Here is a 55,010-nt window from a genome sequence, read left to right on the forward strand (position 1 = left end):
ATGCGGCGGTCAGCAGCTCGTCGTCGTCCAGCAGCGCCGAGTACCACTTCAGCGAGAAGCCCGACCACACCGTCACCAGCTTCGACTCGTTGAACGAGTACACGATCAGGCTGATGATCGGGATGTACAGGAACAGGAAGCCGAAGGCGAGAACGCCTGTCGACAGCGGTTTGCTCGGCTTGATCATTTCGCGTCCTCCAGTTCCTTGACCTGGTAGTACTGGAACAGCGCCATCGGCACCAGCAGCAGCATCACCATCGCGACCGTCACCGCGGACGCCATCGGCCAGTCCATGTTGTTGAAGAATTCATCCCACATCACGCGGCCGATCATCAGCGTGTCGGCGCCGCCGAGCAGTTCCGGAATCACGTACTCGCCCACCGCCGGGATGAACACCAGCAGGCTGCCGGCGATGATCCCGTTCTTCGACAGCGGCAGCGTGATCCGCGTGAACGCGACCCACGGTTTCGCACCGAGGTCATACGCGGCTTCGAGCAGCGTCAGGTCCATCTTCACGAGGTGCGCGTACAGCGGCATCACCATGAACGGCAGGTACGAATAGACCATCCCGATGTAGACACCGGCATCGCTGTGGTAGAGGCGCAGCGGCGTGTGGATGATGCCGAGCGCGATCAGCGTGTGGTTCAGCAGGCCGTCATCCTTCAGGATCCCGATCCATGCGTACACGCGGATCAGGAACGACGTCCAGAACGGCAGCATCACGGCCATCATCAGCACGTTGCGGCGGTTCGGTTCCGAGCGCGCGATGTAGTACGCCATCGGATAGCCGATCAGCAGGCACAGCACCGTCGACACGGCGGCCATCTTCAGCGAGCTGAGGTAGGTCGCGATGTACAGGTCGTCCTGCAGCAGGAACGCGTAGTGCGACAGCTGCAGCGCGAAGTGCACGACGCCGTCCTTGATTTCGACGAGCGACGTGTACGGCGGGATGCCCATCACCTGGTCGGCGAAGCTGATCTTCAGCACCAGCACGAACGGCAGCGCGAAGAAGATCGCGAGCCATACGAACGGCACGCCGATCGCGACACTGCGGCCCGATGGCAGGAAGCGCTGCAGCAGGTCAAAGCGGCCCGGGCGGGCACGTCCGGCGCCGGTGCTCGCGGCGCCGGTCGACACCGGCGTGGAGGGCGTGGAAGCAGAGGTTCTCATCGTGTCGTCCTCATTGCGTCAGCACGACGCCGCTGGCCGGCGACCACGACACGAACACGTCGTCGTTCCACGCCGGTGCGTTGTCGTTCAACAGGTGCGAGCTCGACAGGTTCGACACCACCGTCTTGCCGCTCGGCAGGCGCACGTGATACAGCGAGTAGCTGCCCATGTACGCGATGTCGGTCACGACGCCGCGCGCCCAGTTGTGTTTCGAACCCGGCTTCTCGCGCGACACGTGAATGCGTTCCGGACGCACCGAGATGCCGACGGGCATCCCGAGCGGGCCGGTGATGCCGTGGCTCACGTACATGCGCGCTTCGAGGTCGTCGCTCTCGACGAAGATGTGATCGGGTTCGTCTTCGACCACGCGGCCTTCGAACAGGTTGGTCGAGCCGATGAATTCGGCGGAGAAGCGGCTGTTCGGGAATTCGTAGACTTCGCCCGGCGCGCCGATCTGCACGATCTTGCCTTCGCTCATCACCGCGAGGCGGCTCGCCATCGTCATCGCCTCTTCCTGGTCGTGCGTGACCATCACGCAGGTCACGTCGACCTTCTCGATGATGTTCACGAGTTCGAGCTGGGTCTTCTGGCGGATCTTCTTGTCGAGTGCGGACATCGGTTCGTCGAGCAGCAGGAGCTTCGGGCGCTTGACCAGCGAGCGGGCCAGCGCGACACGCTGCTGCTGCCCGCCGGAGAGCTGATGCGGCTTGCGCTGCGCGTACTTGCTCATCTGCACGAGTGCGAGCGCATCGGCCACGCGCTCCTTGATCTCGTTCTTCGGCGTGCCTTCCTGCTTCAGGCCGAACGCGACGTTCGATTCGACCGACATGTGCGGGAACAGCGCGTACGACTGGAACATCATGTTCACCGGGCGGCGGTACGGCGGCAGCGATGCGAGATCTTCGCCGTCGACGAAGATCTTGCCGGAGGTGGCCGTCTCGAGCCCGGCGAGCATGCGCAGCAACGTCGACTTGCCGCAGCCCGAGCTGCCGAGCAGCGCGAACAGCTCGTTCTTCGCGATCGTCAGGTTCACGTTGTCGACGGCCGTGCTGTCGCCGAATTTCTTCACGACGTTTTCGATGCGCACGAACGTGTCGTTTTGCGTACGGGCCGCAGCGGCCGGTTGGGTCTGTCGTGCAGCAGCGGAAGAGGGTATCGATTGCATGGGAGTCACCATTCGTTCTTCACGGATTGCTGGCGTGAGCGTCCCCGCGCGAGGCGCATGACGCGACTCACGGACGACGGCTCGTGCCGGATGGAACAGTGCGCGCGGTGCGCGCGGGCGGACGGAGGTCCGCGGATCTCAGGCGGGCAGGCGTGAAGCGATGCCTGCGCCGCCGGAATGCAGGGCGATCAGTGGCCGGTCTTCAGTTGGGCCCACAGGCGGTTCTGGAGGCGCAGGATGTCGGCCGGCATCGGCTTCATCAGCACCATCTTCTTCAGCACGTCTTCCGGCGGGTAGACGGTCGGGTCCTGCGCAACGCCCGGCGTGACGAACTGGTGCGCAGCCTTGTTGGCGGTCGGGTAGAACACCGTGTTGGTGATCGCCGCGTTGACCTTCGGATCGGACACGTAGTTGATCCACTTCAGCGCGGCCTCGGGGTGCGGTGCATCCTTCGGGATCACCATCACGTCGAACCACAGCAGGCCGCCTTCCTTCGGGTTCGAGAACTTGATGTCGTACGAACGTTTCGCTTCGGCCGAGCGGCGATGCGCGATGCCGACGTCGCCCGACCAGCCGAGCGCGACGCACACGTCGTTGTTCGCGAGGTCGTTGATGTAGCCGGACGAGTTGAACTGGGTGATGTACGGGCGGACTTTCTTCAGGACTTCGAACGCAGCCTGGTAATCGCCGGGGTTCGTGCTGTTCGGGTTCTTGCCCATGTATTGCAGCGTGGCGGCAAACACGTCGACGGCCTGGTCGAGGAACGACACGCCGCAGCCCTTCAGTTTTTCCATGTTGGCCGGGTCGAACACCAGTGCCCAGCTGTCGACCGGCGCCTTGTCGCCGAGTGCCTTCTTCACCGCCTGCGCGTTGTAGCCGATGCCGTCCGTGCCGTAGGCCCAGGGCACGCCGTACTGGTTGCCCGGATCGGCATCCGAGATCATCTTCATCAGCAGCGGGTCGAGGTTCGCGAGGTTCGGCAGCTTCGACTTGTCGAGCTTCTGGTACACGCCGGCCTGGATCTGCTTGGCCATGTAGTTCGACGTCGGCACGACGATGTCGTAGCCCGAACTGCCGGCCAGCAGTTTCGCCTGAAGCGTGTCGTCGCTGTCGTAGTTGTCGTACTTGACGTGGATACCCGTCTGCTTCTGGAAGTTCGGGATCGTGTCGGGTGCGATGTAGTCGGACCAGTTGTAGACATTCAGCTCGTCGGCGGCATGCGCCGACGGGCTGGCGACCGACGTGAACGCTGCCGCGGCGGCAAGGGCGGCAACAGAACAGGCTTGGCGAAGAAAGCAGGCACGCATGGTGGAATTCCCCTGGTTATGGCGGCGTGCGGCGCCCGCCGCACGCCTGTAGGCAAAACCGTTACGAAATACCCAGTTGCTGGGCGGTTGCATCGACTGCTTTTTTCGCCTTCGATACGAGTTCATCAATTTCCGGACGCGAGATCACGAGCGGCGGCGACAGCAGCATCCGGTCGCCGGTCGCACGCATGATCAGGTTGCCGTTGAAGCAGAAGTCGCGGCAGATCGTGCCGACGTCGCCGCTGTTCGCGAAGCGGCGGCGTTCGGCCGGCGATTCCGCGAGCTGCAGGCTCGCGACGAGGCCGTGGCCGTGCACTTCGCCGACGATCGGGTGACGCGCGAAGGTTTCGCGCATCAGCGCCTGGAAGTACGGGCCCGTGTCGTTCTTCACGCGCTCGACGATCCCTTCGTCGCGCAGCAGCTTCAGGTTCGCGACCGCGACGGCTGCCGCCACCGGGTGGCCGGAGTACGTGAGGCCGTGGTTGAATTCGCCGTTGTCGATGATCGGCCGCGCGACGCGCTCGTGAATGCCGACGGCACCCATCGGCACGTAGCCCGACGTGAGGCCCTTGGCCATCGTGATCAGGTCGGGCTCGAAGCCGAAGTGCTGGTGCGCGAACCATTCACCGGTGCGGCCGAAGCCGCCGATCACTTCGTCGGCAACCAGCAGGATGTCGTACTTGCGGCAGATCCGCTGGATTTCCGGCCAGTACGTCGACGGCGGGAAGATCACGCCGCCCGCGCCCTGGAACGGCTCGCCGATGAACGCGGCGACGTTCTCCGCGCCCAGTTCGAGGATCTTCGCTTCGAGCTGCTGCGCGCGGGCCAGGCCGAACGCTTCCGGCGTTTCGCCGGCCGCTGCTTCGCCGAAGAAATACGGCTGGTCGATGTGCACGATGTTCTCGACCTTCGACGGCATCTGCTCGTGCATGTAGCCCATCCCGCCGAGCGTGCCACCCGCGATCGTCGAGCCGTGATAACCGTTCTTGCGCGAGATCACATACTTCTTCTGCGGCTGGCCCTGCACGCGCCAGTACTGGTGCACGAGGCGCAGCACCGTGTCGTTGCCTTCCGAACCACTGTTGCAATAGAAGAAGTGGTTGAAGCCGGCCGGCGTGACTTCCGCGAGCATCGCCGAGAGTTCGATCACCGGCGGGTGCGTGGTCTTGAAGAACGTGTTGTAGAACGGCAGCTCCTGGAGCTGGCGATACGCGGCGTCGGCGAGTTCCTTGCGGCCGTAGCCGACGTTCACGCACCAGAGGCCCGCCATCCCGTCGATCACCTTGTTGCCGTCCGAGTCCCACAGGTAGACGCCGTCGGCCTTCACGATCACGCGGCTGCCCGCGCGGTTCAGCGCGCCCATGTCCGAGAACGGATGGATGTGGTGCGCGGCGTCGAGCGCGCGGTATTCGGCGGTCGTGCGCGCCTGCGTCGCGCGCGGAGCGGCGGCCGTGGCGGTGGGGGCGGCCGGCTGGATCCAGGCAGATTCGTTGCGGTAAGTCATGTTTCCTCCGTGATTCCGTATTCGGTTGGGTGCACGCTCAGACGTGCAGCAGCAGATGGCGACGTTCCCACGAGCTGATCACGCGGAAGAACGCTTCGTATTCGGTTTCCTTCAGCGCGAAATACGCCTTCAGGAACTTGTGGCCGAGGATCTCGCCGAGCGGCTCGCAGGCGGCCATCAGCGTCAGCCCTTCCTCGAGGTTGCGCGGCAACTGGTACGGCAGGTCGTAGCCGTCGCTGACGAGCGGCTCGGTCGGCTCCAGGCGCTGCGTCATGCCGAGATAGCCGGCCGCGAGCGTCGCGGCGAGTGCGAGGTACGGGTTGCAGTCGACGCCCGGGATGCGGTTCTCGATGCGGCGTGCCGACGGGCTCGAGTGCGGGATGCGGAAGCCGACCGTGCGGTTGTCGTAGCCCCACTGCACGTTGATCGGTGCCGCCATGAAGCGCGACAGACGGCGGTACGAGTTGATGTACGGCGCGAAGATCGGCATCAGTGCCGGCGTGTACTTCTGCAGCCCTGCGAGGTAGTTGTAGAACATCGACGTCGCGCCGCCGGTTTCCTGCGACGTGAACAGGTTCTGGCCCGTTTCCTCGTCGACGATGCTCTGGTGCACGTGCATCGCCGAACCCGGTTCGTCTTCCATCGGCTTGGCCATGAACGTCGCGTACATGTTGTGACGCAGCGCGGCCTCGCGCACCGTGCGCTTGAACAGGAACACCTGGTCGGCCAGCGACAGCGCGTCGCCGTGCATGAAGTTGATCTCCATCTGCGCGGCGCCGACTTCGTGGATCAGCGTGTCGATGTCGAGGTTCTGCGCTTCGCAGTACTCGTAGATGTCCTCGAACAGCGGGTCGAACTCGTTGACGGCCTCGATCGAATACGACTGGCGGCCCGTTTCGGGGCGGCCGGTACGGCCGACCGGCGGACGCAGCGGCAGGTCGGGATCCTTGTTCATGTCGACCAGGTAGAACTCGAGCTCGGGCGCGACGACGGGCTTCCAGCCCTTCGCCTTGTACAGGTCGAGCACGCGGCGCAGCACGTAGCGCGGCGAGATCTCGACCGGCGAGCCGTCGAAGTGCACGCAGTCGTGGATCACCTGCGCGGTCGGGTCGATGGCCCACGGGATCAGGCGGATCGTCGATGCGTCGGGTACGCACACCATGTCGGGGTCGGTCACGCCGGTCAGCGAGCCGTCTTCCGGATATTCGCCGGTGACGGTCTGCACCATCACGGCCTGCGGCAGGCGCATCGATTCGCCGGAGGTGAACTTGTTTCGCGGCGTGATCTTGCCGCGCGCGATGCCGGCCATGTCGGGAATGATCGCTTCGACTTCAGTGATCCGGTGCTGCTTCAGAAAATCTTCGATGTCATGCATGTCTGTTCTCGTTGGTTTGGTCGGCGCTCAGGCGAGCGCGGCGGCGGCCGTGGCACGCGTGCGGGTGGCGCGGCGGGCGCGGCAGGCATCGCCGAAGGCGCGGAAGATCGCGCTCGACAGCGGGTCCTGCGCATGGCGCCATTCCGGATGCCACTGCACGGCGAGGGCGAAAGCCGGTGCATCGACGACGCTCACGGCTTCGATCAGCCCGTCCGGCGCGACGGCCTCGACGGCGAGGCCGGAGCCCAGCTGTGCGATGCCCTGCTTGTGCAGCGAGTTCACGTGCACTTCGTCGCGGCCGCCGGCGAGCGCGTGCAGCTTGCCGCCGGGCGTGAGGCGCACGACGTGCGCGGGGCCGTACTGCGTGTCCATCGGTGCGTCGTCGTCTTCGCGGTGATCGGCGAAGCCCGGCACTTCATGCACGCGCTGGTGCAGCGTGCCGCCGCAGACGACGTTCAGCTCCTGGAAGCCGCGGCAGACGGCGAGCACGGGCACGCCAGCAGCGATCGCCGCGCGCAGCAGCGGCAGCGTGGTCGCGTCGCGGGCCGGGTCGTGCTTCGTGCCCGGTGCGCTCGGTTCGCCGCCATACAGGTGCGGCTCGACGTTCGAGTAGCTGCCGGTAAACAGCAGGCCGTCGACCGTGTCGAGTACGTCTTCGACCGACTGGCGCTCGCCGAGCGCGGGCAGCACCATCGCGAACGCTTGCGCGCCGTCGACGATCGCGGCGACGTACTTGTCGCCGACCGTATGCGACGCGTGGGCGCCGATTTGCGTGTGGTCGGCGGTGATGCCGACGAGGGGTTTCCTTCTTTCCATGACGTCAATCAGTTATCCGGAGGGTTGTTGCTTACGTCTTGCCGGATGTGGCGAAACGCCGGCGTGCAACAGCCCCGCAGCCTTGCGCGAGACGCAGGGCCGCTGGTGAATGGGCGCAACGGGATGGTGTGGCGATCCGCGCTGCGCGCGACGATCAGGCCGTCGTTCATTTCATCGCGATACGCGACGCAGCAACGCATGCGCGAACGCGTTCCGTCACCGCATGGACGATGCGGTTGGCGAATCGGCTGATGAAACGAACGACGTAAAGAAAGGAGAGGCGCTACGGCAGCAGCGACGCCACTTCGTCGGTATCGACGGCGACGAAGGCGCGTGCGGATACGGCGTTGTGACGCCGAACGGAACGACGGGACAGGATGGTGTAGATCGACAGATGAAGCAGGCGAGGACTATGCCAGCCGCAACTGCCGTCGTCGGAAGCGGACGCCGCGCTGCGCAAACTTCGCACATCGCCTCGATCCCACCTCACCAGAGGGCCACGGACTCTCACGATTACACTCGACTGGGTTGTTGAAAGTATTGAACACCTGACCGTTTCGACGCGCTGGGCGTTTAAAATAATCAAGGCGCCGGTTACGCGTTATTTACATTGATGGGCATCAATTTTTGCGTTGCAATAACGTTTTTGCTGCCCATGAAAGCTTGATGACGCTAACCTGAGAGCCAGCATATACGAGCCAAAAACGGCGTCAAATGTTTTTTAACGGCGCTGCATCAGGGCTTTCCCGAGCAGTGCGAACAAAAGATTCGCAAACGGAATAATGTGCAGGGTGTTCATTATTTCGAACGCCTTTCAGGGTTTTCCCCGCTGATGCGCGGCATAAAGTGATTAGAATATTCAACGGCTGTCCACCGCGTCGTTTCACTTTGTCATCGCACTTATCGTGTCCGAAACCGAATCGATGTCCACCGAAGTCGCCGAGCGCCTGCGTTTCGTGCGCAACAAGCATGGCCTGTCGCAGCGCGAACTCGCGAAGCGGGCCGGCGTGACCAACGGCACGATCTCGCTGATCGAACAGGGCCGCGTGAGTCCGTCGGTCGGCTCGCTGAAGAAGCTGCTCGAATGCATCCCGATGAGTCTCGCGGAGTTCTTCACGTTCGAGCTCGTCGATTCGCGTTCGGTCGTGTCGCGTCGCAACGAGATGCCGAACCTCGGCAACGACACGCTCGCGTTCCATCTGGTCGGCGCGAGCATGAAGGATCGCAATATGTGCATCCTGCGCGAGATCTACCAGCCGCAGGCCGATACGGGGCCCGAGATGCTCGTGCACGCGGGGCACGAGGGCGGTGTCGTCGTGTCGGGCCGGCTCGAGCTGACCGTCGACGGCGCGACGTGGCTGCTCGACCCCGGAGACGGCTACTACTTCGAAAGCCGTTTGCCGCACCGTTTTCGCAATCCCAGCGCGGACCTGATCTGCGAGGTCGTTTCGGCCAATTCGCCGGCGACCTTCTGACCTTCCCACCGCGCGTCACTGCATTCGCTGCCGGCCGGCTGCGCGTCACGCGCAGCGGCGTGCCGCATCGCGAATGCCAAAAAACTGAGGCATCCTGATGAACAAGTTGACTTTGGCTGACTGGCAGGACAAGGCGGCGTCGCTCAAGATCGAAGGGCGCGCATTCATCGACGGCGCGTCGCGCGACGCGCATGGCGGCAAGACGTTCGACTGCGTGAGCCCGATCGACGGCCGCGTGCTCGTGAAGGTCGCCGATTGCGGCGAAGCCGACGTGAACGCGGCCGTCGCCGCCGCACGCCGCGCATTCGACGCGGGCGTGTGGGCCGGGCTGAACCCGCGTGCGCGCAAGGCCGTGCTGCTGCGCTGGGCCGCGCTGATGCGCGAGCATCTCGACGAGCTGTCGCTGCTCGAGACGCTCGACGCCGGCAAGCCGATCGGCGACACCACGACGGTCGACGTGCCGGGCGCCGCGTACTGCGTCGAATGGTTTGCGGAAGCGATCGACAAGGTGGGTGGCGAGGTCGCACCGGCCGATCACCATCTCGTCGGCCTCGTCACGCGCGAGCCGGTCGGCGTGGTGGCCGCCGTCGTGCCGTGGAACTTCCCGATCCTGATGGCCGCGTGGAAATTCGGCCCCGCGCTCGCGGCCGGCAACAGCGTGGTGCTGAAGCCGTCGGAGAAATCGCCGCTGACCGCGATCCGCGTCGCGCAACTCGCGTACGAGGCCGGCATTCCGGCCGGCGTGTTCAACGTCGTGCCGGGCGCGGGCGAGCCCGGCAAGCTGCTCGCGCTGCATCGCGATGTCGACTGCATCGCGTTCACGGGCTCGACGGCGGTCGGCAAGCTGATCATGCAGTACGCCGCGCAGTCGAACCTGAAGCGGGCGTGGCTCGAACTCGGCGGCAAGTCGCCGAACATCGTGCTGCCCGATTGTCCCGATCTCGACCGTGCGGCGCAGGCTGCCGCCGGCGCGATCTTCTACAACATGGGCGAGATGTGTACGGCCGGTTCCCGGCTGCTCGTGCATCGCGACATCAAGGACGCGTTCATCGAGAAGCTCGTCGCGGCCGCGCGTGCGTACGTGCCCGGCAATCCGCTCGATCCGTCGGTGTCGATGGGCGCGATCGTCGACGGCATCCAGCTCGAGCGCGTGCTCGGCTATATCGAGGCCGGGCGCAGCGAAGGCAAGCTCGTCACCGGCGGTGCGCGCGTGAAGGCGGAAACGGGCGGCTTCTACGTGGAGCCGACGGTGTTCGAGGTGAAGCCGGATGCGAAGATCGCGCGCGAGGAGATCTTCGGGCCGGTGCTGTCGGTGATCGTGTTCGACGACGTCGACGAGGCCGTGCGGATCGCGAACGATACCGAATACGGGCTGGCCGCGGCCGTGTGGACGTCGAACCTGACGACCGCGCACGACGTGTCGCGCCGGCTGCGTGCGGGCACCGTATGGGTGAACTGCTACGACGAGGGGGGTGACATGAACTTCCCGTTCGGGGGCTACAAGCAGTCGGGCAACGGCCGCGACAAGTCGCTGCACGCGCTCGAGAAGTACACCGAGCTGAAGTCGACGCTGATCCGGCTGCGCTGACGCGCTGCCGGGTGCGGGCGCGGCGCCGTACGACGGCGTGCCCGCACCCGCGGAGGCGGGCGTTATGCGGCGCGCAGCGCGGGGTGGAAGCCGGCGGCTTCGATGATCGACTGCACGCGCTCGGCGCCTTGCGCCGATTCGACCTTGACGATCTTCGCCGCGACGTCGATGTCGAGCTTCGCGGCGGGATCGGCGGCCGTCACCGCGCGGGTGATGGCATTGGCGCAGCCGCCGCAGGTCATGTCCTGGACTTCGAATTCCATCGTGTTCTCCTGAGTTGACGATTGACAAGCATCGACAGCATGAAGCTTGCCACTGTGGGAAGGTCAAGCGTACGCGTGTCGCCGGAAATCGGTGTGGCGTCTGGTTCTGGCGACAGCCTGTTGTAAAGATCAGGTCTGATGAATATCGAGCGAGCCTTCGACGTCATTCGGCACTTGTCCTGATTGACGGCGACGCGTTCCGGGCGAAGCAGGGCGGATGCCTTGCCGGGCCACGCGCGACGTTGATCCATGAAGCGCGATCACCATGTTGCGAGTAAGGGTACGCGAGGTGAAAATGCGAATCGATCTTAGTATCAACTCCCTTCGATATTTCAATTCGTTACCCCTATGAATCGTTTTGCTTTCGGCTTCGCGCTGGCGCTGCTGGGCGCATCGGCAACGTCCGCGTTCGCGGCCGACGATGTCGTCAACCTGACCCTGAAGGATCACAAGTTTGCGCCGGAAGGCGTGACGATCCCGGCCGGCAAGAAGGTGAAGTTCGTCGTGAAGAACCTCGACGCGACGCCCGCTGAATTCGAGAGCGACGACTTCAAGGCGGAGAAGGTCGTGCCCGCCGGCAAGTCGGTGGAGATCCTGGTCGGGCCGCTGAAGGCCGGCACGTACGAATTCCACGACGAGTATCACGAAGCGCAGTCGAAGACGCACCTGACCGTCAAGTAAGCCGATATCGCCATGTTGTCTACCGCTCTGATCGTCTTTCGTGAAGTGCTCGAGGCCGCGCTGGTGGTGTCGATCGTGATGGCCGCCACGAAGGGCGTGCCGCGGCGCGGCTGGTGGGTCGGCGGCGGGCTGGTGGGCGGCGTGATCGGCGCCGGCCTGATCGCCGCGTTCGCCGACGTGATTTCGCAGTGGGCGTCCGGCATGGGGCAGGAGGTCTTCAACGCGGGCGTGATGTTCGTCGCGACGCTGATGCTCGCGTGGCACAGCATCTGGATGAGCCGGCACGGTCGCGAGATGGCGATGCAGATGACCGAGGTCGGACGGGCCGTCGCGGCCGGCAGCAAGCCGCTGACGGGGCTGGCGATCGTGGTCGGCGTCGCGGTACTGCGCGAAGGCTCCGAGGCCGTGCTGTTCCTGTACGGCATCGCGGCGGGCGATCCGGGACAGACGCCGCAGATGATCGCCGGCGGGCTGCTCGGCGTGCTGGGCGGCGCCGGGCTCGGCTACGGGATGTATGCGGGCCTGCTGCAGATTCCGCTGAAGCGCCTGTTCTCCGTCACCAACTGGCTGATCGTGCTGCTTGCGGCGGGGATGGCCAGCCAGTGTGTCGGCTTCCTGCTCGCGGCGGGCCTCGTGCCGTCGTGGGGCGATGTGATCTGGGATACGTCGTGGCTGCTCAAGGAAACCAGCATCGTCGGCAAGGCGCTGCATACGCTGATCGGCTATACCGCACGCCCGGCGGGCATCCAGATCGTCGCGTACCTCGCGACGCTGGCCGCGATCGTCGGGCTGTCATGGCTCGTCGGCCGGCCGCAGGCGGCGGTGCGGCCGCCACGGCCCGCGGCCTGAGTGTCCGGGTTCGAATAAAAAAGGGGCGTCATGGACGCCCCTTTTTTCATGTGCGGTTCGCGGCCGGCCCGTGCGCGGCCTCGATAGCCGCACGCGGGTGGCGCACGCCGCGCCCGGTCAGCGATGGCTGTCGATCCATGCGCGGGCCCATTCGAGCCCCACGTCGCGCGCGTCGTCCTCGGTGTCGAACACGCCAAGCACGCCGGATGCCTCGACCAGCTTGTTGTTCTGCGTGATCGTGCCGCTCGCCGCGAAGCGCTCGGGCTGCAGGATCTCGTCCTGTTGCAGGATCGCGTGGCCCCAGATCTGGTAGCCGTGGTAGGTTTGCGCTTCCATTATCGAGTCACCTCCGCGGAGCGGCCGTGCGTGCCGACCTGCAGCACGTTGCCGTCCGGTGTGTATTGACGCGGGATGTTGGAGAAGTTTAGCGCGTGCTGCGCATCCGGCGCAGCCGGCTGCATCACCGTCAGGCGGCCCGGTGCGGGCTGCGCGACGGGGCGCGGGGCGGCCGGTGTCTCGGCCGCGGCGGCGGGCGGACGATGCGAACCGGCTTTCACGGCCTGCGCGGCTTGCGCGACGCGACGCTTGTGCGGCTTCACCGCGGCTTTCGGTGTGGCATTCGCGTGCTTCTCCGCGCTCTTGCCGGCGCGCGCATCGGCGCCGGTGTGCGCGGCCGGGGTACGGGCATCCGGCGCATGGGTTTCCGGCTTCCGTGCCTCGGGCGGGTTCCAGACCTCGACGTAATGCTCGGCGGCCCAGCCCGTCGACGCGAACGTCAGCGCCAGCAAACCGCATCCAATCAGTCTTACCATTGTCTCTCCGTCTGTCTCAGCGGCGCGCCGGGCAGGCCGCGCCGATCGGCGGCCAGCCTTACTCCACCGTCACCGATTTCGCGAGGTTCCGCGGCTTGTCGACGTCGGTGCCGCGTGCGCACGCGGTGTGATACGCGAGCAGTTGCAGCGGCACGACGTGCAGGATCGGCGACAGTTGCCCGTAGTGCTCCGGCATCCGGATCACGTGCAGGCCGTCGTCGTTGACGATCTGCGTGTCGGCATCGGCGAACACGTACAGCTCGCCGCCGCGCGCACGCACTTCCTGCATGTTCGACTTCAGCTTCTCGAGCAGCGTGTCGTTCGGCGCGACCGTGACGACCGGCATCGCTTCCGTGACGAGCGCGAGCGGCCCGTGCTTCAGTTCGCCGGCCGGATAGGCCTCGGCGTGGATGTACGAGATTTCCTTCAGCTTCAGCGCGCCTTCGAGCGCGATCGGGTAGTGCAGCCCGCGACCGAGGAACAGTGCGTTTTCCTTGCGCGCGAATTCCTCCGACCACGCGATGATCTGCGGCTCCAGCGCGAGCACGCTGTTCAGCGCGGCCGGCAGGTGGCGCAGCTGCTTCAGGAATTCCGCTTCCTGCGCGGCGTCGACGTGCCCGCGCAGCTTGCCGAGCGTCGCGGCCAGCACGAACAGCGCGACGAGCTGGGTCGTGAACGCCTTGGTCGACGCGACGCCGATCTCGGTGCCCGCATGCGTCAGGAACTGCATTTCGGTGAGGCGCACCATCGCGCTCGTCGCGACGTTGCACACTGCCAGCGTATGCGTGTGGCCGAGCGACTGCGCGTGCTTGAGCGCCGCGAGCGTATCGGCCGTCTCGCCCGACTGCGAGATCACCAGCACGAGCTGGCGCGGGTTCGGCACCGATTCGCGATAGCGGTATTCGCTCGCGATCTCGACCTGCGTCGGGATCTTCGCGATCGATTCGAGCCAGTATTTCGCGGTCAGGCCCGAGTAGTAGCTCGTGCCGCACGCGAGGATCAGCAGGCTGTCGATGTTCGCGAACGCGGCCGGCGCGGCGTCGCCGAACAGCGTCGCGTCGAATGCGTCCGTTTGCGGCACGGTGTCGCTGATCGCGCGCGGCTGCTCGAAGATTTCCTTCTGCATGAAGTGACGATACGGGCCGAGTTCGACCGCGCCGCCGTAGGTGCTGACCACGCGGATCTCGCGCTGCGCGAGCGCGCCGTTCCGGTCGACGATCTTCACGCCGTCGAGCGACAGCTCGCACACGTCGCCTTCCTCGAGGAACGTGAAGCGGTCGGTGCTGCCCACGAGCGCGAGCGCGTCGGACGCGAGGAAGTTCTCGCCGTCACCGTGGCCGACCACGAGCGGCGAACCCTGGCGCGCGCCGACGACGGTGTGCGGCTGGTCCTTGTGGATCACGGCGATCGCGTACGCGCCGTGCAGCTGGCCGACCGCCTCGCGCACCGCGTCGAACAGGTTGCCGCGATACAGGCTGTGCACGAGGTGGGCGATCACTTCGGTGTCGGTCTGCGACACGAATTCGTAGCCCTTCGCGCGCAGCGCTTCGCGCAGCGATTCGAAGTTCTCGATGATGCCGTTGTGGACGAGCGCGAGCGCGTTCGACGAGAAGATCGGGTGCGCATTGTGCGTGACGGGCGCGCCGTGCGTCGCCCAGCGGGTGTGTGCGACGCCCGTCGTGCCTTCGACGTGCGATTCGCGCACCTGCGTGTCGAGATCGGCGACGCGCGCAACGCTGCGCGCACGCTTCGGCGCGTCCGGCTCGAGCACGGCGACGCCGCACGAGTCGTAGCCACGGTACTCGAGGCGCCGCAATCCTTCGATCAGCACCGGAACGATATTACGTTGCGCAACTGCGCCGACAATGCCGCACATGAAATCTACCTTCTATAGGGAAGCGGGTGCCGTAGGGCACCCGCGTGATGTTAACTTTTCTTCTTGACCGGGCGGACGTAGCCGCTCTTCGCGGTCTGCGTCTTCTCGTTCAATGCGAGCAGGCCGTCGGCCACGTCCTTCCAGACCGTCGTGCCGGCGGCGATCGTCACGCCGCGGCCGACGCGCACCGGTGCGACCAGCTGCGTGTCGGAGCCGACGAACACGTCGTCCTCGATCACGGTGCGGAACTTGTTCGCGCCGTCGTAGTTGCAGGTGATCGTGCCCGCGCCGATGTTCACGCGTGCGCCGATGTCGGCATCGCCGATGTACGTGAGGTGGTTCGCCTTCGAGCCGTGGCCGATCACCGCGTTCTTCACCTCGACGAAGTTGCCGACGTGCGCTTCGTCCGCGAGCTGCGCGCCGGGGCGCAGCCGCGCGTACGGGCCGATCACGGTGTGCGCGCCGAGCTCGGCGCCGTCGATGTGCGTGAACGCGTCGATGCGCGTGCCCGTGCCGACCGACGCGTTGCGGATCACGCAGTTCGCGCCGATCGTCACGTTGTCGGCGAGCGTCACGTTGCCTTCGAACACGCAGTTCACGTCGATCGACACGTCGCGGCCGCAGCGCAGCGTGCCGCGCACGTCGAGGCGCGCCGGATCGGCGAGCGTGACGCCGTCGACGAGCAGCGCGTCGGCGATCGTGCGCTGGTGGATGCGTTCGAGCTCGGCGAGCTGCGCCTTGCTGTTCACGCCGAGCGTTTCCCATTCCTCGTCGGGCTGCGCGGTGACGACCTCGAAACCGGCCTCGATCGCGAGTTCGACGACGTCGGTCAGGTAGTACTCGCCCTGCGCGTTCTCGTTCTTCAGCGCGCCGAGCCACATCGACAGCTGGGCCGTCGGCGTGACGATGATGCCGGTGTTGATCTCGGCGATCTTCAGCTGCTCGGGCGACGCATCCTTCTGCTCGACGATGCGCGTGACGAAGCCGGCCGCGTCGCGCACGATGCGGCCATAGCCGGTCGGATCGTCGAGCGTGACGGTCAGAATCCCGTAGCGGCCTTCGCGCGCGGCGTCGACGAGGCGCTGCAAGGTCGACGCGCGCGTGAGCGGCACGTCGCCGTACAGCACGAGCGTCGGTTGCGCGGGATCGAGGAGCGGCAGCGCCTGGCGCACCGCGTGGCCGGTGCCGAGCTGCTCGGCCTGCACGGCAAACTGGACATCGGGGGCGGCAACGGCGGCCTGGACCTGCTCGGCGCCGTGACCGACGACGACGACCAGCCGGGACGGCTGCAGCGTGCGCGCGGTGTCGATGACGTGGGAGAGAAGCGGCCTGCCGGCCAGGGGATGAAGCACTTTCGGCAGCGCGGAACGCATGCGCTTGCCGGTGCCTGCCGCCAAAATCACGATATTCATGGCGCCAGCTTGTCAGAAGAGTTCGAAGCCGTCCATTTTAGCATGCAGCCCCCGTCGATCCGGGCCCGCTGCGGCGCGGCTGCAACGCCGGAACGGGCGGCTGGCGCGCCGTTCCGGCAAGGGTTCCGGCCCCGCTTACAGGTCGTCGAACTGGACGATCGAGATCGGTTGGGCGCCACCCGGCGCCGCGGTGTCGTCGCCCGACGCGCACGGTTCCTCGTCGAACGCGATGTCGCCTTGCGGATCGGCTTCTCCCGTCGCACGCAGCGACTGGAACGGGTACAGCGTCGTGTCCATCAGGTGCGACGGCACGACCTTCGCGAGCGCGTTGAACATGTTCTCGACGCGGCCCGGGAAGCGCTTGTCCCAGTCGCGGATCAGCGCCTTCATTTCCGCGCGCTTCAGGTTCGGCTGGCTGCCGCACAGGTTGCACGGGATGATCGGGAATTCGCGCAGTTCCGCGTATTTCTCGAGATCGGTTTCCTTCACGTACGCGAGCGGGCGGATCACGATGTTCTTGCCGTCGTCCGACTGCAGCTTCGGCGGCATCCCCTTCAGCTTGCCGCCGTAGAACATGTTGAGCAGCAGCGTCTGCACGATGTCGTCGCGGTGGTGGCCGAGCGCGATCTTGGTCGCGCCGAGCTCGCCGGCCACGCGGTACAGGATCCCGCGGCGCAGCCGCGAGCACAGCGAGCAGGTCGTCTTGCCTTCGGGCACGAGCCGCTTGACGATGCTGTAGGTGTCCTGGTTCTCGATGTGGAACGGCACGCCGACCTGCTTCAGGTATTCCGGCAGCACGTGCTCGGGGAAGCCCGGCTGCTTCTGGTCGAGGTTCACCGCGACGATGTCGAAATCGATCGGCGCGCGCTCGCGCAGGCGCAGCAGCACGTCGAGCATCGCATAGCTGTCCTTGCCGCCCGACAGGCACACCATCACCTTGTCGCCCTGCTCGATCATGTTGAAGTCGCCGATCGCCTGGCCGACCTGGCGCACGATCCGCTTGAACAGCTTGTTGTTCTCGTACGCGTCCTTCTGTTCGCGGCGCGTCAGCACCGGGCGACCGGCCGGGGCGGCGGTCGCGTCGAGGGTGGCGGCATCGGCCGCCGTGTCATTCATGTGGGGGGCGTTCATGCGCGCTCCTCGTCCTTGATGCGAAAGACTTCGACGCCGACGGCGTCGCAGTCCGGATAAGCGTCCGGTTTCTCGGTACAGACGCGTACCGCGCGCACGGCATCGTGCGCCAGCAGGCGCGCGGCGATCGCGTCGCACAGCGTTTCCTGCAGGTGGATGTGGCCGCGCGCCAGGCATTGCGCGACGCTCTGCTTCATCAGATCGTAGTCGACGATTTCATGCAGCCGGTCGTCGACGGGGGTCGACAGCGCGAGCGGTACGAACAGGTCGACATTGATGACGACGCGCTGCTCGCCGCGCTTCTCGTGTTCGAAGGCACCGATGTTGATGTGCACTTCGTAGTCGCGCAGGTAGAGCCTGCGGCAGTCCGCGAGGCGGGGGTGCAGGAGAGCGGAAAACATGGTCGTCCCAGTCAAATTGGCGTGCGCACACGCAAAGCGGCGCGGGCGGCGGCAGTCAGGCCGCGCGATCCGCGCAGTTCATTCATTCGGGCCGGCGGCGGGCGGCACGAGGTGCTCGCCGCCGTCGACGGTCAGCGTCGCGCCCGTGACGCCGGGCGCGCTCGCGAGATAGCAGGCGGCCGCCGCGATGTCGTCCGCGTGCGGCGCGTGGCCGCGCACGAGCGCCGCGACCCGCACCTTCGGCGCGAGTGCCAGCGCCAGCGCCGACGTCGCGCGGTTCAGCGCGGCCTGCATCAGCGCGTGCGACAGCTGCGCCGGCGCAGGGTGAAACAGGGCCTGATCCAGTACGTGGATCGCGCAGGCGCGCAGCGCTTCGTGCTCGCGCGCGGCGTCGGGCGTCGCCTCGGCGAGCGCGCGGGCCAGCGCGAGCGGCGCCGTCACGTTGCGCGCGAGGGCGCCGGCGAGCGACGCGCCGTCCACCGTGTGCGCGTCGTCGGCGCTCGCGCAGGCGCTCACGAACACCGCGCACGCGGGCCGGCCGAGCGCCGCGCCGCATGCGGCGACCAATGCGGCGGCGTCGGCTTCCAGGGCCAGATCGGCGTCGAGCACGACCGCGCGGCGGCCGAGCGCCGTGACTTCGGCGACGAGCGCATCGGCGGCCGCGTGCGGCGTGCCGTGGCTGCGCTGCAGCGCGACGTCCCAGCCGCGCCGGGCGAAACCCGTCGCGAGCGCACGACCGATCGACGCGGCGTCGGCCGCGCTGTCGAGGGCACCAGCGACGAGCGCCACGCGCTGGGTCGACGTATCGGCTGAAACGGTCATTTACAATGCCGGGATGAACCCGAAAGCTCACGAACCCGCTAGTTTACCTGCTCCCGGCCCTGACGCGCTTGCGCAGTCCGAAACCCTCGCCGCGCAACTGCGCGACGAGATCGCGGCGGCCGGCGGCTGGCTGCCGTTCGACCGCTTCATGGAGCGCGCGCTGTATGCGCCCGGCCTCGGCTATTACAGCGGCGGCGCGCGCAAGTTCGGGCGCCGCGCCGACGACGGCAGCGACTTCGTCACCGCGCCCGAGCTGTCGCCGCTGTTCGCGCAGACGCTCGCGCAGCCGGTCGCTGAAGCGCTCGCGGCGAGCGGCACGCGTAGCGTGATGGAATTTGGCGCCGGCACCGGCAAGCTCGCGGCCGGGCTGCTCGCGGCGCTCGACGCGCTGGCGGCCGGGCTCGACGAATACCTGATCGTCGATCTCTCGGGCGAACTGCGCGAACGGCAGCGCGACACGATCACGGCCGCCGCCCCGGCGCTCGCCGCGAAGGTGCGCTGGCTCGACGCGCTGCCCGAGCGGTTCGACGGCGTCGTGGTCGGCAACGAGGTGCTCGATGCGATGCCCGTGCGGCTGTTCGCGAAGGCGGGCGGCGCATGGCAGGAGCGCGGCGTCGCGCTCGGCGCGCAGCGGGCGTTCGTGTTCGAAGACCGTCCGGCCGCGCCGGCCGGCCTGCCGCCGGTGCTCGCGGGGCTGGACGATGCGCACGACGGCTACGTGACCGAGACCCACGAGGCCGCGCTGGCGTTCACGCGCACCGTCTGCACGATGCTCGGCCGCGGCGCGGTGCTGCTGGTCGACTACGGCTTTCCCGCGCACGAGTACTACCACCCGCAGCGCGACCGCGGCACGCTGATGTGCCACTACCGCCACCATGCGCACGACGATCCGTTCCTGTACCCGGGGCTGCAGGACATCACCGCGCACGTCGAATTCACCGGCATCTACGACGCGGCCGTCGCGACCGGCGCCGACCTGCTCGGCTACACGTCGCAGGCGCGCTTCCTGCTGAACGCGGGCATCACCGACGCGCTGGCCGCGATCGATCCGTCGGACATCCGTGCATTCCTGCCGGCCGCGAACGCGGTGCAGAAGCTGATCTCCGAAGCCGAGATGGGCGAGCTGTTCAAGGTGATCGCGTTCTCGCGCGGCATCGACGGCACGCTCGACGCGTTCGCGCGCGGCGACCGCTCGCACGCACTCTGACGGGAGCCGACATGCTGCGCTGGCTGATGACGTCGTTCGTCGCGGTGATGATCCTGACGCGCTGCTGGCCGTGGCTCGGCAAGCTCGGCATCGGGCGGATGCCGGGCGACGTCACGCTGACGCTCGGCGGGCGGCGCTACCCGTTCCCGTTCATGTCGACGCTGGTACTGACGATGCTGCTGTCGATGGTGGCGCGGCTGCTCTGAGCCGCGCCTGAATGGCGGCGCGTTACAACTCGATTTCGCCGAGGATCCGGTGCGCGAGCGCCTTCGCCTCGTCAAACGCTTCCTCCTCGCTGGGGCTCGTCGAGTGGACGTCGTAGCGCATGTTCTCGGTCTCGTCCCCGTCGTCCCGCGCGAGGATCACGTAACCCTGGAACTGCCCGTTGCCCGCATGCTGGGTATGCGCCTTGGCCGTGTAGATGCCCTTCGTGAACGTGTTGGTGTCCATCGTGCTCTCCCGCAAAAGGACACTTCATCGTAGCACTGCGGCGCAGCATGTACAGCGTGGCTTATCGGTGACCGAACGGGGGCCGGTGGCGGTACCCGGTCACCGTCCTTCCCGTCATCGTTCGATCAGCGCGACGACCTCGTCGAGCGTCGGCGCATGCGCGCCCGTATGCCGGCACGCCGCGGCGCCCGCCGCCAGCGCGAACACGAGATGCTCGCGCCACGATCGCTGCGGCGCGGCCATCAGGCTGAACAGCATGCCGCCGATCGACGCGTCGCCCGCGCCGACGGTGTCGGCCACCTCGACGCGCGGCGGGCTGGCTTCATGCACGTCGCCGTCCGCGTAGAGCGTCGCCGCCTGCGCGCCGCGCGTGACGAGCACGGCCGCGCGCGGGTTCAGCGCGCGTACGGCGGTGATCGCGTCGGGGCCGTCGTCGCCGAACAGGTGCCGCAGGTCCTCGTCGGACACCTTGATCAGGTCGGCGAGCGCGGCCATCTTCGCGAGCGTCGGCCGGTACGCGGCCGTCATCAGGTTCCGGACGTTCGGGTCGAAGCTGATCTTCACGCCGCGCGCATGCAGGTCGGCCGCGAGCGCGGCCAGCGTGCCGGCGAGCGGTTCGCGCACGAGGCTGATGCAGCCGAAATGCGCCCATTGCACGTGGTCGGTCCAGCCGGCCGGCAGCCGCGCCGGATCGAACGCGAGGTCGGCGCTCGCTTCGCCGATGAAGAAGTACGCGGGCGGGCGGGTCTCGTGGACGATCGCGAGCAGCGGCGGCCGTGCGACGCGCTGCAGGAAGCGCAGGTCGAGCCCGGCTGCTTCGCTCGTGTGCCACAGCACGTCGGAGAAGCAGTCCTCGCCGATCGCGCCGGCGAGCGCGCTCGGCACGCCGAGCCGCGCGACCGCGCGCGCGACGTTCCAGCCGGCGCCGCCCGGCACCGACGTCCATTGCGCGTCGCCCGCGCGCACCATGTCGGTCAGGATGTCGCCCGCCGACACGAAAGCCGGAAACGTGCCGCCACTCATTGCGTCGGCTCGCTGCGCTGCGCGCGGGCGAGGGTGGCGAGCACGTCGTAGCACGCGCCCATCGTGTGATAGTCGGTCTTGCCGGCCGGGCTCTTCTCGTCGCTGTACTTGCGGTTGTCGCAGGTGAGGATGCGGTACCACGCGCCGTAGCGGTGATCGACGAAGTGCGCCCAGCTATAGCGCCAGATCTCGTCGTACCAGTCCCAGAAGCGCTCGCTGCCGGTGCGCGCGCCGAGCATCGCGGCCGCCGCGAAGGTTTCCGCCTGCACCCAGAAATACTTGTTGTGATCGCAGATCGTGAAGTCGGGGCCGAAGCCGTAGTACAGCCCGCCGTGATCGGCGTCCCACGCGTGCGTGAGCGCGGCGTCGAACAGCTCGGCCGCGCGCGGCACGAGCCAGTCGAGCGGGCGGTGCCGCTCGAGGATCAGCAGCAGCTTCGCCCATTCGGTCTGGTGCCCGGGCTGGAAGCCCCACGGCCGGAAGATGTTCGAGCTGTCTTCCTTGTTGTAATCCCAGTCGACCGACCAGTCCGCATGGTAGTGCTCCCACACGAGCCCGCCCGACAGCGCGGCCTGGCGCTGCGTGACGTGGGACGCGAGCTTCTCCGCCCGATCGAGGTACGTGAGGTGGCCGGTCGCCTCATACGCGGCGAGCAGCGCCTCCGTCATGTGCATGTTGGCGTTCTGGCCGCGGTACGACGACACGATCCAGTTCGGCGTCGCGTCGTCCGCGTAGAGGCCCGCGGCCGCATCCCAGAAGCGGTGCTCGGCGAGCTCGTAGGTCGCCGCGATCAGCGGGCGCGCCTCGTCGATGCCGGCCATCGTCGCGTGCGCGGCCGCGAGCAGCACGAACGCGAGCCCGTAGCAGTGGCGCGTGCCGTCGAGCGTCGCGCGCTTCGCGCCGTCGCGCCAGTCGAGTTCCCAGTCGTAGCCCTGCAGCTCGTCGTCCCAGTGCGCGTCGCGCAGGAAGCGCAGCCCGTGGCGCGCGTATTCCAGGTGGCGCGGATCGCCGAAATGCCGGTACGCCATCGCATAGTTGAAGACGAACCGGCAACTGCTGACGAGGTGGCGCGACGTGCGGTTGTAGATGCTGCCGTCGTCGCGGAAGTAGTGGTAGAAGCCGCCCGTCGGGTCGAACGCGTTCGTTGCGTAGAAGCGCAGCGTGTCCTCGATGTGCGACAGCAGGAACGACGGATCGCGGAAACTCGCGACGAACGGCGCGGCTTGCGTGTGGGCGGCCGGCGCGGCCGTGCAGGGTTGGACCGGGGGCATGTTCATGATGATTCGGTGACCGTGGCGGTATCGAGTGCCGGGGAGCCGGCGGGCTGGCTGCTGGCCCGCACGATCAGCTCGACGGGCAGGGAAATCTCGGTGCGCTCGGGCGCTTCCGCGAGCAGCAGCTCGACGCCGCGGCGGCCGAGCGCCTCCTTGTCGACCGCGAGCGTCGTGAGCGGCGGGTTCGCGTGCGCGGCGGCCGGGATGTTGTCGAAGCCGACGATCGCGATGTCGTCGGGAATGCGCAGCCCGCGCGCGATGCAGACGCGCTGCGCGGCGAGCGCGGCCGCATCGTTGTACGCGAACACGGCTTCCGGGCGCGGGCCCGGCGCGTCGAGCAGCTGCTCCATCGCACGCGCGGCGCCCGTGTCGGGATCGAGCCCCGCGTCGATCGTCACTTCGTACGCGGGATCGAACAGCCGCCCGGCCTCGAAGAACGCGCGCCGGTAGCCGATCGCGCGCTGCGCGATGCTGTAGTGCGCGGGCGAGCCGCCGATGAACGCGATACGCGTGCGGCCGGTGGCGAGCAGGTGGCGCATCGCGAGTGCCGCGCCCGTCGCGTTGTCGATGTTGACCGAGCGCAGCCCGGGCGCCCACAGGTCGATCAGCACCAGCGGCCGGCCGGTCGCGGCGAGCGCCTCGATCGTCTCAGGCTCGATGAAGCCGGCCACCGCGATCGCGTCGGGCGCGTGCGGGCGCATCTGGCGCAGCACGTCGTCGTTCGGCCCGACCGTGAGCAGCGTCGGCACGATGCCGCGCTCGCGGCACGCGTCCTCGACGCCGTGCAGCACGTGCGAGAAGAACGGGCTGGCCGGAAAGCGGTTGTGCTGGCGGTGCAGGAGGAAGGTGAGCCGGCGGATGCGCGGCCGCAGCTGCGCGGGATCGTAGCCGAGCTGTTGCGCGATCTCGACGATGCGCGCACGTGTGGCTTCGGACAGGCCCGGCTGGTTTTTCAGCGCGCGGGAGACGGTGCCGATCGAGACCTCTGCCGCCCGCGCCACATCGCGAATGGTCGTACCCATCGTTCGTTCGGGGTCCGGTTTGTTTAGGGTGAAAGCGATTGTATAGTAAAACTTCTCGCGGAATTCGGGCCGGATAGCCGGGGAATACCCGCGAATTCCCGGTTTTTAAGCGCTAATCTGCGAAAACACCGTTACTAAAAATACTAAACAAAACGTGAAAAAGGCAAGGTGGGCGTGCAGGTGCCTGGTGAGCGGGAAATGGGGGCAAGCAGGTTGGCTTCACGTATTCGCGCGAGCAGTGCCCGATTGCCTCCGCGGGGCGCCGGGAAGGCAGTGTGCAACTAACGGTCCGGCTGGCGGGCGGGCGAATGCGTGCCACCGCCGCACCGGGCGCCGCCGTGTCTGCGAACGGTGGCCGCCCGCCGTTCAGCGTATTGCCACGGCCGGCGGTTCGCCGCGATGGCGCAGCGCGGCGCGGCCCGCATCGAGATCGACCACCGCGAGCCCGTCCGGCTGCTGTTTCGCGCGCCGCTTCGCGAGCGCGGCGACCGATGCGATCTCGTCGCTGCCGTACCGCTTCGCGCCATGCGCGCCGGCCGGCACGCCGACCGCGCCGATCGCCATCGTCACGAAGCCGAAGAACGCCGGGTTGCCGTGGCGGTCCTCGCCGTGCAGCCCGCCCGCCTGCCGGTCGGCCTGCGTGTAGAAGAGCTGCGCGCCGTCGTTGAAGCGGGCGATCGCGTCGGTGGCGCGCTCGCGCCAGTCGGCGCGCTGGAACAGCACGAGGAAATCGTCGCCGCCGACGTGCCCGAGAAAGTCGCGCTGCGGGTCGCACACCCCGGCCAGCACCGTCGCCGCGAACTTCAGCACTTCGTCGCCCTGCCAGTAGCCGTACTGGTCGTTGAACGGCTTGAACTGGTTCAGGTCGACGTAGCACGCATGAAAGCCGGCGTCGCGCTGGAGCAGGCGGTCGATGTGCGCGCTGATCGGGATGTTGCCGGGCAGGAAGGTCAGCGGATTCGCGTAGCGCGCGGCTTCGATGCGCATCTCGGTCACCGCGCGCACGAGGCTCTCGCCGGTGCCGAGCCCGACGTAGCGGCCGTGTTCGGTGATCACGAAGCCGTCCGCGAGATAGCGCTGGTCGTGGCTCGCAAGCAGCATCGCGAGCTGCTCGAAGGTCGTCGCGTTGTCGATCATCAGCGGCGCGTCGTTCGCGAACTGCAGGCACGGTTTCTTGCCGAATACCTCGCGGTGGTACGGCAGCGCGAAGCGGTCGATGAAGCCGCGGCGATTCACGAGCGCGATGGGCCGCCCGCGTTCGACGAGCGCGACCGCGTGCAGGTCGGGCATCCGGTTGAACAGGTCGAGCACGTCGTTGCTGGTCGCGTCGCGCGGCAGTGCCGGCGCCGGCACCAGCATTTTCCCGGCGATCGTGCCGGCCGGCCGCACCGAGCGCGTCGCGCCGGGAAACACCGCGATGTGCGGCGCGCGGATCGCGTCGCGCGCCGCCGGCGCGACGACCCGCGACGGCTGCGCGTTCGGCCGGCCGAGCAGGAAGCCCTGCACGCAGCAGATGCCCATGTCGCGCACGACGATCAGGTCGCATTCGTTCTCGATGCCTTCCGCGATCAGTTGCGCGCCGCTCGCCTGCGCGAAGTGCTGCATCGCCTTCACGGCCTCGAACTTCAGCGGGTCGCGGGCGATGTCGTGGATGAAGAATCGGTCGATCTTCACGACGTCCGGATGCAGGCGCAGCCACAGGTTCATGCTCGCGTTCGCGGTGCCGTAGTCGTCGAGCGCGAACTGGATGCCGGCGTCGCGCAGCGATGCAACGGCCGGCCCGATGTCGGCGACGTCCGTCGTAGCGTTCTGCTCGGTCAGCTCGATCACGATGCGTTCGGCGCCGACCCGCGCGCGGACGAGGAGCTGGCGCGCACGCTCGCGTTCGCTGGCGAGCTTCAGGATCGTCCCGGCGCTGAAGTTGAGGAACAGCTTGCCGTCGCAGCCGAGTGCCGCGAACGCGTCGAGGCAGGTGAGCGCGGCCGCCTGTTCGAGCGCGATGGTCTCGCCTTCGCGCGCGGCCAGCGCGAACAGCGCGGCGGGCGGCTCGAGGTCGGTGCCGCGCGGGCCGCGTATCAGGCCCTCATATCCGACGATCGTCCCCGACCCGAGATCGACGATCGGCTGGAAGACGGCGGCGAGCGCACGATCCGCGATCAGGCGCGTGATGCTGACGGCAGCGGAGTCGGAGTGTGGCGCGGGCATGGGCGAGGGCAGCCGAATCGACAGGACGCCCGACATAACGGCGCCGCTCGCGGAGAATTGAATGAAGATTTCGTGACGCGATGGGCGTTACTGGTGCATCGCGTCGGTGCGCAGTTGGAAGGGGGTGCGGCGGTACGGCGGTGCGCGGGAAGGACGGGAAGGACGGGAAGGACGGGAAGGACGGGAAGGACGGGAAGGACGGGAAGGACGGGAAGGCGGAAGGGCGGAAGGGCGGAAGGCGGAAGGCGGAAGGCGGAAGGCGGAAGGCGGAAGGCGGAAGGCGGAAGGCGGAAGGCGGAAGGCGGAAGGCGGAAGGCGGAAGGCGGAAGGCGGAAAGGCGGAAAGGCGGAAAGGCGGAAAGGCGGAAAGGCGGAAAGGCGGAAAGGCGGAAAGGCGGAAAGGCGGAAAGGCGCCACCCAGGGCCCTCCCGCCGCCCCGACCGTCAGCGCTTGCCCGCGCTCAGCGCACCCGGCGCCGGCGCCGCGTCGCCCTCGTCGTGCTCGCCGCTCATGTCGCGCGCCCCCCAGCGCTGCGCGAGCGCCGCGCACGCCATCAGCTGGATCTGGTGGAACAGCATCAGCGGCAGCACGATCGCGCCGACCGCGTTCGCCGAGAAGATCACCTTCGCCATCGGCACACCGGCCGCGAGGCTCTTCTTCGACCCGCAGAAGATGATCGTGATCTGGTCGGCGCGGTTGAAGCCGAGCCGCTTGCTGACGAACGCGGTCAGCAACAGCGCGATCGCGAGCAGCACGAGGTTGACGACGAGCAGGCCGCCGAGCGCGCGCGGCGGGATCTGGTGCCACAGGCCCTCGTTGACGGCCTCGCTGAAGGCGACGTAGACGACGAGCAGGATCGAGCCCTGGTCGACGAAGCGCAGCACGCCGCGGTTGCGGTCGATCCAGCCGCCGATCACGGGCCGCAGCAGCTGGCCGGCGATGAACGGCACGAGCAACTGCATCACGATGCTGCCGACGGTGCTCCACGGCGACGCGGCGGCCGCCGACTGCGACGTGATCATCAGCCCGACGAGCGCCGGCGTGACGAAGATGCCGAGCAGGCTCGACGCGGATGCCGCGCACACGGCGGCCGGCACGTTGCCCTTCGCGATCGACGTGAACGCGATCGACGACTGGACCGTCGACGGCAGCGTGCACAGGAACAGCACGCCCGCATACAGCGTCGGCGTGACGAGCGGCTGCAGCACGGGTTTCAGCGCGAGGCCGAGCAGCGGGAACAGCGCGAACGTGCTGAGCAGCACGACCGCGTGCAGCCGCCAGTGGGTCGCGCCCGCGACGACGGCTTCGCGCGACAGCTTCGCGCCGTGCAGGAAGAACAGCAGGCCGACGGCGATGTTGGTCGCCCAGTTGAACGCGTGGGCGGCCGGGCCGCGGCACGGCAGGAGGCTCGCGAGCACGACGGTGCCGACGAGCGCGAGCGTGAAGTTGTCGGGAAGAAAACGGGGACGGGCCATCAGGAACTCGACTCGGAAACGACGAAGGCGCGCGTCGCGCGCGCGAATGGCGCCATTGTCCCGGTTGGCGATTCACTACACAAATTCATTGTGGGAATCGATTGATGAATCAATTTCATGTGGCAACGCCCACGGTACCGGCCCGGCCATGCGCAAAACGACAGAAGAATGTTCTGTCCCGGTCGCGTCCGGAAGTGAAAAAACCTAGCAGTAACATGGTGTTACACCGATGCCGGCGACATAACACTTTTTGGCTCGACACGCTTTCGGCCCACCCATAAATTACTGCTGAAAGCCTTGCGTCGGCAGAAAGGAGCCGGCGGCGGGCGTGGACAGGCACTGAACGATGACGGAACGGGTGAAACGGAAGATCGGACGATGGGTGGCGGGCGTGCTCGGCGCGCTGCTGATGCCGCTCGCGCTCGCGCAGCCACCCCACGGCGGTCATGCGTTCGGCGGTCACGGCTTCGGTGGCGGCGACATGCGTGCGTACGGTCAGCCGGCTGGCGGCGCGCCTGTCTGGCGCCGTGTTCCGCCCCCCGCTGGTGCACGCGCCGGCGGCGTGAGCGGCTACGGTTCCCGCTGGGGGCTGCGGCCGACGCCGTCGTATGGCCATTACGCCGCGCAAAGCCCGTATCGCCCGATCAGCGCCGACGCGCGCCAGATGCCGCGCCCGCCGGGCGGCGGCAACGTGCCGCTGCGCGCCGGTTCGATCCGCGCCGACGTCGCGCGCTACAACGAGGAGCGCGGTGGCCGTCCGATGCCGCCGCCCCGCTCGCAGGAAGAGCCTGCGCACTCACCGTTTTTCTCCCCGTTCTACCGAAACTGAGCGCCCGCGCGCTCGCCCCTCCGCCGGCTGATGCGAATTCGCCACAGTCGCGCACAGATTTCCGCTGATTTTCCCGCCGCATTGCGCTATCTTTCGCGCCCGGCTCGCGTGTGCCACGCCGCCGGCCCGCCTTGCGACCGCGTTCGCGCCGGGCCGCCGACGGGGATCCGGCCATGTATCCGTTCCGTGAAGTTAATGCTGCCGCTATACCAGCAATAAGTGTGCGCAATTTTGACCGGACGAATGATCCGTAAAGATGGCTGCGCCCCATACGACGCAAGCACTCGGCTCAAAAAAACAACGCTCGCGCCACTTCTCGACAATTCGACAAATTCTGGAGATCTAATGAAAGCATTCGCTCGCCGTGCGTCGCGCACGTCCGTCAAGCTGATCGCCGCGGCCGCCTGCGTGGCGGCTGCCGCTCCCGTCCATGCACAGTCGAGCGTGTCGCTCTACGGTCAGGTCGACGAATGGGTCGGTGCAACCAAGTTCCCGGGCGGCAACCGCGCGTGGAACGTGAGCGGCGGCGGGATGTCGACGTCGTACTGGGGCATGCACGGCGCCGAGGATCTCGGCAACGGCTACAAGGCGATCTTCACGCTGGAAAGCTTCTTCCGCGCGCAGAACGGCCAGTTCGGCCGCTTCCAGGGCGACACGTTCTTCGCACGCAACGCGTACGTCGGCATCGATTCGCCGTACGGCACGGTGACGGCCGGTCGCCTGACGACGCACCTGTTCCTGTCGACGATCCTGTTCAACCCGTTCTACGACTCGTACACCTTCTCGCCGATGGTGTACCACGTGTTCCTCGGCCTCGGCACGTTCCCGACCTATCCGAGCGACCAGGGTGCCGTCGGCGATTCGGGCTGGAACAACGCGCTGTCGTATACGTCGCCGTCGTTCGGTGGCCTGAATTTCGGCGCGATGTACGCGCTCGGCAACCAGGCCGGCGACAACGGCTCGAAGAAGTGGAGCGCGCAGTTCAACTATGCGAACGGCCCGTTCGCGGCGACCGCGGTCTACCAGTACGTGAACTTCAACAACGGCCCGCGTGACCTGAGCGCGCTGGTGGCCGGCATGAAGAGCCAGGGCATCGCGCAAGTCGGCGCGACCTACGACCTGAAGTACGTGAAGCTGTTCGGCCAGTACATGTATACGAAGAATGACCAGGTCGCGGGCAGCTGGCACGTGAATACCGCGCAGGGCGGCGTGTCGGTGCCGCTCGGCGCGGGCAACGCAATGGCGTCGTACGCGTACTCGCGCGATGCGGGCGGCCTCGACCAGACGCGCCAGACCTGGGCCGTCGGCTACGACTATCCGCTGTCCAAGCGCACGGACGTCTACGCTGCGTACATGAACGACCACATCAGCGGCCTGTCGTCCGGCAACACGTTCGGCGCCGGCATCCGCGCGAAGTTCTGACGCGCACACGCGACCGGTGCACCGGTCGCGCGCGAAAATCGCGTCCGGGCTACATGTTTTTCCGCCAGAACGGCGCCGCCACCCGCGGCGCCGTTTTGCCTTTCTTGACCTTTCTGTTTCCTCGCCTTTGTTACCCTATCTCGTAATTGGATCATTCCCCCGTCATTACGAGCTAGTTCGATGGATACCCTCGTCAGCATGAATGTGTTTCGCTACGTCGTCGAAGTGGGCAGCTTCGTCGGCGCGGCCGAGCGCATGCAGATGTCGGCTGCGATGGCGAGCAAGCACGTGATGCATCTCGAGCAACAGCTCGGCGCGCGGCTGCTGCATCGCACGACACGACGTGTCGCGCCTACCGAGGCGGGACGCGAATACTATGAGCGCCTTGTGCAGGCGCTGTCGGAACTCGACGAAGCCGGGCAGGCCGTCGGCGCCGCAAGCGTGGTGCCGCAGGGCAGGCTTCGCGTGACGTCGCTGTCCGCGTTCGGGCTGCGGCACGTGATGCAGGCCGTCACCGATTATGCGGGCCGGTTCCCGGACGTGACCGTCGACATGACGCTGTCCGATCGCGTGGTCGACCTGATCGAGGAAGGCTACGACGTCGCGGTGCGCGCGGCGCCGAACGGATTGAAATCGTCGTCGCTGGTCGCGCGGCAGATCGCGACCGCGCACATCCTGCTGGTCGCGTCGCCCGAGTATCTCGAGAAACACGGCACGCCCACGACGATCGCCGATCTCGCGCACCACAACTACCTGCGCCGCGACTCGAATTCGACGATGCTCGACTCGCTGGTGATCGACGCGGCCGCCGCATCGCGCGTGAACCTCAACGGCAACCTGATCGTGAATCACCTCGAAGGGCTGCGTGCGGCCGTGCTTGCGGGCGCGGGCATCGCGCTGCTCGGCACCGAGGTGGTCGGAGACGACATCGAGTCCGGCCGGCTCGTGCCGGTGCTGCTCGATGCGGTGCCGCCGCACGAGGCGCCGATCTATGCGGTCTACGCGAGCCGTCGTCACGTGTCCGCGAAGGTGCGTTCGTTCGTCGACTTCCTGGCGGCGCGTTTCGAAGGGCAGTCGCTGTGCCCGTCGATCGAATCGCGCCTGCGTGTGCTGCCGATGACGCGGATGAAGCGCGCGGTCTGAACCGGCTTTCCCGCTGCGGCGGGGCAATGAAAAAGCGCGAACCGCTGCGGTTCGCGCTTTTTGTTTTGTCCGACGGTATGGGCGCCGGTGGCGGCCGTCATGGCCGCCGCATCCGTCAGCGCGGAATGCCGAGCCGCGCCTTCGCGTCGTCGTACTCGCGCTTCAGGCGCTCGACGAGCGCGCCCACGCTCGGCAGGTCGTCCATCAGGCCGACACCCTGGCCGGCACCCCAGATGTCCTTCCATGCCTTCGTCTTGTCGCTGCCGAAATTCATCTTGGTCTTGTCGGATTCCGGCAGTGCCTCCGGATCGAGGCCGGCCTTCTCGATGCTCTCGCGGATGTAGTTGCCGTGCACGCCGGTGAAGAGGTTCGTGTAGATGATGTCCGACGATTTCGCGTTCACGATCGCGTGCTTGTAGTCGTCGACCGCGTGCGCTTCCTGCGTTGCGATGAAACGCGTGCCCATGTACGCGAAATCGGCGCCCATCGCCTGTGCGGCGAGGATCGAGCCGCCGTTCGCGATCGACCCGGACAGCACGATCGGGCCGTCGAAGATCTTGCGGACTTCGCCGACGAGCGCGAACGGTGACGTCGTGCCCGCGTGCCCGCCTGCGCCGGCCGCGACGAGGATCAGCCCGTCGACGCCGGCTTCGAGCGCCTTCTGCGCGTGACGCAGGTTGATCACGTCGTGCAGCACGATGCCGCCGTAGCTGTGCACCGCGTCGACGATCTCGCGCGCCGGTGCGCGCAGGCTCGTGATGAAGATCGGCACCTTGTGCTCGACGCACACGCGCACGTCGTGCTCGAGCCGCGCATTCGACTGGTGGACGATCTGGTTGACCGCGATCGGGCCGATCACCGCGTCGGGATTTTTTGCATGGTGGTCGGCGAGCTCGGACTGGATCTGCGTGAGCCACTCGTCGAGCACTTCGGCCGGGCGGGCGTTGAGCGCGGGGAACGAACCGACGATGCCCGCCTTGCATTGCGCGAGCACGAGTTCGGGGTAGCTGACGATGAACATCGGCGACGCGATGACGGGCAGCGTCAGGTTCTGCAGGACGGTGGGCAATGCCATGTGATGTCTCCAGTCTCCAGGGGCGCCGCGCGGTCGCGCCGACGCCATGCTTTGCGGTCGAACGGTGATTCGAGTGTAGCTGCGAAACGAGGTCGTCCTTATTAATACGAACGATCGTGCGATTCTACGCGAGCTTAACAAACCGCGCGGTGTGGCGGCAATCGAGTGAGTGTTCTCTTTCTACAGATTCTGGGGGGTACCGCGCTGTGTAGACGCACAAGCGCTCCTAAAATAGCCGCCATAACAAACCAACGAGAAACAAACCATGTCGTTTGAGGCGTTTGCACCGTTTCGCGTGACGGTGCAGGACACCGACATCTTCGGTGTCAAAGGTGGCGCGGGTCCGCCGCTCCTGTTGCTGCACGGGCATCCGCAAACCCACATGATCTGGCATCGCGTCGCTGCGACGCTCGCGAATCATTTCACGGTGATCGCCACCGACCTGCGCGGTTACGGCGCATCGGGCAAGCCGCCGAGCGACGCGCAGCATGCGCCGTATTCGAAACGTGCGATGGCGGCCGACCAGGTCGCGGTGATGCGACATTTCGGCTTCGAGCATTTCCACGTGTGCGCGCACGATCGCGGCGCACGGGTCGCGCACCGGCTCGCGCTGGATCATCCGGACGCCGTCGAGCGGATGATGCTGCTCGACATCGCGCCGACGCTCGCGATGTACGAGAAAACCGATCGCGCGTTCGCGACCGCGTATTTCCACTGGTTCTTCCTGATCCAGCCTGAGCCGCTGCCCGAGATGCTGGTCGGTGCGCATACCGATGCGTACATCGAGCGCGTGATGGGCAACCGGTCCGCCGGGCTCGCGCCGTTCGCACCCGAGGCGCTCGACGCGTACCGGGCCGCGCTCGCGCAGCCGGGCGCCGTGCATGCGATGTGCGAGGACTACCGCGCGTCCGCGACGATCGATCTCGAGCACGACCGTGCGGATCTCGAGCGCGGCAACAAGGTCGCGTGCCCGCTGCGCGTGCTGTGGGGCGAGAACGGGATCGTCGGCCGCTGCTTCGATCCGCTCGACGAATGGCGTCGTGTCGCACGCGACGTCAGCGGCCGCCCGCTCGAATGCGGGCACTACATTCCGGAAGAGGCGCCCGTCGCGCTGATCGACGAGCTGCTCGCGTTCTTCGAGGCGCGCGACCCGGCGGCATGACCGCGCGTGCGGGCGGCGCGCGCCGCCGCCTGCTGCTCAGCGGTGCGCGCCGTCGTCTTCGACGAGCGGCGGCAAGCGGCGCGGCACGGGTGTCGATTTCACGATCGCGGTGCTCGTCTCGGCGCGCTCCGTCACTTTCGACAGGATGTCGTCGAGGTGCGCGATCGTGCGCAGGTAGAGCCGGCAGATGAAGCAGTCGTCGCCGGTGACCTTGTCGCATTCGACGAATTCGGGAATCCGCCGCAGCATCTCTTCGACGAGATGCAATTGGCCGGGCAGCGGCTTCACGCGGACGATCGCCTGCAGCGTGTAGCCGAGCGCGCGCGGGTCGAGCTCGACGGTGAACGCGGCAATCACGCCTTGCGCTTCGAGCCTCCGCACGCGGTCGGCGGTCGCGGGCGCCGACAGCCCGATCTGCCGGGCGAGTTCGCTGGTCGCGATGCGCGCGTCGTCGGCCAGCGCCGCGAGGATCGCGCGGTCGGTCGCGTCGAGCGATGCGACAGCGGGCGGGGAAAGGCGTTTCGGCATGATCGCTTTGCTTTCGAAGGTAAATCGGTTGATTCACTTCAGTTTAGCCGTGGTTGTCGCGAAAGCAAGTTTCTAGAATCGAAGTCATCCACTCTTCTGAACGGAGTTCACGATGGCTTCGAATGAAATTCGCCGCGGCGCCGCCGAGATGATCGTCGCGATGATGATGTCCGGCACGATCGGCTGGCTCGTGATGTCGTCGCAGCAGCCGCTGACGAACGTCGTGTTCTTCCGCTGCCTGTTCGGTGCCGCGACGCTCGCGATCGTCTGCGCGGCGTTCGGCTTCCTGCGCCGCGCGCTGTTCTCGCCGCGGATGCTCGCGCTGGCGACGCTCGGCAGCGTCGCGATCGTCGCGAACTGGCTGCTGCTGTTCGCCGCCTATTCGCGCGCTTCGATCTCGATGGCGACCGCCGTCTACAACACGCAGCCGTTCATGCTCGTCGCACTCGGCGCGATCGTGTTCCGCGAGCGGATCACCGCGTCGACGGTTGCGTGGCTCGCGCTCGCCTTCGTCGGGCTCGTCGCCGTGGTGCGCGTCGAGCCGGCCGTGCTCGCGGTGCCGGGCGAATATCTGGAAGGCGTCGCGCTGTCGCTCGGGGCGGCCTTTCTGTATGCGATCTCGTCGATCGTCACGAAGCACCTGAAGGGCACGCCGCCGCATCTGCTCGCGCTGCTGCAGGCGGGCCTCGGTGTCCTGCTGCTCGCGCCGTTCGCGCACTTCGGCACGCTGCCGGCGACCGCCGGGCAGTGGCTCGACCTCGTCGTGCTCGGCGTCGTGAACACAGGTCTGATGTATGTGCTGCTGTACGGCGCGATCCAGAAGCTGCCGACCGCGATGACCGGTGCGCTGTCGTTCGTCTATCCGGTCGTTGCGATCGTCGTCGATCACGTTGCGTTCGGGCAGACGCTCGCGTGGACGCAGGTGGTCGGCGCGCTGCTGATCCTGCTCGCGGCGGCCGGCGTGAATCTTGGCTGGCGTATCGTGCCCGCGCGTCGCGCGGCAGTCGGCAACTGAAACGGTCGTACGATTCGGCGCCGCCGCGGGGCATCGCCGCGGCGCGTCGAATGCGAATGTCAGGAACGCGCATTGCGAGCGGATGGCGCGCAGTTGGCGAGCGAAAGCGGCGCGCGCGCACGCATCAAAGACGCTGTAAGAAGTTGTAGGGAAACACCCGATGCGATGCGGCCGCGTCGCTCGTATGATGCGGGCTGTGACGTTGATCACGTTCACAGGATTCCGATCTCATGCCGTTCGCCTGTCAGGCTGAACGGCTTTTTTTTATGCGTGGCTCGGGCAACGGCCTTGAGCGGCCCGCTCGATGCCGGCCCGTTTCATGCGGGCGAATCGGGCTCGATCCGGCCACCCTCGATCACGAAGTGCGGACCGTCGACGCTCGGTGCAAAGAGTCGCCAGTCCTCTTCGTGTGCCGCGCCCGTCGGCGTGACGACGAGGCTCAGCCCGGTGGACAACGTAATCGATGCTTGTCCCGATTCACTGCCCAGTGCACGCGCAACGGTCATTGGGCCGTGCTTGATCAATAACGCATCGAGACGCTCCACGGTGTGGCGTGCCTTGTCGTCGGACCCGGAAAGATCGTCCTGGGTCGCGACGATGTCGCTTGCCGACCGGATTTGCCAATCGCATTGAACGTGCAGCGCCCAGGCGCCCACCCATTTCACCGTACCCTTTCGCGTGGTGGTTTGCCGCATCGGGCCGAACTGGATCATCAGCATGTCGGCTGCACGATTGATGCCGCCGATGTCGAGCCCTTCGAGAACGGCGAGGTGCCGGGTGATCCGTTCGCGAACGCCGGTCATCCGCTTATCCTCGAACGCGCCCAAAGATCTTCATGCGCCGCTCCCCGCAATCAGCCGCCGCCGCGCATCGAGCCGCGCGAGCAGCGCGCGTCGCGCATCGTCGTCCGACGTGCGCCATCCCTTGATTTCGTCGCGCGTGCGCAGGCAACCCGCGCACCAGTCGGTGCGCGGATCGATCCGGCAGACGTCGGTGCACGGCGACGCGACCGTGCCGACCGGCACCATCACCGGCACGTCGCTCATACGGTTTCCCGCAACGCGACGTCCGCGACCGGCGCGCCCGTCAGCGACACGAGTTCGTTCGGCGACAGGTTGAACACCGCGTGCGGATGGCCGGCGGCTGCCCACAGGCTGTCGAGTTCGAGCAGGTCGGCGTCGATCAGCGTGACGGGGTCGACGAGATGGCCGATCGGGCAGACGCCGCCGATCGCATAGCCGGTGTTGTCGCGCACGAACTTCGCGTCGGCGCGGCCGACCGCGCCGACCTGCGCGGCGACCTTCTTCTCGTCGACGCGATTGACGCCGCTCGCGACCACGAGTACCGGCGCGCCGTCCGACTGGCGGCGAAACAGGATCGACTTCGCGATCTGCGCGACGGAGCAGCCGAGCCCGGCCGCGGCCTCGGCGGAAGTCTTGCCGGTTTCGGCGAGCATCACGATGCCTTTCGCATGGCCGCGCTCGCGCAACAGCAGCGCGACGCGTCGTGCGGAATCGGGAAGGGAATCGAATGAAGCGGGTGTCGTCATGTTGAGGAATCCAGCGAATACCGGGGTCACACGCAGTTCGCGGCGTCCGCCGCGCTCTGCGCCTTGGCAAGCAGTGCGCGACCGGCGCGCGACACGTTCGTGCGGCCGATCGCGTTCGAGATGAAGTCGCCGGCGGCGACGACCTGCGCGAGATCGATGCCGGTGTCGATGCCGAGGCCCTGCATCAGGTACAGCACGTCCTCGGTCGCGACGTTGCCGGTCGCGCCCTTCGCGTACGGGCAGCCGCCGAGGCCCGCGACCGACGCGTGGAAGATCTCGATCCCTTCGAACAGCGCCGCGTAGATGTTCGCGAGCGCCTGGCCGTAGGTGTCGTGGAAGTGGCCCGACAGGCGTTCGCGCGGGAACACGCGCGTGACGGCCGACAGCACTTCGCGCGTGCGCTTCGGCGTGCCGACGCCGATCGTGTCGGCGATGTCGATCTCGTCGCAGCCGAGTGCCGCGAAGCGTTCGACGACGTCGACGACCGATGCGACCGGCACCTCGCCCTGGTACGGGCAGCCGAGCGTGCACGACACGCTGCCGCGCAGCCGCAGGCCCGCATCCTTCGCGGCCTTCGCGACGGGCTCGAAGCGCGCGATGCTCTCGGCGATGCTGCAGTTGATGTTCCGCTGCGAGAACGCCTCGCTCGCCGCGCCGAAGATCACGACCTCGTCGGCGCGCGCGGCGACCGCATTCTCGAAGCCCTTCAGGTTCGGTGTGAGCACCGAATACACGGTGCCCGCGCGACGCTCGATGCCGGCCATCACGTCGGCGCCGTCGGCCATCTGCGGCACCCATTTCGGCGACACGAACGACGCGGCCTCGACATTGCGAAAGCCGGCGTGCGACAGCCGGTCGACGAGCGCGATCTTCACGTCGGTCGGTACGAAGGTCTTCTCGTTCTGCAGCCCGTCGCGCGGGCCGACTTCGACGATCTTGACGGCGGTGGGGAACGTCATGGTTGTCTCCTGGTTTGCTTGTAGGTTCAGTAGCCGCGTGCGTAGTCGACGATGCCGCCGATGCGCTCGCCGCGCTCGAGCGCGAGGATCTTGCCGGCGATCTGTGCGACGGCTTCGTCGCGCAGCGTTTCGGCCGAGCTGTGCGGCGTGATCGTGATGCGCGGCGCGTGCCAGAACGGATGGTCTTCCGGCAACGGCTCGCGATGGAACACGTCGAGCGTCGCGGCGGCGACCTGGCCGCTCGACAGCGCGTCGAGCAGGTCGGCTTCGACGAGATGCGCGCCGCGCGCGACGTTGACGACATACGCGCCGGGCGCGAGCCGCGCGAACGTGCGCGCCGACAGGATGCCGTCGGTGTCGGGGGTGCTCGGCAGCAGGTTGACGAGCACCTTCGCGCCGTCGATGCACGCATCGAACGCGCCGTCGCCGGCGAAGGTCGTGACGCCGTCGAGCTGCTTCGCGCTGCGGCTGTAGCCGCGCACGGGCAGGCCGAGCGCGGCGAGCGCGAGCGCGACCTGCGTGCCCAGCACGCCGAGGCCGAGCACGGCGACGGTGAAGCTTGCGCGCGCGTGCGGTTCGAGCGGCCGCCAGCGGCGCTCGCGCTGCAGCGCGTCGTATTCGTCGAAACGGCGCAGGTAGCGCAGCACCGCGTGCGTCACGTATTCGACCATCTGCTGCGCCATGCCCGAATCTTCCAGCCGCACGAGCGGTACATGCTGCGGCAGCGTGCCCGGATGCGCGTGCTCGAGCGCGAGCAGCGCGTCGACGCCGGCGCCGAGGTTGAAGATCGCGCGCAGGCCGTCGCGCGGGCTGAAGAATTCACGCGGCGCGCGCCAGACGAGCGCGTAATCGGCGGCGGCCGTGTCGCCCGGCTGCCACACGCGCAGTTGGGCTTCCGGCAGCGCATGCGCGATCTCGTCGCGCCACGCGCCTGCTTCCTGGTGCGGGGAATGGAACAGAATCTTCATCGGATGAGGGCACGCGCGCCGGCGAGGCGCGTCACGGGAACGGCGAGAGGAGCCGGGCGCAGCGCGCCGGCGGGCGTAGCGGACATCGGGCGTCTCCTGACGACCGGGCGCCCGGCGCGTCGGCGCCCGGCCCCGGTTCCGTGTGAAGCTGACGGGAAGCCCACATTCTACGGTTTCGCGGCGCATCGCGCGCCGGTACCGCGGGGCGGGCGACCGGCGTGGGCGACCGCTCGCGGTCGCGGTCCACGGATGGCCGTCCCCGGGTGGCCGTCCCACGGATGGCCGGCCCACGCAAAAGCAAAGCACAAAATATTGGTTCGGCCGCCGGGGGCGCCGCGCCACAATCGAATCCCGTCTTCAAGCAAGCGAGGGCAATCATGCGCGCATGCAGCAAATCGGCGTGGCCGCCGCGGCTCGTCACCGTTCCGGGCCTGCACGGCAGTGAAGGCGCTCACTGGCAGACCTGGCTCGAACGGCAGTTTCCGCGTTCGCTGCGCGTCGAGCAGGACGACTGGGACGCGCCTGACCTCGCACGCTGGGCGCAATCGGTGCGCGCCTTGCTCGACCGCGAACGCGGCCCGTTCGTGCTGGCCGCGCACAGCTTCGGCTGCCTCGCGGCTGCGCATGCGCTTGCGCAGTGGCCGCATACGGGTAATGTCGCGGGCGTGCTGCTCGTCGCGCCCGCCAGTCCGAAGAAATTCACGTTTGCCGGGGCGTTCGACGCGCGCCGGCTCGCCGTGCCGTCGATCGTGATCGGCAGCGAGACCGATCCGTGGATGCCGCTCGCCGATGCGCGCACGCTCTCGCAGCACCTGGGCAGCGCGTTCGTGAACCTCGGCGACGCCGGGCACATCAACACCGCGGCCGGCTTCGGGCCGTGGCCGCGCGCGAAGTATTTCATCGACACGCTCGTCCACTGCGCGGCACCGCTGCGCTTTCGCGACGCGGACGACGGCTTCGAAGCCACGCTCGTCGACCGCGCGCTCGCGCACGCGATCTGACGAGCCGGGCGGGCGGCGCGCGGCTCGGCTGCTGGGCCGCGCTACGCTGCGCCGTCGTGCCTACGCCGCGCAGACGGGTCGCACCGCGGCCGGATCCGAATCGCTCGGCCGGCCGTTCTCGACGTGGCCCGCGAAGCGGCGCGAGAAGGTGCCTGCCGCGCCGTCGCTCACCGTCACGTCATACCATTGGTGGCTCGATGCGAGCGCCCACTGCTCGACACGCGCGTCGCCGCCATGCAGCGTCGCTTGCCGCGACGGCGCGCCGCACGCGTGGTCGGTCAGCGTCAGCGTGACGTGAGCACCGCCGTGGTTGCGCAGCTCCAGGTACGGATTCCTGATCGCGATGTCGTCGCCGGCCTTCACTTTTCTGCTGCGGTCGGGGGACGGAAGCGGAAGGATCAGCCGGGCGACGACGCGGCGGCACTCGACGCGGCAGCGTTCGCCGCGGGCTTCGCGTCGTCGTCGTCATCGGGCGGGTAGTGCACGACGGGCGGCGCGAGCGGCGCGGCGTCGGACGCGGCGGTGTTCGCGGCTGCATCGTTGTTGAATGCGCTGGCGGAGCTGGCCGATGCGCCGGCCTGCTGTGACGCGTCGGTCGCGTGTGCGTCGTGCGGCGCGTCGTCGCTGCAGGCGGCGACGAAAGCGGCGGCACAAAGAACGACGACGACGGAAACGCGACGCATGACTTCTCTCCTGGCAGGCTGATCGGGAAACGTTTTCGAGTATGCCGATGCGATGCGACGTTTCGGTGAATCGTTTGCGACCGACGCGTCATCGCGGAATGCTTTCGATATCCTGACCAGTCGTTTGAACGGGATGGCGGGCGTGCAATATTGCCCGGCGGGCGATGCGGGCCGGGCACTTTTACCCGGGCACGCGACGCGATGCACGAAGCCGTTCACGGCAGCCTGGCCGTTCATGATGAACGCAAGCAGCCGATCGTGTTGCGTCAGCGCCGCGGCGTGCGTCGCCGCACCTCGCTGCGCAGCCAGTCGAGCCAGGTGCGGATCGCCGCTTCGTGCGGATGGCCGGGGCGCCACACGACGTAGTGCGCATACACGTCGGTCACACGCACCGTCGAGACGCGCACGAGCGTGCCGTCCGCGAGCTCGGGCTCGATCAGCGAGCGGCGCGCGAGTGCGACGCCGCGCCCTTTCAGCGTCGCGTCGATCAGCGCATTCGCATCGGTGAAGCGCGGCGCGCGCGCGGATTCGGTGAGGTCGAGCCGCGCGGCCTGGAGCCACGGTTCCCACGGCTGGGCGGGATGGCGCAGCAGCGTCGCGCGCACGAGATCGGCCGGCGCGCGCGGCGCGACGCCGTCGCGATTACGGTACGCGGGGCTCGCGACCGGAAAGATCGTCTCGTTCATCAGCTTCTCGGCGACGACGCCCGGCCATGTGCCGGGCCCGTAGCGCAGCGCGACGTCGATGCGGTCGCGCTTGCGCAGCGGCGCGAGCGCCACGTCCGGGTGCAGCGCGATCGCAATGTGCGGATGCGCGGCCGAGAAGCGCGGCAGGCGCGGGGCGAGCCAGCGTTCGGCGACGCTCGGCAGCACGCTGACGTTCAGCGTGACATCGCCGGTGCGCGGGCGGCTGCGCGTGGCGAGCGCCGGCTCGAACGCGCGTTCGAGCACGCTGAGGCCCTGGCGCACCTGCAGTGCGAGCGCGTGGGCGGCGTGCGTCGGCGTCGCGCCGTTGCGCTCGCGCGTGAAGAGCGGGTAGCCGAGCTGCGCCTCGAGCGCGCGGATGTGCTGGCTGACGGCGCCTTGCGTGAGCGCGAGTTCGTCGGCCGCACGCGTGAAGCTCTGCAGCCGCACGGCGGTCTCGAACGCGCGCAGCGTCTGCAGCGGAGGAAGGTGGATGCGTCGCATGCGGGTATTAGTAACACTCATGTCCGAGCACGACAATTCATCGTTTGCGGCGGGCAGGCACGCGTTCCTACACTCGGTTCCGTCTTCCACAGCCCTGTCGGGCCACACCACCATGAACGCATATCGTCTCTATCTTTCGCCGGGCGCCTGTTCGCTTGCCGTCCACATCGCACTGGAGGAAACCGGCGCGCCGTTCGACGTCGAGCTCGTCTCCGTGCAGAAGCAGCAGAACCTCGAGGCGCGCTATCTCGCGATCAACGCGAAGGCGCGCGTGCCGGTGCTCGCGATTCCGGGCGAGCCGCGCGTGCTGACCGAAACGCCGGCGATCCTCACGTATCTCGCGCGCCGTTACCCGGACGCGCAATTGCTGCCGCTCGGCGATCCGCTGCGCGAGGCACGGTGTCACGAATGGCTCGCCTGGCTGGTCGGCTGGGTGCATGGCGTCGGCTACGGCGCGCTGTGGCGGCCGGGCCGCTTCATCGGCGATCCGGCGCTGCATGGAGAGGTCAGTGCGCATGGGCGACGCACGATCGAAGCCGCGAACGACACGTTTGAAGCCGCGCTCGCCGACGGCCGCCCGTGGGCCGATCCAGGCGCGCATTCGATCGTCGATCCGTTCCTGTTGGTGCTGTATCGCTGGGGTGTCGCGATCGGGCTCGACATGACGCGACATCCCGCGTGGACCGCCCACGCGCAGCGCGAGGCTGAACGGCCGGCCGCCCGACGCGCGCTGGCGCGCGAAGCGGCCTGACCGACGCGTGGGCGTCGTGGCGGGTGCCGTGACGCCCGCGGGCAACGCGCCGCCGCTATCGCGCGGCGAACAGCGGATAGGATGCGGCCGCGGCCAGCGCGGCCACGAGCCACACGACGCTCCAGGAGCTTGCGGCGAGCAGCGGCGGAATCGCGAGCGGCGTCGCGAACAGCCCGAGATAGCAGACCGTGTTCGCCATCCCGAGCGCGGTGCCCGCGTGGTTCGCACCCGCCAGCGTCGCGAGCTCCGTGTACGCGACGCCGTGCCACGCCGACACGCAGATGCCGGCGAACACGAGCATCACGACGATCGCGGCGATGGGGACGTGCGGGCTGCCGGCCGTCGCGGCCGCGAGCAGCGCGAACGACCCGGCCGCGACGAGCACCGAGCGGCGCAGGTATGCGCGCCGGTTGCCGTGCCGGTCGGTATGACGGCCACTCCAGACGCGCGTCACCATCGCGCCGAGCTGCAGCACGACCATCGCCGCGCTGATGCCGGCGAGGCCGAGCCGGCCGAAGTCGTGCAGGAACACCGTCGCGAACGTGAGCACCGCGAACTGGGGCACGCACAGCGCGCCGATGCCGAGCACGATGCGCCACACGGGGCCGCGCGTCAGCGGGCCGCGGGTGCGCGGGGCAGCCCGATGCGGCTGCCCGGGCGCAGGTGTCGCGGCGACGTCCACGGTGGCTGGCGCGGCGGGCGGTTCGTGCAGCCAGCGCCAGGTCAGCGCGGCCGATCCCGCGCACAGCAGCATCAGCGTGCCGAATACCGCGGCAAAGCCCAGGTGCGACGCGAGCGACGGCAGCAGCGCCGCGCCGACGCCGCCGCCGAGCGGCACGGCCGTCTGGCGGATGCTCATCGCAAGCCCGCGTTCGCGTTCGCCGAACCAGCGCATCACCGCCCGCCCGCTCGATCCGTTCACGCTGCCGCCGAGCAGGCCGACGCAGCACATCGCCACGACGACGCGCATCAGCGGCGGCACGCCGTGTGCGGTCGGGACGATCGTGCACACCATCAGCGCGAACATCGCGGCCGTCGCGACGAGCCCGGCGAGCAGCACGCGGCGGTCGCCGAAGCGGTCGGCGGCCATCCCCCACGGCAGCTCGGACAGCGCGACGCCGAAGCCGAGTGCGCCGAGCACGAGGCCGAGTGCGCCGTTGTCGAGGTGATAGGCCGTGCGCATCCATACGGCCGTGGTCGGGATGCCGGCCGCCGCGGCCGAAAAGCTCATGTTCGCGGCCACGCCGGCGGCCAGCACGCGCCAGCGATGGGTCGGGCCGCGCGCATCGCGGGCGGGCGAGGAGGGGGAAGCGACGTACGAGGTATCCATGACGGCAGGCCCGGTTGGAAATTGACATCGACAGTCTGGCAACCTACATTCATCCTGAAAATCGGAAAGTTATTGATGAATCGTTCGATAAAACGGGATGGTTGATATGTCCGGACAAGACATTCCACGCGGCGACGGCGAGTCGCTCGCGCTGGCCGATGCCACGCTGGCCCGGCCCAACTTCGACGTGGCGGCGCTGCGCAGCCTCGTCGCGGGGGTGGATCTCGGCAGTTTTGCGAAGGCGGCCGACCGCGTTGCGCGCTCGTCGTCGGCGGTGAGCGCGCAGATCCGCAAGCTCGAGGAGCAGGCCGGCACGCCGCTGTTCGTGAAAGCCGGGCGCGGGCTTGCGCTGACCGACGCCGGCGATGCGATGCTGCGCTATGCGCGGCGGATGATCGAGCTGAACGACGAGGCGGCCGCGGCGGTGCGCGGCACGAATCTCGACGGCTGGGTGCGCGTCGGGCTGCAGGAGGATTTCGGCGAGGCGATCCTGCCCGACGTGCTCGGCCGGTTTGCGCGCGCGCATCCGAAGGTGCGGATCGAGGCGCGGGTGGCGCGCAATGCCGACTTGCTCGACCGGCTCGATGCGAACCAGCTCGATCTCGCGCTGGTGTGGGGCGATCCGGCGTCGGCGGCGCTGGTGGCGCGCACGGGGATCGACAGCGAGGCGATCGCACAGGTGCCGATGCAGTGGGTCGGGGCGGCACGCTTGGCCGCGGGCGGCTTCGGCATGCCGGGCGGCGGCGCGGAGGAGGGCGCGGAAGGTGACGCCGTCGAAACGGGCGGCCGCTCGGTGCGCGCGCCGGGCGAGCCACTGCCGCTCGTCGTGTTCGACCGGCCGTGCCGGTTCTTCGGCGCGGCGACCGGCGCGCTCGACCGCGCGGGCGTGCCGTGGCGGGTCGCGTTCACGACGCCGAGTCTCGCCGGGCTATGGGCCGCGGCGGCGGCCGGCCTCGGGCTGACGGTGCGCTCGCATTACGGGCTGCCCGCGTCGGTGCGCGTGCTCGATGCGGCGTCGTGCGGGCTGCCGGCACTGCCGAGCCTGCCGTTGATCCTGCTGCGGCGCACGTCGTCGGCGACGCCGACCGTCGATCGGCTCGCGCGGATCGTGAAGCAGGCGGTGGGGGAGGCGACGGAGGGGGTGGCGCTGGCGGCGTGACGAAACGCTCGATTGCCGTCGCAGGGCGCGGTTCGGTAATCCCTCTGCCGATCGGTCGAATGGATCGATCGGGGGAACCTGACTACAGTGATGATCACTTGAAACGGAGGTCATCATGCAGAACGCGAATACGCCGCGCGCCAGCGCGGTCGATCCGGCCCAAAGGGCCGATGCCACGATCCCCGGTGACGGGACGTCAGCCGATCGACTGGTGCCTGCCGGTCCGCCCGTTCGGTTTGGTGTCCTGCAAGGGCAGGCGTGGATCGCGGACGACTTCGATGCTCCATTGCCCGATTACCTGCTGGACGCTTTCGAAGGGCGCTGATGCGGCTGTTGCTCGATACGCACATCTTTTTGTGGATCGTTACCAATGACCCCAAGCTCAACACACGGGCGCGCAGGCTGATCTCGGCCGCAGACGAACGTTTCGTCAGCAGCGCGAGTATCTGGGAGGCCGCCATCAAGGCCGGCTTGGGGAAGCTCGATATCGACGTCGGCAAGCTGATCGACTCGATCGGCTCAAGCGGGATTCGCGAGCTACCGGTGCTGGCCGTGCATGGGGCCGCGGTCCGCGATTTGCCGCATCACCATCGTGATCCATTCGATCGCTTGCTGGTCGCGCAGGCCCGTCACGAGCCGCTTCAGCTCGTGACGGCCGATACCCATCTTGCACAGTACGACCTGTCTCTCGTTCTGACAGTTTGAAGCAATCTGTCGGGGCGAAATCCATCGGTGGCCTGCGCGCCATGTGGCGTCGCGGTTCATGCCGCCGCGACGTCCGGCTCGATTTCGTCCAGCTCCGCACAAATGGCTGCCAGCCGCACCTTCAACCCTTCACTCGCCGGCACGAACGGCAACCGCAACCCGTCCTCGCACCACCCTTGCGCGGCCAGCACGGCCTTCACCGGCGCCGGGTTCGGCTCCGCGAACAGCGCCGCGACGAGCGGCTGCAGCGCGACCGACAGGCGCCGCGCATCGGCGAGCCGCCCGTCGCGCAGCAGCGCGTGGATGCGCACATGCCATTCGGGCAGCACGTGTGCGCTGCTCGCGATCGCGCCGTGCGCACCGGCGCACATCGCCGCGAAGTTCTGGTTGTCGTCGCCGGACAGGATCGCGAGCGGCGTGTCGTGCACGAGCCGGCTCATCCGGTCGAGCGTGCCGCCGCATTCCTTGATGCCCGCGACGCGCGGGTCGCGCGCAAGCGCCTGCAGCGTCTCCAGTTCGACGTTCACGCCGGTGCGGTACGGGATGTTGTAGACGAGCACCGGCAAGTCGGCCGCGTCGACGATCGCCTCGACGTGGCGGCGTATACCGTCCTGCGTCGGCCGCACGTAGACGGGCGGCGTGACGAGCAGCCCGTCGGGCCGCAGTGCCGCGAGTTCGCGTGCGCGGGCGGCCGCGAAATGCGTCGCGCTCGCAGTCAGCCCGACGACGATCGGTAGCCCGGGCGCCGCGTCGCGCAGCGTCGCGAACACCGCGTCCTGTTCGCGCGCGTCGAGCAGCACGCCTTCACCGGTCGTCGCGCCCGCGACGAAGCCCGCGATGCCTGAGCCCGCATAGTGGCGCGCGAGCCGCGCGAGCGCTGCGTGGTCGACTTCGCCGTGGTGGAACGGCGTAATGATCGGCAGCCAGATACCTTCGAAACGTGTGTTCATGCAAAGCCTCTTGGTGGAAACGGAGTGGGAAGGAACCGTTCCGCCGGCGGAGGGCCGGAGCGAGGCGTGCGAGCAAGGAGAAAGAAACGACCTGCGGGCATCCCGTCCGGCATTCGCCTGACGGGACGCGACGTCCCCGTCAGTCGAGGAGTCGTTTTTTCAGTTTCAGCCCGGCCGCGCGCGCACCTGCCGCGACGGCGGCGAGGATCGGAAGCGAGCGCAGGGCAGCGGACATGGAGGAACCGTGGAATGGGCTGAGCGGCGATCTTAACACCGGATCCGATCCGCGCGCGAGCGCCCGCCGCCGTTTAGCAGGATTCGAGATTTGCTTTCCACGACTGATTGGAAAGCGCGCCGCGCCCGGCCGCTAGAATGCCCGCTTACGTTTCGATGACAGCGCGTACGCGTGCCGTCACGCACATTCACCACCACTGGAAACGGGGCATATCACGATGGCAAGCATGAAGGGGATCGGTCGCTGGCTGCACACGGGCGCGGCGGCGGCGCTGGTCGTGGCGGCGACGGCCGCGCACGCGGACACGTCGATCCTGAACGTGTCGTACGACGTGACGCGCGAGCTGTACAAGGACATCAACACGAGCTTTGCCGCCGCCTACAAGCAGAAGACCGGCGAGACGGTCGCGATCAAGCAGTCGCACGGCGCGTCGAGCGCGCAGGCGCTGTCGGTGCTGCAGGGGCTGCAGGCCGACGTCGTGACGATGAACCAGCCGAACGACATCGACCTGCTCGCCGAGCGCGGCCAGTTGCTGCCGAAGGACTGGCGCGCGCGTTTCCCGGACAACAGCTCGCCGTACTCGACCACGATGGTGTTCCTGGTGCGCAAGGGCAACCCGAAGGCGATCAAGGACTGGAGCGATCTCGCGAAGCCGGGTGTCCAGGTGATCATCGCGAACCCGAAGACGTCGGGCAACGGCCGCTACGCGTATCTCGCCGCGTGGGGCTTCCAGAAGCAGAAGGGCGCGACCGACCAGCAGGCGCTCGACTTCGAGAAGGCGATTTTCCGCAACGTGCCGGTGCTCGACTCGGGCGGCCGCGGCGCGACGACCACGTTCACGCAGCGCGGCATCGGCGACGTGCTCGTGACGTTCGAGAACGAAGTCGCGCTGATGGACACGGGCGCATCGGGCGCGCAGTTCGACGCCGTGTATCCGTCGGCGAGCATCCTCGCGGAGCCGCCGGTCGCCGTCGTCGACAAGGTCGTCGACAAGAAAGGCACGCGCAAGGTCGCGCAGGCGTATCTCGACTACCTGTACACGCCGGAAGCGCAGGAGATCATCGCGCAGCATCATCTGCGCCCGCGCGACGCGAACGTGCTGAAGAAGCATGCGGCCGAGTTCAAGCCGTTGAAGACGTTCAGCGTCGAGCAGGTCTTCGGCAGCTGGGCGAACGCGCAGAAGACGCACTTCGCCGACGGCGGCACGTTCGATCGCGTGATCGTCGACCGCAAGTGACGGGGCGGCGCGCACGGTGCGCGCCGCGGCAGGATCGACGGGAAGCCGGCCGCTGATGCGGCCGGCTTTTTTCATGGCGGTGCGCGGCGCATGTTCGCGTATCGCCGGCGGGCCGTGTGTTGCGCAGCGGCCCGCATTCCCGGCCGCCGTCGCGCGTGCTACGCTCATCGCCTTCCTGCTTTCGGCACCGCGCGATGAACGTCGATTCGTCCTCCTCAGCCTCCCGCGGCCGTGGCCGCAAGATCTGGTCGGGCACGCGCCTGGTGGTCGCCTACGGGATGCCGCCGCTCGGCTGGCGCGACCTCTATCACCGCGCGCTGACGGTGAGCTGGCCCGTTTTCTTCCTGTCGCTCGCGATGCTGTTCCTGTTGCTCAACGGCGGCTTCGCGACGCTCTACCTGCTCGGCCACGCGCCGATCGCGAACCAGTCGCCGGCCGGGTTCGGCGGCGCCTTCTTCTTCAGCGTCGAGACGCTCGCGACCGTCGGCTATGGCGACATGCATCCGCAGACCGTCTATGCGCACCTGGTCGCCACGTTCGAGATTTTCATCGGGATGTCGGGCATCGCGTTGGCCACCGGGCTCGTGTTTGCGCGGTTCTCCCGTCCGCAGGCGAAGATCCTGTTCGCGCGCTATGCGATCGTGCGGCCGCTGAACGGCCGGATGACGCTGATGGTGCGTGCGGCAAACGCACGCCAGAACGTGATCGCGGAGGCGCAGGCGAAGCTGCGGCTGATGCGCGTCGAAGGTACGCACGAGGGCTACACGCTGCGCAAGATCCACGACCTGCCGCTGGTGCGCAGTGAGCATCCGATCTTCCTGCTCGGCTGGAACCTGATGCACGTGATCGACGAATCGAGCCCGCTGTTCGGCGAAACGCCGGAGTCGCTCGCGGCGCGCGATGCGTCGCTGCTGATCACGATCGAGGGCTCGGACGAGACGACCGCGCAGGTGATGCAGGCACGCCATTCGTGGGAGCACGCGGAGATCCGGTGGCGGCATCGCTATGTCGATCTGATGCACGAAGAGGACGGCATCACGCATATCGACTACACGCATTTTCACGAGGTGGTGCCGGTCGACGTCGAGACCGACGAGCGCGGCTCGCCGGGCGCGGTGGTCAATGCTGGCGCAGCGGCGTCGGGCCCGGCTGCGTAGGCAAGCTCGCGGGCGGCCGGTCGTGCCGCCCATGCGCTACACACCTGCACGCCTACACGTCACGCATGCAGCAGGCGCGCCGCTTCGCGTTGTTCGATCGCCGCCGCGCGGCGGAACCCGTCGCGATCCTCGGCACGCGCGACGTAATCGCCGAGCACGCCTTCATGTGGCAGCAGATGCGCGTCGAACGCGATCTTCAGCGTGCTGGCGAGCAGCAGGTCGGCCGCGGTGAAGCGCTCGCCGACGAGCCACGGGCTATGGGCGAGCGCCTGCGCAAGCGCGCGCTGCACGCGCGTGATGTTGCCCCAGCCGAACGCGACCGGATTGCCCGACGCGCCCGTGAATTTCTCGGCCATCGCCGGTTCAAGGCAGGTCGGCGTGAAGAACATCCACTGCAGGAAGCGGCCGCGCAGCGGATCGTCGGGCGCGATGCCGAGCCCGGCGCCCGGGCAGCAGTCGGCGAGATAGAGCAGTACGGCACCCGATTCGGCGAACGGCGCGTTGCCGTCGTCGAGCGCGGGCAGCTTGGCCATCGGATTGACCTGGATGAACGCGTCGCTACCCTGTTCGTGCGAGCGCAGGTCGATCGGCACGAGCTCGTAGACGACACCGATTTCCTCGAGCATCCACAACGCCCGGAACGCCCGGGTCTTCGGCCAGTAGTAGAGCTTCATTGCGCCTCCGCGTAGGGGGTAGGTGCCGTGTCGATGGAGGTTCAAGCGTACCCGAGCGGGAACGGTTCGGACAGGGGCGACCAGTGGTGGCTTTTTATAACTAGTCATATAAAAACTAGTTATAAATTCTGTGGCGTGAGGTTGATGCGGCGGATGCCCGTCAATGACATGCCGGGCGGGCGATACACCACGCCGGCCGGTATCCCGGCGCGAGCGCACGTGCTTCGCCATGTCGATCTGCCGGGCGGAATTTCCCGCGTGTGCCGGACGTCGAGAAGGCGGCCGGTTGTGGAAAACCGTCGCGCAAAGCAACCCGAAATGCTGTGGATTGGAACGGTGAGGACAGGGCGAGCGGTTCGGAAGCGCGGGCGAGCGCGGCTGGGCGAACGCTTGCGTACCGATCCCGATTGCCGCGAGAATTCGATGCCTCGCAAACCGAACGCCGGACATGGGCGCATGCGCAGGATGACGCAGCGGCAGATGCGCTGCGTTGGCGCGGCCGCCGCCGAGCGATGTCAGGCGCTCGCCGTCCGAAAGGAAGTCGGTGAGCCGCTGAATGATCCCGGGATGATCGGAGTTCCAACGTCATGTCGAAGCGCACGCTTCTTGCCCGCTGCCTGTCGGTAGCGACTGCCATCGCGATGGCGGGCTGTGCGGCCGTCGCCGCGAACGAGCCCATCGCTCGCGACGCGAATGCCTCGCAGCCGAAAACGCCTGTCGTCGTATTCCCGCGTGGCAACGGCTTCACCGCCTTCAACGGAAACCGGTACGCGAACGCCGCCTATCTCGACGGGATGGGGCTGGTGCCCTTCACGTTGATCTATGACGTCTGGGGGCTGTCGTGCGATGCAACCCGCTGCTATCACGTACCGACCGAGAGCCAGTTCAGGAAGGTGCTGGCCGGCTATGTGTCGCAATTCAGATCGAACGAATTCATCGCGTTCGATTTCGAGAAGATCGTGATCGATGCGGCGCGATCGGAAGCGCAGGCCGAGAACGAAGTGGCACTGTTCGAGAAGTTCATCGCCTGGACGCGGGCGGCTTATCCGAATGCCCGGCTCGGCATGTACGACTACGATTTCAATCCGAAATTTCGCAGTATCCGCGCGCAGCTTTATCAGGACGGCGGATTCGATTTCTTTGCACCGACGATGTATCAGCGCTGGCCGAACCATGCGCTGTGGCGAACGAATCTGCGGGCGGTCGTCGAAAACGACCGTGCCATCAACCGATCGCTGCCGATTTATGCGTATGTGTCGCCTTACAAGGCAGGGCAGACGGCGAACGGATTTCTGGGCGATGCGGAATGGCTCGGCGAACTGTCCGAGGCAGGGCGAGCCATCAACGGCGTGATCGTATGGACGGAAAGCGCGCCCGGCGACCAGCTGGATACGAGTCAAAGCTGGCTGGCGGACTTGCGACGGATGACTGGCGCCGGACATTGAGCGGCGCCGGCGCAACGGGGTGCGGCGCGCGGTCGGCTGCGAGGTTTCGCGCGCGTGCAGCGTACCTGTCGTGCCCGAACGACGCGAAACCCTGTGTATTGCATCGGTGAGGATCGTCGAAAGCGGTCGGATGCGCCGCCTTTGTTGCGGGCATCCGACGCCCGGCAAGACACGAAAAACCGTGCTGCTCAAAGGTGATTGTCGAGCATCGATGTGAATGAGGAGCCCGTTTCGATGTAGTATCCGGTCCCCGCACGCGACTCGGCGGGCTGTGGATGGCGATGATCGGTACGCGCGCCGAATTGAACGAGGCGTTCGCCGGGGTGTGGATATCCTGCCCCCGAATGGACTCGAAGCGCTGTGTATTTCGAGGGTGAGTGTGATCGACGAGGCGGCCGAGGCGCTCGCAGCGGTGTGGATATTCTGCGTTTGAACAGGCGCGAAGCGTCGTGTATTTCGAGGTGCGTGCGATCGCGGAAGCGGCTGGGGGACTCGCCGAGGTGTGAATATCCTGCCTTGGTCGGGGCCGGAGGTGCTGCGTGTTTCGAAAGCGCGTGCGATCGCGGGATCGAACGAGGCGTTCGCCAGGATGTGGATATCCTGCCCTGGAAGGGACTCGAAGCGCTGTGCGTTTCGAAGGTGAGTATCATCGCGGGATTGTCCGAAGGGCTCGCCGAGGTGTGGATATCTCACCCGGAAAAGACTCGAAGCACTGTGTATTTCCAAGGTGAGGGTGAATGCCCGATCGAACGAGGCGTTCGCCAGGGTGTGGATATCCCGCCCTGGAAAGGACTCGAACCGCTGTGCATTTCAACGGTGAGCGTGGGTGCCCGTCCGGGCCGGCGGCCTTGCGCGGCCTTGTCCGGCCGCTGGCGGTGCGGATACCCGGAGCGACAACGCTCGGCGACTACGAACATCTTTTCCTCGGGAGCGCCGGACTTGATCACGTCGCCGAACCTCGCGATCCGAGACGCGCAGCCGTCTGATCACGCAGCCATTGCCGCACTGTTGAGCCAGCTCGGCTACGACACGACGCCGTCGCTGATCCTCGAAAAGATCGAAGCGTTGCTTCCGAGTCCGACGGACAAGATCGTCGTGGCTGTCGTGCAATGCGAGGTCGTCGGCAGCATCAGTCTCCACGCGTTGCCGCTCTTTCACGCGGCAGGCTACCTCGGACGCATCACCAGCCTGGTCGTCGATGAGCGCCATCGCGGATACGGCGTCGGCAGTGCGCTGATGGCCGCCGCAGAGCGCTGGTTCGACGCGGCCGGATGCGTGAAGCTGGAAGTGACGAGTGGCGACCACCGGCCGGATGCCCACCGCTTTTACGCGCGGCACGGCTTTTTTCGCGACGGACAGCGACTCGCCAGAAAGCTATCCCCATCACGCGGCTTCAAGCCCTGATCGCATGTGACTCGAAACGCCGCCCATCAACGGTGAGCGCAAGCGCCTTGGTGAGCGGGCAACGGGAGCAGGGGGTGTGGACATCTCACCTCCGAAGAGACTTGAAACGCTGTGAATTTCGACGGTGAGGGCGAACGCAGGATCGAATACGGCACGCGTTTCCGTGTGGATATCCCGCTCCCGAAACGACTCGAAGTCCTGTGCATTTCGAAGGTGAGTGCCGGCGGTCGATCGGCCGAAGCGCGTATACCCGCGTGAATATCAGGGTGCCGGTTCAACCTCCAAAACCATTCGAAGCCGGTGAATGGCGAGGAGGAGCGCGAGTCCGTACGCCGGAAACCGCGCCGGTCATGTTGTGAATATCCGGCCTCGGCGACCACTCGAGCGCCCGTGTATTGCAACCGTGATGGTCGGCTCGGAGTCGAAACGCGTGCCGGTTGCAATGTGGATATCCGGGCCTCGCAACCACTCGCGCGCCCGTGTATTTCAACGGTGAGTGTCAGCCCGAAATCGAAACGCGTGCCGGTTTCGATGTGGATATCCCACCCCCTCGACCACTCGGTCCCCTGTGCATCCCGGAGACGGGTACAAGCACGGGCTGAAGCAGAATCCACTCGAAAGTCGGCAAGAAGCCCTGCGCATCCGAACGGGGAGCCGGACGTTCCGACCCGCGACGTGCCAGCCCGATCCCGTTGTGGACATCCGCCCCCCACGCCACTCGAAACGCTGTGCAATCGAACGGTGAGGATACCGCCTCGATCCGCTCAAACCCACGCCAGCAGCGGCTCGGGCGCCCATCGCCACCCCGCGGGCGACGCCCCGGCGTCCCGCCACACCCGCCACCAACGCGTTGCTTCCCCCACACGGCCACGCAACCTCCCCCCAGCCCCACCCATTCCTCGCCGCGCGAGAACTCTCTCAAAACCACCCCAAAACCTGCGTAGTTTTTCTCGCCCCGGCCCCGCCCGAGCAAGATGAGAAAAAACATTCTCGGCGCCGCGCGAAAAAATAGAGCCATTCGCTGCCGGCCCCCACGCGTCGCCTGACGCCCTGCCGAGCAGCCCAGAACAGCACAATCCGGAGACATCCCCCATGACTGCCCGCTTGCCCGACGGCACGCCTGCCCTGTCCGACTACCGCCTGACCGACAACCTGACCGCGACACGCGGCCGGATCTTCCTGACCGGCACGCAGGCGCTGGTTCGCCTGCTGCTGATGCAGCGCACGGTCGACACCGAACAGGGGCTCAACACGGCCGGCTTCGTCAGCGGCTATCGCGGTTCGCCGCTCGGCATGGTCGACCAGCAGCTGTGGAAGGCGAAGAAACTGCTCGACGCCGGCGGCGTGCGCTTCCTGCCGGCGATCAACGAGGAACTCGGCGGCACGGCGGTGCTCGGCACGCAGCGCGTCGAGGCCGATCCCGAGCGCACGGTCGAGGGCGTGTATGCGATGTGGTACGGCAAGGGCCCGGGCGTCGATCGCGCGGGCGACGCGCTGAAGCACGGCAACGCGTACGGTTCGTCGCCGCATGGCGGCGTGCTCGTCGTCGCGGGCGACGACCATGGCTGCGTGTCGTCGTCGATGCCGCACCAGAGCGACTTCGCGATGATCGCGTGGCACATGCCGGTCGTGAACCCGGCGAACATCGCCGACATGCTCGAATTCGGGCTGTACGGCTGGGCGCTGTCGCGCTACTCGGGCGCGTGGGTCGGCTTCAAGGCGATCTCGGAGACGGTCGAGTCGGGTTCGACCGTCGACCTCGACGCGCTGCAGACGCAGTGGCCGGCGCCGGAAGGCTTCACGCCGCCGGCGGGCGGCCTGCACAACCGCTGGCCCGACCTGCCGAGCCTCACGATCGAGGCGCGCCTCGCCGCGAAGCTCGACGCGGTGCGCCATTTCGCGCGCACCAACAGCATCGACAAGTGGATCGCGCCGAGCGCGCAGGCGAACGTCGGCATCGTGACCTGCGGCAAGGCGCACCTCGACCTGATGGAAGCGCTGCGCCGCCTCGACCTGACGGTGGCCGACCTCGACGCGGCCGGCGTGCGGATCTACAAGGTCGGCCTGTCGTATCCGCTCGAAATGACGCGGCTCGAAACCTTCGTCGACGGGCTCGCCGAAGTGCTCGTGATCGAGGAGAAGGGGCCCGTCATCGAGCAGCAGATCAAGGACTACCTGTACAACCGCGCGGACGGCGCGCGCCCGCGGGTGCTCGGCAAGCACGACGCCGCCGGCGCCTGCCTGCTGTCCGAGCTCGGCGAGCTGCGCCCGTCGCGCATCCTGCCCGTGTTCGCCGCATGGCTCGCGCGCCACAAGCCGGCGCTCGACCGCCGCGAACGCGTGGTCGATCTCGTCGCGCCGCAGATCCTGTCGAACGAGGCGGACGCGGTGAAGCGCACGCCGTACTTCTGCTCGGGCTGCCCGCACAACACATCGACGAAGGTGCCGGAAGGCTCGATCGCGCAGGCCGGCATCGGCTGCCACTTCATGGCGTCGTGGATGGAGCGCGACACGACCGGGCTGATCCAGATGGGCGGCGAGGGCGTCGACTGGGCCGCGCATGCGATGTTCACCAACACGAAGCACGTGTTCCAGAACCTCGGCGACGGCACCTACTTCCACTCGGGCATCCTCGCGATCCGCCAGGCGGTCGCCGCGAAAGCGAACATCACGTACAAGATCCTCTATAACGACGCGGTCGCGATGACGGGCGGCCAGCCGGTCGACGGCAGCATCTCGGTGCCGCAGATCGCGCGGCAGGTCGAGGCGGAAGGCGTGTCGCGCTTCGTCGTCGTGTCCGACGAACCGGAGAAGTACGACGGCCATCACGGCCAGTTCCCGCCGGGTACGACGTTCCATCACCGCAGCGAACTCGACACCGTGCAGCGCGAGCTGCGCGAGACGCCGGGCGTCACCGTGCTGATCTACGACCAGACCTGCGCGGCCGAAAAGCGCCGCCGCCGCAAGAAAGGCGAATTCCCCGACCCGGACAAGCGCCTGTTCATCAACGACGCGGTGTGCGAAGGCTGCGGCGATTGCGGCGTGCAGTCGAACTGCCTGTCGGTCGAGCCGCTCGAGACGCCGCTCGGCCGCAAGCGCCGCATCGATCAGTCGTCGTGCAACAAGGACTATTCGTGCGT

Annotated in this window: 54 protein-coding genes and 2 pseudogenes (1 of these 56 running past the window's edge); 21 read left to right on the plus strand and 35 right to left on the minus strand. The window is 67.5% G+C overall.

Going from position 1 to position 55,010, the window contains the following annotated elements; translation table 11 throughout:
- The 8 genes and pseudogenes from LGN19_RS36745 to LGN19_RS36780 all read right to left on the minus strand — a co-directional run.
- Window positions 1-187, minus strand: a pseudogene (locus LGN19_RS36745) (putrescine ABC transporter permease PotI); the annotation flags it as partial.
- Window positions 184-1,170 (minus strand): ABC transporter permease subunit, encoded by a 987-nt coding sequence (locus LGN19_RS36750; RefSeq protein ID WP_175222445.1) that lies wholly within the window; start codon window positions 1,168-1,170, stop codon window positions 184-186. The pseudogene LGN19_RS36745 and the gene LGN19_RS36750, both read right to left, overlap by 4 nt.
- A 10-nt stretch (window positions 1,171-1,180) precedes the next feature.
- A complete protein-coding gene (locus LGN19_RS36755) occupies window positions 1,181-2,335 on the minus strand; it encodes an ABC transporter ATP-binding protein (protein WP_175222446.1) in 1,155 nt (384 codons plus the stop codon).
- 188 nt (window positions 2,336-2,523) lie between these two features.
- Entirely contained in the window at window positions 2,524-3,642 is a 1,119-nt protein-coding gene (locus LGN19_RS36760) for a polyamine ABC transporter substrate-binding protein (protein ID WP_122946437.1), read from the minus strand.
- Window positions 3,643-3,703: 61 nt separating this feature from the next.
- The gene (locus LGN19_RS36765) at window positions 3,704-5,146 is read right to left on the minus strand and encodes an aspartate aminotransferase family protein (protein WP_226219946.1); all 1,443 of its coding nucleotides are present in this window, start codon (window positions 5,144-5,146) and stop codon (window positions 3,704-3,706) included.
- Between the two features lie 37 nt (window positions 5,147-5,183).
- Window positions 5,184-6,521, minus strand: a complete 1,338-nt coding sequence (locus LGN19_RS36770) for a glutamine synthetase family protein (RefSeq protein ID WP_122946435.1) — start codon at window positions 6,519-6,521, stop codon at window positions 5,184-5,186.
- 27 nt (window positions 6,522-6,548) lie between these two features.
- A complete protein-coding gene (locus tag LGN19_RS36775; protein ID WP_122946434.1) occupies window positions 6,549-7,337 on the minus strand; it encodes a gamma-glutamyl-gamma-aminobutyrate hydrolase family protein in 789 nt (262 codons plus the stop codon).
- A gap of 283 nt (window positions 7,338-7,620) precedes the next feature.
- Entirely contained in the window at window positions 7,621-7,806 is a 186-nt protein-coding gene (locus LGN19_RS36780; RefSeq protein ID WP_043184603.1) for a hypothetical protein, read from the minus strand.
- Between the two features lie 454 nt (window positions 7,807-8,260).
- On the opposite strand from LGN19_RS36780, the gene LGN19_RS36785 reads away from it, so the two are divergent.
- The gene (locus LGN19_RS36785) at window positions 8,261-8,812 is read left to right on the plus strand and encodes a cupin domain-containing protein (protein ID WP_226219947.1); all 552 of its coding nucleotides are present in this window, start codon (window positions 8,261-8,263) and stop codon (window positions 8,810-8,812) included.
- Window positions 8,813-8,909: 97 nt separating this feature from the next.
- Complete coding sequence (locus tag LGN19_RS36790; RefSeq protein ID WP_122946433.1) at window positions 8,910-10,400, plus strand: aldehyde dehydrogenase; 1,491 nt, start codon at window positions 8,910-8,912, stop codon at window positions 10,398-10,400.
- Between the two features lie 62 nt (window positions 10,401-10,462).
- On the opposite strand, the gene LGN19_RS36795 is transcribed toward LGN19_RS36790, so the two are convergent.
- Complete coding sequence (locus tag LGN19_RS36795) at window positions 10,463-10,663, minus strand: heavy-metal-associated domain-containing protein (RefSeq protein ID WP_011353438.1); 201 nt, start codon at window positions 10,661-10,663, stop codon at window positions 10,463-10,465.
- Between the two features lie 348 nt (window positions 10,664-11,011).
- On the opposite strand from LGN19_RS36795, the gene LGN19_RS36800 reads away from it, so the two are divergent.
- Together LGN19_RS36800 and LGN19_RS36805 are read left to right on the plus strand one after the other, a co-directional pair.
- A complete protein-coding gene (locus LGN19_RS36800; RefSeq protein ID WP_122946432.1) occupies window positions 11,012-11,344 on the plus strand; it encodes a cupredoxin domain-containing protein in 333 nt (110 codons plus the stop codon).
- Window positions 11,345-11,356: 12 nt separating this feature from the next.
- The gene (locus LGN19_RS36805; RefSeq protein ID WP_226219948.1) at window positions 11,357-12,193 is read left to right on the plus strand and encodes an FTR1 family iron permease; all 837 of its coding nucleotides are present in this window, start codon (window positions 11,357-11,359) and stop codon (window positions 12,191-12,193) included.
- Window positions 12,194-12,310: 117 nt separating this feature from the next.
- On the opposite strand, the gene LGN19_RS36810 is transcribed toward LGN19_RS36805, so the two are convergent.
- The 7 genes from LGN19_RS36810 to LGN19_RS36840 form a co-directional block, all read right to left on the minus strand.
- A complete protein-coding gene (locus tag LGN19_RS36810) occupies window positions 12,311-12,529 on the minus strand; it encodes a hypothetical protein (RefSeq protein ID WP_122946430.1) in 219 nt (72 codons plus the stop codon).
- Window positions 12,529-13,005 carry a hypothetical protein gene (locus tag LGN19_RS36815; protein WP_122946429.1) on the minus strand — a complete coding sequence of 159 codons (477 nt, stop codon included), beginning with the start codon at window positions 13,003-13,005 and terminating at the stop codon, window positions 12,529-12,531. Before LGN19_RS36815 ends, LGN19_RS36810 begins: the two co-directional genes overlap by 1 nt.
- A 58-nt stretch (window positions 13,006-13,063) precedes the next feature.
- Window positions 13,064-14,881, minus strand: a complete 1,818-nt coding sequence (glmS, locus tag LGN19_RS36820; protein WP_226219949.1) for a glutamine--fructose-6-phosphate transaminase (isomerizing) — start codon at window positions 14,879-14,881, stop codon at window positions 13,064-13,066.
- A gap of 50 nt (window positions 14,882-14,931) precedes the next feature.
- Complete coding sequence (gene glmU, locus LGN19_RS36825; protein ID WP_089451386.1) at window positions 14,932-16,293, minus strand: bifunctional UDP-N-acetylglucosamine diphosphorylase/glucosamine-1-phosphate N-acetyltransferase GlmU; 1,362 nt, start codon at window positions 16,291-16,293, stop codon at window positions 14,932-14,934.
- Window positions 16,294-16,428: 135 nt separating this feature from the next.
- Window positions 16,429-17,424, minus strand: coding sequence for a tRNA 2-thiocytidine(32) synthetase TtcA (gene ttcA, locus LGN19_RS36830; RefSeq protein ID WP_122946428.1), 996 nt, complete (start codon window positions 17,422-17,424; stop codon window positions 16,429-16,431).
- Window positions 17,421-17,825, minus strand: a complete 405-nt coding sequence (locus LGN19_RS36835) for a dihydroneopterin aldolase (protein WP_041492975.1) — start codon at window positions 17,823-17,825, stop codon at window positions 17,421-17,423. The genes ttcA and LGN19_RS36835 overlap by 4 nt, the downstream gene beginning before the upstream one ends.
- Before the next feature lie 78 nt (window positions 17,826-17,903).
- Window positions 17,904-18,647 carry an SDR family oxidoreductase gene (locus tag LGN19_RS36840; RefSeq protein WP_226219950.1) on the minus strand — a complete coding sequence of 248 codons (744 nt, stop codon included), beginning with the start codon at window positions 18,645-18,647 and terminating at the stop codon, window positions 17,904-17,906.
- Between the two features lie 13 nt (window positions 18,648-18,660).
- Here LGN19_RS36840 and LGN19_RS36845 point away from each other — a divergent pair, with 13 nt between their 5' ends.
- Complete coding sequence (locus LGN19_RS36845) at window positions 18,661-19,854, plus strand: class I SAM-dependent methyltransferase (RefSeq protein ID WP_226219951.1); 1,194 nt, start codon at window positions 18,661-18,663, stop codon at window positions 19,852-19,854.
- Between the two features lie 11 nt (window positions 19,855-19,865).
- Window positions 19,866-20,060 (plus strand): DUF2905 domain-containing protein, encoded by a 195-nt coding sequence (locus LGN19_RS36850; protein WP_039355363.1) that lies wholly within the window; start codon window positions 19,866-19,868, stop codon window positions 20,058-20,060.
- Window positions 20,061-20,082: 22 nt separating this feature from the next.
- Here LGN19_RS36850 and LGN19_RS36855 read toward each other — a convergent pair whose 3' ends face one another.
- The 6 genes from LGN19_RS36855 to LGN19_RS36880 all read right to left on the minus strand — a co-directional run bounded on the left by LGN19_RS36855 (window position 20,083) and on the right by LGN19_RS36880 (window position 27,302).
- Window positions 20,083-20,304, minus strand: coding sequence for a hypothetical protein (locus LGN19_RS36855; RefSeq protein ID WP_096508285.1), 222 nt, complete (start codon window positions 20,302-20,304; stop codon window positions 20,083-20,085).
- Between the two features lie 114 nt (window positions 20,305-20,418).
- Window positions 20,419-21,327: a carbohydrate kinase family protein gene (locus LGN19_RS36860; protein WP_226219952.1), complete on the minus strand. Its 909-nt coding sequence runs from the start codon at window positions 21,325-21,327 to the stop codon at window positions 20,419-20,421.
- The gene (locus LGN19_RS36865) at window positions 21,324-22,604 is read right to left on the minus strand and encodes an AGE family epimerase/isomerase (RefSeq protein ID WP_174961767.1); all 1,281 of its coding nucleotides are present in this window, start codon (window positions 22,602-22,604) and stop codon (window positions 21,324-21,326) included. The genes LGN19_RS36860 and LGN19_RS36865 overlap by 4 nt, the downstream gene beginning before the upstream one ends.
- A complete protein-coding gene (locus LGN19_RS36870) occupies window positions 22,601-23,623 on the minus strand; it encodes a LacI family DNA-binding transcriptional regulator (protein ID WP_122946424.1) in 1,023 nt (340 codons plus the stop codon). Before LGN19_RS36870 ends, LGN19_RS36865 begins: the two co-directional genes overlap by 4 nt.
- A 366-nt stretch (window positions 23,624-23,989) precedes the next feature.
- On the minus strand, window positions 23,990-25,828 hold the full coding sequence (locus tag LGN19_RS36875) for an EAL domain-containing protein (RefSeq protein ID WP_226219953.1): 1,839 nt from the start codon (window positions 25,826-25,828) through the stop codon (window positions 23,990-23,992).
- Between the two features lie 442 nt (window positions 25,829-26,270).
- Entirely contained in the window at window positions 26,271-27,302 is a 1,032-nt protein-coding gene (locus LGN19_RS36880; RefSeq protein WP_122946423.1) for a bile acid:sodium symporter family protein, read from the minus strand.
- Window positions 27,303-27,648: 346 nt separating this feature from the next.
- Here LGN19_RS36880 and LGN19_RS36885 point away from each other — a divergent pair, with 346 nt between their 5' ends.
- The 3 genes from LGN19_RS36885 (at window position 27,649) to LGN19_RS36895 (ending at window position 30,696) form a co-directional block, all read left to right on the plus strand.
- On the plus strand, window positions 27,649-28,131 hold the full coding sequence (locus tag LGN19_RS36885; RefSeq protein WP_122946422.1) for a peptide-binding protein: 483 nt from the start codon (window positions 27,649-27,651) through the stop codon (window positions 28,129-28,131).
- 345 nt (window positions 28,132-28,476) lie between these two features.
- Window positions 28,477-29,553, plus strand: a complete 1,077-nt coding sequence (locus LGN19_RS36890; RefSeq protein WP_122946421.1) for a porin — start codon at window positions 28,477-28,479, stop codon at window positions 29,551-29,553.
- Window positions 29,554-29,733: 180 nt separating this feature from the next.
- A complete protein-coding gene (locus LGN19_RS36895; RefSeq protein ID WP_122946420.1) occupies window positions 29,734-30,696 on the plus strand; it encodes a LysR family transcriptional regulator in 963 nt (320 codons plus the stop codon).
- A gap of 115 nt (window positions 30,697-30,811) precedes the next feature.
- Here LGN19_RS36895 and LGN19_RS36900 read toward each other — a convergent pair whose 3' ends face one another.
- On the minus strand, window positions 30,812-31,771 hold the full coding sequence (locus tag LGN19_RS36900; protein ID WP_226219954.1) for an NAD(P)H-dependent flavin oxidoreductase: 960 nt from the start codon (window positions 31,769-31,771) through the stop codon (window positions 30,812-30,814).
- Between the two features lie 265 nt (window positions 31,772-32,036).
- On the opposite strand from LGN19_RS36900, the gene LGN19_RS36905 reads away from it, so the two are divergent.
- Window positions 32,037-32,933, plus strand: coding sequence for an alpha/beta fold hydrolase (locus LGN19_RS36905; RefSeq protein ID WP_174961763.1), 897 nt, complete (start codon window positions 32,037-32,039; stop codon window positions 32,931-32,933).
- Window positions 32,934-32,969: 36 nt separating this feature from the next.
- Here the strand turns inward: LGN19_RS36905 and LGN19_RS36910 are convergent, their stop codons facing one another.
- Window positions 32,970-33,461, minus strand: a complete 492-nt coding sequence (locus tag LGN19_RS36910; protein ID WP_011353413.1) for an Lrp/AsnC family transcriptional regulator — start codon at window positions 33,459-33,461, stop codon at window positions 32,970-32,972.
- Window positions 33,462-33,573: 112 nt separating this feature from the next.
- On the opposite strand from LGN19_RS36910, the gene LGN19_RS36915 reads away from it, so the two are divergent.
- The gene (locus LGN19_RS36915) at window positions 33,574-34,476 is read left to right on the plus strand and encodes a DMT family transporter (RefSeq protein ID WP_122946416.1); all 903 of its coding nucleotides are present in this window, start codon (window positions 33,574-33,576) and stop codon (window positions 34,474-34,476) included.
- 317 nt (window positions 34,477-34,793) lie between these two features.
- On the opposite strand, the gene LGN19_RS36920 is transcribed toward LGN19_RS36915, so the two are convergent.
- The 5 genes from LGN19_RS36920 to LGN19_RS36940 are packed head-to-tail and all read right to left on the minus strand — an operon-like array spanning window position 34,794 to window position 37,952.
- A complete protein-coding gene (locus tag LGN19_RS36920) occupies window positions 34,794-35,279 on the minus strand; it encodes a hypothetical protein (protein ID WP_226219955.1) in 486 nt (161 codons plus the stop codon).
- 30 nt (window positions 35,280-35,309) lie between these two features.
- Window positions 35,310-35,522, minus strand: coding sequence for a DUF1289 domain-containing protein (locus LGN19_RS36925; RefSeq protein WP_175223638.1), 213 nt, complete (start codon window positions 35,520-35,522; stop codon window positions 35,310-35,312).
- Entirely contained in the window at window positions 35,519-36,025 is a 507-nt protein-coding gene (locus LGN19_RS36930) for a YbaK/EbsC family protein (protein ID WP_175223637.1), read from the minus strand. The genes LGN19_RS36925 and LGN19_RS36930 overlap by 4 nt, the downstream gene beginning before the upstream one ends.
- Window positions 36,026-36,051: 26 nt before the next feature.
- Window positions 36,052-36,984: a hydroxymethylglutaryl-CoA lyase gene (locus LGN19_RS36935; protein WP_122946413.1), complete on the minus strand. Its 933-nt coding sequence runs from the start codon at window positions 36,982-36,984 to the stop codon at window positions 36,052-36,054.
- A gap of 26 nt (window positions 36,985-37,010) precedes the next feature.
- Window positions 37,011-37,952, minus strand: a complete 942-nt coding sequence (locus LGN19_RS36940) for a 2-hydroxyacid dehydrogenase (RefSeq protein ID WP_226219956.1) — start codon at window positions 37,950-37,952, stop codon at window positions 37,011-37,013.
- Between the two features lie 377 nt (window positions 37,953-38,329).
- Between LGN19_RS36940 and LGN19_RS36945 the strand changes: the two genes are divergently transcribed.
- Window positions 38,330-38,953, plus strand: coding sequence for an RBBP9/YdeN family alpha/beta hydrolase (locus LGN19_RS36945; protein WP_226219957.1), 624 nt, complete (start codon window positions 38,330-38,332; stop codon window positions 38,951-38,953).
- 60 nt (window positions 38,954-39,013) lie between these two features.
- Here the strand turns inward: LGN19_RS36945 and LGN19_RS36950 are convergent.
- The 3 genes and pseudogenes from LGN19_RS36950 to LGN19_RS36960 all read right to left on the minus strand — a co-directional run.
- A pseudogene (locus LGN19_RS36950) lies at window positions 39,014-39,319 on the minus strand (phospholipase domain-containing protein); the annotation flags it as partial.
- Window positions 39,320-39,351: 32 nt separating this feature from the next.
- Window positions 39,352-39,636 carry a hypothetical protein gene (locus LGN19_RS36955; protein ID WP_226219958.1) on the minus strand — a complete coding sequence of 95 codons (285 nt, stop codon included), beginning with the start codon at window positions 39,634-39,636 and terminating at the stop codon, window positions 39,352-39,354.
- A 266-nt stretch (window positions 39,637-39,902) separates the two neighbouring features.
- Window positions 39,903-40,823: a LysR substrate-binding domain-containing protein gene (locus LGN19_RS36960; RefSeq protein WP_122946410.1), complete on the minus strand. Its 921-nt coding sequence runs from the start codon at window positions 40,821-40,823 to the stop codon at window positions 39,903-39,905.
- Window positions 40,824-40,935: 112 nt separating this feature from the next.
- On the opposite strand from LGN19_RS36960, the gene LGN19_RS36965 reads away from it, so the two are divergent.
- The gene (locus LGN19_RS36965; RefSeq protein WP_226219959.1) at window positions 40,936-41,574 is read left to right on the plus strand and encodes a glutathione S-transferase family protein; all 639 of its coding nucleotides are present in this window, start codon (window positions 40,936-40,938) and stop codon (window positions 41,572-41,574) included.
- A gap of 55 nt (window positions 41,575-41,629) precedes the next feature.
- Here the strand turns inward: LGN19_RS36965 and LGN19_RS36970 are convergent, their stop codons facing one another.
- Complete coding sequence (locus LGN19_RS36970) at window positions 41,630-42,904, minus strand: MFS transporter (protein ID WP_226219960.1); 1,275 nt, start codon at window positions 42,902-42,904, stop codon at window positions 41,630-41,632.
- 106 nt (window positions 42,905-43,010) lie between these two features.
- On the opposite strand from LGN19_RS36970, the gene LGN19_RS36975 reads away from it, so the two are divergent.
- From LGN19_RS36975 to LGN19_RS36985, 3 genes are all read left to right on the plus strand, one after another.
- Entirely contained in the window at window positions 43,011-44,063 is a 1,053-nt protein-coding gene (locus LGN19_RS36975) for a LysR substrate-binding domain-containing protein (protein ID WP_226219961.1), read from the plus strand.
- Window positions 44,064-44,178: 115 nt separating this feature from the next.
- Window positions 44,179-44,388: a hypothetical protein gene (locus tag LGN19_RS36980; RefSeq protein ID WP_226219962.1), complete on the plus strand. Its 210-nt coding sequence runs from the start codon at window positions 44,179-44,181 to the stop codon at window positions 44,386-44,388.
- A complete protein-coding gene (locus LGN19_RS36985) occupies window positions 44,388-44,768 on the plus strand; it encodes a type II toxin-antitoxin system VapC family toxin (RefSeq protein ID WP_226219963.1) in 381 nt (126 codons plus the stop codon). The genes LGN19_RS36980 and LGN19_RS36985 overlap by 1 nt, the downstream gene beginning before the upstream one ends.
- Window positions 44,769-44,824: 56 nt before the next feature.
- On the opposite strand, the gene dapA is transcribed toward LGN19_RS36985, so the two are convergent.
- Entirely contained in the window at window positions 44,825-45,718 is an 894-nt protein-coding gene (gene dapA, locus LGN19_RS36990; RefSeq protein WP_122946404.1) for a 4-hydroxy-tetrahydrodipicolinate synthase, read from the minus strand.
- A gap of 452 nt (window positions 45,719-46,170) precedes the next feature.
- On the opposite strand from dapA, the gene LGN19_RS36995 reads away from it, so the two are divergent.
- Both LGN19_RS36995 and LGN19_RS37000 read left to right on the plus strand, forming a co-directional pair.
- The gene (locus LGN19_RS36995) at window positions 46,171-47,190 is read left to right on the plus strand and encodes a sulfate ABC transporter substrate-binding protein (protein WP_089451370.1); all 1,020 of its coding nucleotides are present in this window, start codon (window positions 46,171-46,173) and stop codon (window positions 47,188-47,190) included.
- Between the two features lie 194 nt (window positions 47,191-47,384).
- Complete coding sequence (locus tag LGN19_RS37000) at window positions 47,385-48,347, plus strand: ion channel (RefSeq protein WP_174961744.1); 963 nt, start codon at window positions 47,385-47,387, stop codon at window positions 48,345-48,347.
- Between the two features lie 59 nt (window positions 48,348-48,406).
- Here LGN19_RS37000 and LGN19_RS37005 read toward each other — a convergent pair whose 3' ends face one another.
- On the minus strand, window positions 48,407-49,021 hold the full coding sequence (locus tag LGN19_RS37005) for a glutathione S-transferase family protein (protein WP_226219964.1): 615 nt from the start codon (window positions 49,019-49,021) through the stop codon (window positions 48,407-48,409).
- 587 nt (window positions 49,022-49,608) lie between these two features.
- Here LGN19_RS37005 and LGN19_RS37010 point away from each other — a divergent pair.
- The 3 genes from LGN19_RS37010 to LGN19_RS37020 all read left to right on the plus strand — a co-directional run.
- On the plus strand, window positions 49,609-50,466 hold the full coding sequence (locus LGN19_RS37010) for a hypothetical protein (protein ID WP_226219965.1): 858 nt from the start codon (window positions 49,609-49,611) through the stop codon (window positions 50,464-50,466).
- A gap of 591 nt (window positions 50,467-51,057) precedes the next feature.
- Entirely contained in the window at window positions 51,058-51,870 is an 813-nt protein-coding gene (locus tag LGN19_RS37015) for a GNAT family N-acetyltransferase (RefSeq protein ID WP_226219966.1), read from the plus strand.
- A 1,092-nt stretch (window positions 51,871-52,962) separates the two neighbouring features.
- Window positions 52,963-55,010: the 5' portion of an indolepyruvate ferredoxin oxidoreductase family protein gene (locus LGN19_RS37020; protein WP_226219967.1), read on the plus strand. It continues 1,522 nt past the right edge of the window; only the first 2,048 of its 3,570 coding nucleotides appear in the window; its start codon is at window positions 52,963-52,965; the stop codon falls past the right edge of the window.

Origin of the sequence: Burkholderia sp. AU30198, from assembly GCF_020419825.1 — a bacterium.
GTDB lineage: Bacteria > Pseudomonadota > Gammaproteobacteria > Burkholderiales > Burkholderiaceae > Burkholderia.

Bases quoted from the DNA above. Each gene is read 5' to 3' on its own strand.
- LGN19_RS36750 (WP_175222445.1), bottom strand. From the start codon at position 1,170: ATGAGAACCTCTGCTTCCACGCCCTCCACGCCGGTGTCGACCGGCGCC.
- LGN19_RS36755 (WP_175222446.1), bottom strand. From the start codon at position 2,335: ATGCAATCGATACCCTCTTCCGCTGCTGCACGACAGACCCAACCGGCC.
- LGN19_RS36760 (WP_122946437.1), bottom strand. From the start codon at position 3,642: ATGCGTGCCTGCTTTCTTCGCCAAGCCTGTTCTGTTGCCGCCCTTGCC.
- LGN19_RS36765 (WP_226219946.1), bottom strand. From the start codon at position 5,146: ATGACTTACCGCAACGAATCTGCCTGGATCCAGCCGGCCGCCCCCACC.
- LGN19_RS36770 (WP_122946435.1), bottom strand. From the start codon at position 6,521: ATGCATGACATCGAAGATTTTCTGAAGCAGCACCGGATCACTGAAGTC.
- LGN19_RS36775 (WP_122946434.1), bottom strand. From the start codon at position 7,337: ATGGAAAGAAGGAAACCCCTCGTCGGCATCACCGCCGACCACACGCAA.
- LGN19_RS36785 (WP_226219947.1), top strand. From the start codon at position 8,261: ATGTCCACCGAAGTCGCCGAGCGCCTGCGTTTCGTGCGCAACAAGCAT.
- LGN19_RS36790 (WP_122946433.1), top strand. From the start codon at position 8,910: ATGAACAAGTTGACTTTGGCTGACTGGCAGGACAAGGCGGCGTCGCTC.
- LGN19_RS36795 (WP_011353438.1), bottom strand. From the start codon at position 10,663: ATGGAATTCGAAGTCCAGGACATGACCTGCGGCGGCTGCGCCAATGCC.
- LGN19_RS36800 (WP_122946432.1), top strand. From the start codon at position 11,012: ATGAATCGTTTTGCTTTCGGCTTCGCGCTGGCGCTGCTGGGCGCATCG.
- LGN19_RS36805 (WP_226219948.1), top strand. From the start codon at position 11,357: ATGTTGTCTACCGCTCTGATCGTCTTTCGTGAAGTGCTCGAGGCCGCG.
- LGN19_RS36810 (WP_122946430.1), bottom strand. From the start codon at position 12,529: ATGGAAGCGCAAACCTACCACGGCTACCAGATCTGGGGCCACGCGATC.
- LGN19_RS36815 (WP_122946429.1), bottom strand. From the start codon at position 13,005: ATGGTAAGACTGATTGGATGCGGTTTGCTGGCGCTGACGTTCGCGTCG.
- glmS (WP_226219949.1), bottom strand. From the start codon at position 14,881: ATGTGCGGCATTGTCGGCGCAGTTGCGCAACGTAATATCGTTCCGGTG.
- glmU (WP_089451386.1), bottom strand. From the start codon at position 16,293: ATGAATATCGTGATTTTGGCGGCAGGCACCGGCAAGCGCATGCGTTCC.
- ttcA (WP_122946428.1), bottom strand. From the start codon at position 17,424: ATGAACGCCCCCCACATGAATGACACGGCGGCCGATGCCGCCACCCTC.
- LGN19_RS36835 (WP_041492975.1), bottom strand. From the start codon at position 17,825: ATGTTTTCCGCTCTCCTGCACCCCCGCCTCGCGGACTGCCGCAGGCTC.
- LGN19_RS36840 (WP_226219950.1), bottom strand. From the start codon at position 18,647: ATGACCGTTTCAGCCGATACGTCGACCCAGCGCGTGGCGCTCGTCGCT.
- LGN19_RS36845 (WP_226219951.1), top strand. From the start codon at position 18,661: ATGAACCCGAAAGCTCACGAACCCGCTAGTTTACCTGCTCCCGGCCCT.
- LGN19_RS36850 (WP_039355363.1), top strand. From the start codon at position 19,866: ATGCTGCGCTGGCTGATGACGTCGTTCGTCGCGGTGATGATCCTGACG.
- LGN19_RS36855 (WP_096508285.1), bottom strand. From the start codon at position 20,304: ATGGACACCAACACGTTCACGAAGGGCATCTACACGGCCAAGGCGCAT.
- LGN19_RS36860 (WP_226219952.1), bottom strand. From the start codon at position 21,327: ATGAGTGGCGGCACGTTTCCGGCTTTCGTGTCGGCGGGCGACATCCTG.
- LGN19_RS36865 (WP_174961767.1), bottom strand. From the start codon at position 22,604: ATGAACATGCCCCCGGTCCAACCCTGCACGGCCGCGCCGGCCGCCCAC.
- LGN19_RS36870 (WP_122946424.1), bottom strand. From the start codon at position 23,623: ATGGGTACGACCATTCGCGATGTGGCGCGGGCGGCAGAGGTCTCGATC.
- LGN19_RS36875 (WP_226219953.1), bottom strand. From the start codon at position 25,828: ATGCCCGCGCCACACTCCGACTCCGCTGCCGTCAGCATCACGCGCCTG.
- LGN19_RS36880 (WP_122946423.1), bottom strand. From the start codon at position 27,302: ATGGCCCGTCCCCGTTTTCTTCCCGACAACTTCACGCTCGCGCTCGTC.
- LGN19_RS36885 (WP_122946422.1), top strand. From the start codon at position 27,649: ATGACGGAACGGGTGAAACGGAAGATCGGACGATGGGTGGCGGGCGTG.
- LGN19_RS36890 (WP_122946421.1), top strand. From the start codon at position 28,477: ATGAAAGCATTCGCTCGCCGTGCGTCGCGCACGTCCGTCAAGCTGATC.
- LGN19_RS36895 (WP_122946420.1), top strand. From the start codon at position 29,734: ATGGATACCCTCGTCAGCATGAATGTGTTTCGCTACGTCGTCGAAGTG.
- LGN19_RS36900 (WP_226219954.1), bottom strand. From the start codon at position 31,771: ATGGCATTGCCCACCGTCCTGCAGAACCTGACGCTGCCCGTCATCGCG.
- LGN19_RS36905 (WP_174961763.1), top strand. From the start codon at position 32,037: ATGTCGTTTGAGGCGTTTGCACCGTTTCGCGTGACGGTGCAGGACACC.
- LGN19_RS36910 (WP_011353413.1), bottom strand. From the start codon at position 33,461: ATGCCGAAACGCCTTTCCCCGCCCGCTGTCGCATCGCTCGACGCGACC.
- LGN19_RS36915 (WP_122946416.1), top strand. From the start codon at position 33,574: ATGGCTTCGAATGAAATTCGCCGCGGCGCCGCCGAGATGATCGTCGCG.
- LGN19_RS36920 (WP_226219955.1), bottom strand. From the start codon at position 35,279: ATGACCGGCGTTCGCGAACGGATCACCCGGCACCTCGCCGTTCTCGAA.
- LGN19_RS36925 (WP_175223638.1), bottom strand. From the start codon at position 35,522: ATGAGCGACGTGCCGGTGATGGTGCCGGTCGGCACGGTCGCGTCGCCG.
- LGN19_RS36930 (WP_175223637.1), bottom strand. From the start codon at position 36,025: ATGACGACACCCGCTTCATTCGATTCCCTTCCCGATTCCGCACGACGC.
- LGN19_RS36935 (WP_122946413.1), bottom strand. From the start codon at position 36,984: ATGACGTTCCCCACCGCCGTCAAGATCGTCGAAGTCGGCCCGCGCGAC.
- LGN19_RS36940 (WP_226219956.1), bottom strand. From the start codon at position 37,952: ATGAAGATTCTGTTCCATTCCCCGCACCAGGAAGCAGGCGCGTGGCGC.
- LGN19_RS36945 (WP_226219957.1), top strand. From the start codon at position 38,330: ATGCGCGCATGCAGCAAATCGGCGTGGCCGCCGCGGCTCGTCACCGTT.
- LGN19_RS36955 (WP_226219958.1), bottom strand. From the start codon at position 39,636: ATGCGTCGCGTTTCCGTCGTCGTCGTTCTTTGTGCCGCCGCTTTCGTC.
- LGN19_RS36960 (WP_122946410.1), bottom strand. From the start codon at position 40,823: ATGCGACGCATCCACCTTCCTCCGCTGCAGACGCTGCGCGCGTTCGAG.
- LGN19_RS36965 (WP_226219959.1), top strand. From the start codon at position 40,936: ATGAACGCATATCGTCTCTATCTTTCGCCGGGCGCCTGTTCGCTTGCC.
- LGN19_RS36970 (WP_226219960.1), bottom strand. From the start codon at position 42,904: ATGGATACCTCGTACGTCGCTTCCCCCTCCTCGCCCGCCCGCGATGCG.
- LGN19_RS36975 (WP_226219961.1), top strand. From the start codon at position 43,011: ATGTCCGGACAAGACATTCCACGCGGCGACGGCGAGTCGCTCGCGCTG.
- LGN19_RS36980 (WP_226219962.1), top strand. From the start codon at position 44,179: ATGCAGAACGCGAATACGCCGCGCGCCAGCGCGGTCGATCCGGCCCAA.
- LGN19_RS36985 (WP_226219963.1), top strand. From the start codon at position 44,388: ATGCGGCTGTTGCTCGATACGCACATCTTTTTGTGGATCGTTACCAAT.
- dapA (WP_122946404.1), bottom strand. From the start codon at position 45,718: ATGAACACACGTTTCGAAGGTATCTGGCTGCCGATCATTACGCCGTTC.
- LGN19_RS36995 (WP_089451370.1), top strand. From the start codon at position 46,171: ATGGCAAGCATGAAGGGGATCGGTCGCTGGCTGCACACGGGCGCGGCG.
- LGN19_RS37000 (WP_174961744.1), top strand. From the start codon at position 47,385: ATGAACGTCGATTCGTCCTCCTCAGCCTCCCGCGGCCGTGGCCGCAAG.
- LGN19_RS37005 (WP_226219964.1), bottom strand. From the start codon at position 49,021: ATGAAGCTCTACTACTGGCCGAAGACCCGGGCGTTCCGGGCGTTGTGG.
- LGN19_RS37010 (WP_226219965.1), top strand. From the start codon at position 49,609: ATGTCGAAGCGCACGCTTCTTGCCCGCTGCCTGTCGGTAGCGACTGCC.